We start from the raw sequence: 49,282 nt of genomic DNA, 5'->3' as shown, positions 1-49,282 counted from the left end.
GAGAAAATGTCTGGACTTTCAAACACCGTCTGAAGTATTTTTAGAGCAATTGTTGCACTTCAAATGTGAATCCACCTTCCCGCCTGCGCGGGAATGACATACGTGGTAGGCGGGAATGACAGGCGCGGTATGGAGTGGCAGCCTCAAAGATGTTTCATTGCGAAGCCATGAAACATCTTTGGGGATGTCTTTACCCCAGAATTTTATTGAATCGCGGACGATTTTGACGTAATTTGGGCAGAGTATATCTTAATGCGATAAATAATTTTGCCGGGGAGTTACCAGAATGGCACAACAATATATTTTTACCATGATCGGCCTCAATAAATACTATGGCCAGAAGCAGGTTCTTAATAATATCAATCTGAGCTTTTATCCGGGGGCGAAAATCGGAATTGTCGGCGAAAACGGCGCCGGCAAATCGACCGTCCTGCGCATTATGGGCGGGCTCGATGAGGAGTTCAAGGGGACGGCGGAGATCAGTTCCGGTTACAAGGCGGGGGTGGTTCTCCAGGAGCCGATTCTTGACGAAAAGCTGACCGTGCGCAAGACGCTCGAAACCGCTTTTGGGGCGCAGATGGCGATGATGGCGGAATATGAAAAAATCTCGGAAAGCATGGCCGAACCGATGGACGATGATGAAATGCAGAAGGCCATGGACCGGATGGGGGAACTTCAAGATCAGCTCGATGCTTCCGATGCCTGGAACCTTGACCAGAAAATGAATCTGGCCGGCGATGCCCTCTGCCTTCCCGATGATGACCGGATTGTCGGGACCCTGTCGGGCGGTGAGCGGCGGCGGGTAGCGCTGGGTAAGGCGCTTCTGGAACAGCCCGATCTGCTTCTGCTCGATGAGCCGACCAACCATCTCGATGCCGAGACGGTGGACTGGCTGGAAATGCAGCTCAGCGAATATCCGGGAACGGTGATTATCGTGACGCATGACCGGTACTTCCTTGATAATATCACCAAATGGATACTGGAACTCGACAACGGCCGCGGGATACCGTACGAGGGCAATTATTCATCATGGCTGGAGCAGAAACTGGCCCGGCTGGCGGCGCAGGAGAAAAAAGACAGTCCGCGCGCCCGCGCCCTCGAGCGCGAACTGGCCTGGATAAAAATGAGCAACAAGGACCGGCAGAATATGACCCGCTCGCGGCTTTTGGAATATGAGCAGCTTATCGCCCGCGAGAACGCCGCCGACCGCGAGAGCGGCGATGTTATCCAGATTGTGCCCGGCCCGGAGCTGGGCGACAAGGTGATCGAGTTTAACGGCGTGTCGAAACAGTTCGGGGATAATCTTCTTTTCAAGGATCTCTCGTTTATCGTCCCGAAATCGGCCATTGTCGGGCTGGTGGGGCCGAATGGGACGGGGAAGACGACCTTGCTTAAGATGCTGGTCGGTCAGGAAAAACCGGACAGCGGCGAAGTCAAAATCGGGCCGACGGTCAATACCGCCTATGTGGACCAGGGGCGGGAATCGCTGGCCGGTTCGCGGAGTCTGGTCGAGGATATCGGCGACGGCGCGGATGAAATCATGTTCGGCAAGCGGGCGATACCGATCCGGCAATATCTGGCGCGATTCGGGTTCCGCGGGGCCGATCAGCAAAAATCGGTCGATCAACTATCGGGCGGTGAGCGCAATCGCGCACATCTGGCCAAAATATTGAAAATCGGCGGCAATATAATTCTGCTCGATGAGCCTACTAATGACCTCGATGTCAATACGCTGCGGATGCTCGAAGAAGCGATTATGAATTTCCGCGGGTGTGCCCTGGTCATCAGCCATGACAGGTTTTTCCTCAACCGGATTTGCACCCACCTGCTGGTTTTTGAAGGTGAGGGAAAGGTGCGCTGGTTCGAGGGCAACTACGCGGGAAATTATTCGAAAACCGCCGCAACCGCTATCGGAAGCTTGTCAAAGCCTGATAAATCTTATAGCAAAACAAAACGGCGGTGCAGAAATGCCCCGCCGTTTCCGCAAGGAGTCTTCTCAATGATTATTTATTCATCCAACTGCACCGGCATGGGCGGCATCTTATCCATCTCATCCTGATTGCGCTTGCCCCAGGCCTGGATTTTGGCGACCATCTCCGGATTATCGGATGTAATCAGCATAACATGACCACGCTCGGTCGGCACATGTTCGACCTTGACCCCGGCCATCATCAGTTCGCCCATCGCCTGGCACATGCCGCACATTTTGACCTTCTCGCCTTTCATCAGGCAGGCTTCAACTTCACCCATCGCCTTGGTGCAGTTATGGTAAGATTCCATAAACTCCGGCTCGACGGTGGTGACATTGATAATACCATTGGATATATTATGGTGCTCCCAGACAGTATGGTTCAGCATGGCCGGATCATCCATCAGATGCTTGCAGAATTCGCAGTTGACCATATCGAACCACGGGGCTTCTTCGGCGCCGATGGGCAGCGCCATGACAAGAAGAAACCCGACAAAAATAATTGCTGCTAATGCTTTCTTCATTGCACCTCTCCTCCTTAAATGAGAAATTTCGTGATAAATTTGCTGCGATCAGCGGCTTTACTGTAATAAGACAAAGCGGCCGAACACCAAAATTATACGAAATCCGTCCAAAAAGCGAAATCACTTTATGGGCATTTATTTCAATAATTTCATGTACAAACTGTTATTTGAGATGGCGACTAATTCTAAAAAAAGGCCCGCATCAGAAGCAACCGAAGCGGGCTGGTAAAAACAATAAGGAGGGACAACAAAAAATTACTTTTTATACCTGGTGGCTGGGCTCCCTTTCATGGGCCATAATACCCCAGGCCACGACATCGAGGATCATATCGATATCGGCCATCTGATTTCCGGCGCCATTATCAAGTATCCACTCAATTTCCAGGCCCTTCAAGGCGGCCACCATCGACCTGGAGGCCCTGGCCGGATCCTCAATTCTGAATATTCCCGCAATCTTGCCTTCGAGAAGGATTTCTTCAAGAATTTTAGCTTCTTTATCAAAGAAGCCCAGTCTGGTGTCTTCAAGATACGGCCAGATACGATGAGCATCTTCCCGGGTGACCCGGTAGAAATTGGCCAGTTCCTTCATCATTTTTGTCTTAACGGTAATCAGGGCGCGGATTTTATCAAGGGGGGTATTTTCTTTGGTAACCGCCTCCATCATAGATTTGACCAGAATATTTCCCTCATGCTGGACGACACTGCTGAAGACTTCTTCTTTACTCGGGAAATACTTATAAAGTGTACCTTTGGCGACATGAGCGGCCCGGGCAATATCCTCCATCGTCGTCTTTCCCAAACCATACTGGTTAAAACAGCTGTTCCCCTGCCCTGAGAATACTATCTCTTTTCTTGTTTTCCAATCGGGCCATATTGACCACCTTTCGTTCCTCAACAATCATTCTCTGTATCTCTACGTCCAAATGACTGGTGTGTTTCCGCATATCTTAGGCTATAATTGTTCGGCATAGGCATCATTGTACATTACTCCTTTAAAAGGGGTTCCGCTAACCGGCATTTCTTGCAGATAACTTTATGAATTACAAGAAGTTTTGGCGCAAAAACTGCGTTTAAACCTGAGCTAATTTTATGAGAGAAAAGGCCTTGGGCGATTGAAAGCGGAAGACGCTACAATAAAACAAACAAAAACCTCTCCAAATTCCTCAAACTTGCCTGTTCGGCCGTCATGTATTATAATTGAACAGCTTGTCGGAGATTGTAAGGGAAAATTTTAATAAGGCGGGTTGGGTTCCGAGAGAATGAGCGGTGGCGAGTGAACGAGTAACCCGACATTGGGCACGTACATATGCACCATTATAAATGTTATAATAGGTAATTTGTCGGGTTTCTCATTAGTATTACCACTGATTATGACGCCGACCTACCAGAATACATTCCCAGAATTTAAACCATCAGGGCTTAGAATAATATTCAAATATAATTTAAAATCTATTTAATAAAAGCCAAAATGAACGAAATTAAAGAAAAAGTTAGTGATATTAATGCAATTAGGAAATTTCTTTTATTTTCCGATTCGGCGTATTTCAAATTAAAATTGTCAATAATAATTTTCATGTCTGTGTTTAGCTGCTGTATCCTTGTTCGTAGTACACTCATATAATGCAAGAAAATAAAATGATGCATTTCATTTATTTCAATAACCAAATTTGGATTAGCTTGAAATCTTGTTGCCATATCATGCCATTTAGAATAATCCTCTTGAAGTGCACTCATTTTTTTCGCAAATGGCCTTGCTGCTTTTTTGAACAGCCACGGCCTTAAAGAAGATATATGTGTATGATGTATAAAATTATTTATCTCATTCCATCTGTACATTAGCTCATTTGAATCATTAATAATCGTATAATATTCTTTATTTCTATGCTCATCAAGCGAGATTTTAAATTCTGCCATTGTAAATACCATTCTTTCTTATATTAAAGTCTTTATCCATTATGTAAATTATCATGAAATAATTAATCACCCAAATGTCAATCTATTTATTATTCACGCTCACTGGTTGCTGCAGGGCCTTGGTTGAGGCTGAGTCATAGATGGCCTTTATCTGGATATCATCAATATTCCACCCGCCGAAAGTGTTAGTGGCGTTATTGGCCTCCATCGTGAATCGCAAATAGACAGTTGACTGGAAATCGGCATATTGCGAAATATCGATAGACATTTCATTCCAGCTATTGTCCAGCAGTGAGCCGGTCTGCGAATATACCGGATACCAGTAAGAACCGTCGGTGCTGATCGAGATATAACCGATTCCCCACCCATCGACACACAGCCATCGCCAGAAATCAAGACTGATCCGGAATAATTTAGTGCAATCGAGAGCCGGCATATACAGGTGGGTCGGCGGCAGATTCGGGGGATAGTTGCCGTCGAGATTATAGCCATAGACATTATCGCCGGTGTGGCCGCTGGTTGGATCGACCCCCCAGCCAAAAGTCCCGCCGCCGCCGGTCGGAACGCCAAAGGCCCATTGACCTTCGCAGGTCCAGCCGGGATCGGTGTCGAGAAGCCATTCATAGCGCACCGAAGGCGTCCCGACAGTGAGAGTGACTTCGCGGCTGGTGTTGTCGCTGGGGTCACTCAGGTTGGTGAAATAGACTCTCCCGTGGTGAATGCCTTCGACCAGATCTTCCGCATTACCGTTGATACTTACCAGGACTTCGGCGGGCGTATTGGGGGGCAGACTGCCGCCGACATCGCCGGAAAGAGTGAGCCAATCAATTGAAGGATCAATGGTTATTTCGTAATCAATGGGGTCATCATATCGATGCGAAAACTGATAAGACTTGTCTCCCGGTTCGAAGGGGCCGCCCGAGGGGCCTTCGGATTCAAGATTATCGGCCGGTTTGACATTCATCCCAACATTGAGACCAAGCCCCTTTATGCAGAAATTGGCCGAATTGTCGTAATCATAGAGATCATGCCAGGTGCCTCCCAGCTTGTAGTAGCTCTGTCCGGGTTGTGACGCCGACGGCACCCAGACTTTCTGGCTGCTTCCAAGGAGAGTCGGGACATCGGTGGAACAATCATAAGGCAGAGAGGGATAGGAAATGTACATGTAAATGTAGAAATCATTGCCGACGCTGAGTGTAACCGGTGTGGTCAGATCAACGGTGTGGAAACCGCGATACTCATAATTTCCCGAGACTTCACTCAACAGTCCGGACAACGCTCCGCCGGAAAAAGTGTCATAGATTCGAACCGTATAATTGACCTGATCCTCCGGAGTGCAGATACTGACCGCTTCGAGCCGCTCATTATGCGCTGCGGTAAAGGCATTAAAAGCTTCATAAGAGGTGTATCCGAGGTTGTTTCTCCATCCGTGATAGTCATGGCAGTGCACGATGTCATATTTCATCGGTTCCACATTCTGAAACGAAACCGCTCCGAGCTGATATTCCTGGCAGCAGTACTTATCATAGTAAGAAATCCAGAAATAACCGCTAAATCCCCAGCCGGATCCCCAACTGTTTTTACACAGCCAGGCTCCCGGGTGCGGCGCCTGGGTAGCCAGGTTATCATTCCAGCCGACGATAGCGACGGCATGGTTAAGTTCGACCGGATCATCCGGCGGTTGATAATGAATATAATTAACCATATATTCGCCATAGGAACTATAAGCGGTGGCAATGGCACCATATTCCATTATTTTCCGTTTGATGGTATCAATTCGACTCAGGTCGGATTCGGCAATATAGAATTCAACATCTCTCACATAGTAATAATGATAACTGTCTTTGGCCAGATCGGGCGGGACCGAGAAAGACTGGGCGTCAATATCCCGCACGGCGCCGTCGCCGCGGGAAATATAGGCATTGGCCATAAGATAATAGCCGCCCTGGTGAACCTCGATGCCCTGGCCGGTCGGCGGATCGGCATCGGCATTATAGAAATCATTGAATCCGTTCCACCAGTCGAGGTGATATTCGGCCAAATTGGGCTGGCCCGATTCGCCATTATCGGCCCAGGCACCGGTCATGAGCAGGTTGCTTTCGATCGAAGCCATGGTTCCATGGGCCCAGCAGGTGCCGCCGCTCTGATTTTTTACCGAAGTCACATAGTTAATGCCGTCATAATTGCGCAGATCAAAGCTGGACGGCAGTTCACCGGGCTGGCCGCCGGGGCAGACCGGATCCGGACCTTCTTTGTACAGAAATGAAATTAAATAGGTAATATCGAGGATATTGATATTGCCGGAATTATTGACATCGGCGGCCAGGGTATCGGTCGGGGGAGGGCCGCCTTTATAGATATAATTTATTATATAAATGACATCGAGAATATTTATTGAGCCATTGCCGTTGACATCACCACACATATTTGACTCACTTGTGATGAATCCCGCGCTTTGATCCGGGTTGGATATTCCAAAAAATATAAAGAACGCGGATAGAGTAATGATCAATACGATAAAAATATTTCGTTTCACGGCCTGCCTCCCGGGTCAAAGTGGTGAGAAGTTCATTAAAGCATCGATGAGTCGATTTTATCAAAAGTTAAAAAAATTATCAGAATATTCCGCCGAGCCGGTCTTCCAAATAATAAGTTAAAAGAAGAACTTATCTAAAATATATCGGCAAAACCATTTTTTGTCAAGCGGGAAGGTGTCCGGCGCGCCAAAAACCGGCTGTCGAAACCGGCAAATTTCTTTTGGACTTAGGAAGGATACCTTTATTTTGAATCCTTGACCCTGAACAAATGTATATATTATAATACGCCAAATGGAAGGATTGACCCAATCAGCTATTAATAAGTATTTGAAGGAAAATAAGATGAAAAAGGTTATAATATTGCTCTGGTTATTTGTTGTGCCTTGTCTGTGGGCGCAAGGCGATAAAGCCGCCGGGAAAAACGATCCTGAAGTCGAGAAAATCATCCGCCGGATCGACGAGTTGTATCGCTCGGAGAGCAGCTATTCGGAATTCGAGATGGAAATCGTGACCCCGCACTGGCAGCGCACCATGGTTATGGATGCCTGGACAATCGGTCAGAAAAAGACATTCATTCGCATCAATGAGCCGGAAAAGGACAGGGGCGTGGCGACGCTTCGGATCGAAAACGAAATGTGGAACTATCTCCCCAAGACAAATAAGGTCATGAAAATACCGCCGTCAATGATGATGAGCTCATGGATGGGCTCGGATTTCACCAATGATGACCTGGTCAAAGAGTTTTCGTTATTCGATGATTACAGCTATGAGCTGATTAAGATAGATGAAGGTTTTGATGACCGAATTTATGTCAGGTGCATCCCGCGGGAGGATTTGCCGGTTGTCTGGGGCAGTATTGTGATTGCCGCCACGAAGGATAAATATATACCGATCTGGCAGAAATATTACGATGAGGACGGCAAGTTGATGCGTGTCCTGAACTACAGTGATGTCAGGGATTTCGGCGGGCGGATGATTCCGGCGGCAATGGAGATGATTCCGCAGAATAAAGAAGGCAATAAAACCGTAATTCGTTATAATAAACTTGATTTCGACATCAAGATCGATGAGGAAATATTTTCACTGCGGAATTTAAGAGCGGATAAATAGGGCCGGCTGTGATGCTGACATTAAAAATAGCCTGGCGGAATATATTCCGGCAAAAACGCCGCACCATATTGACGGTGCTGACCATGTTCGGCGGGTTTACGCTGTCGGCGATATCGATCGGCTGGGCGGACGGCACGTACAATCGCATAATCGAAATGTTCACCCGCAACCGGCTGGGACATGTCCAGATCCATGCCGTCGGATATCTCGACAAACCGTCGTTGTATCGTAAAATCGATGATTATGAAAAAGTCGGGCGCATCGTCGGGCAAACCGAGTATGTGGATTCATGGGCGCCGCGGTTATATTCGGCCGGGCTGGCTTCGGTCGGTGACAAGACCGCCGGCGTGCAGATAATCGGAATCGATCCCGAACGCGAGTCACACGCAACCAGGTTCGAGAAAAAGGTCATTGACGGAAGAAGTTTTTCGACGGCGCCGGCCCATGAGGCAATTCTCGGCAAGGCGGTGGCTCGGACGCTTCAGGCAAAACCCGGAGATGAAATCGTGATCGTATCGCAGGGGGCGGACGGCTCGATCGCCAATGATCTCTATAATGTGATCGGCATTGTCGAGACGGGCGACGCTGTCATGGATCAAAGCGCGTTTTATCTGCACCTGGTCGATGCCCAGGAGCTTCTGGTGCTGGAAGGGTCGATTCATGAGATTGTGGTAATTGCAAATAAATTGGATGAGGTTGAAGATGCAACAACTCTGCTGCGGCAGCGGCTGAGTGAATTCAATCTTGATGTCGCGCCATGGCAGGAATTCGCACGATCGTTTTATGTCGCCATGGAGGCGGATAAAAAAGGTTCCTGGGTGATGCTTTTCGTGGTGATACTGATTGTTGCGATCGGGGTTCTGAATACGGTTCTAATGACGGTTCTGGAGCGGACGCGTGAGTACGGTGTCCTTCGTGCGGTCGGCACGAGACCGCCGCAAATTTTCAGGCTCGTAATAATCGAAGTGGCGCTTATGGGCATAATCAGTGTAATCATCGGAACAATATTAAGTATTTTTATAAATTATTGGTTTTCGGTGCCCGGCATACCGATGCCGATGTCGTTCACTTACGGCGGCATGGAGTTCACGCATTACTTCAGTGAAGTTAATGCGCACAGCCTGTATATACCGGCGATAACGGTTATGTTGTCGGCGATGTTCATCAGTATTTTCCCGGCGATCAAGGCGGCGCGGATTGCGCCGGCCAGGGCGCTGAGGTCGCACTAGGGGAGCAAGATCGTGAAGTTATTCATCAAGCTGGCCATTCGCAATCTCTTCCGCAACAAACGCCGGACATTTATTGCCGGGAGCGCCATTGGCATCGGTCTGGCTGCACTGATATTCACGGATGCCCTGATTATCGGCATGGAGCAAAACATGATCGCCTCGGCGACGGAATCCTTTCTCGGAGAAGGACAGATACACCAGGCTGATTTCCGCGATTCATATGCGGTCGAAAAGACCATCAGTGATCTCCCCGAAGTGGCCGCCGGTTTGAGACAGGACAGTGTCGTGGCTGATTTTACCGAGCGAACCATGACCTTTGCCATGATTACCTCGCCGGCAAACCTGAGCGCGGTAACGATGGTCGGTGTCGATCCGGGCACGGAAAAGAATCTTTCACAGGTTGATGAGGCGATAATTGACGGGAGCTATTTCGATGGGGATAACAAGCGTGATATTCTGGTCGGCAGCAAACTGGCTGAGATCCTCGAAGTCGGTCTTGGCGACCGCGTGGTTCTGACGGTGGCCCAGGCGCATTCGGGTGATCTGTCGCAGGAGATGTTCCGGATTTCGGGGATTTATCATTTCAATATAAAGGAAATGGATCGCTCCATGGTCTTTGTGCGCCTGAAGGAGGCGCAGCAGATGCTGGCGCTCGGAGATAATGTGCATGAAATAGCGCTGCGTTTTAAAAACAGCGGTTATGCCCGTGACAAGAGTCACCCCTTCTGGAAAAAATATTCGACCGACGGCAATGAAGCGGTTAGCTGGACGGTGATCCTTCCCGAGCTTCAGGCGGCTTTCGAGATGTCGCAGTTTGCGACGTATATTGTCGGTTTGATCCTCTTCGGTGTCGTGGCACTGGGTATAATAAACACATTGTTCATGTCGCTGCATGAACGGATGTTCGAATTCGGGGTATTGCGGGCGGTCGGGACGCGCCCCTTTGGCATGGCTCGATTAATTCTTTTCGAAGCCGGGGCGCTGGCAGTGCTGAGTATAATTCTGGGAACGATTCTTGGGTACTTAATAACATATATTATATCACATGTCGGGATAGACTATACCGGGATCGAGTTTTCGGGGGTAACATATCGGGATCTTCTGTATCCGGTGATGAGGTGGCGGCAGTTTATCGAATACCCGATCGTGGTTTTTATATTTACGGTGCTGGTCGGTTTTTACCCCGCTTTTTATGCGGCGCGGATTTCTCCGGCCAAAGCGATGCGGCGGAGTTTTTAGGAGGAGATAAATATGCCACAATTAATAGATGATGTGATAGTCACAAGGGGCATCAAGAAGGTTTATCATGACAATGGTGTGCCGGTGCCGGCCCTTCGCGGAATCGACCTGACGATAAAAAAAGGGGAGTTCACTGCCATTGTAGGACCATCGGGTTCAGGCAAGACGACATTCCTGAATATCATTTCCGGTCTTGATGATGTCACCGAGGGCCAAATCTGGCTGGCGGGAAAAGAGCTGTCATCGATGAGCGGCTCGGAGCTGTCCGATTTTCGGCGGGATCATATCGGTTTTATTTTCCAGGCGTACAACCTGATTCCGGTCCTGACGGTGGAAGAAAATGTCGAATACATCATGCTGCTCCAGGGAATTGATAAGATCGAGCGGCATAAAAGAGTGGAGCAGATTCTTGCGGAGATGGGTCTCGAGGGATTCGCGGGACGGCTCCCAACCAAGCTCTCGGGCGGTCAGCAGCAGCGGGTGGCGGTGGCACGGGCGATGGTTTCGCGGCCGTCGCTGATTCTCGCCGATGAGCCGACGGCCAATCTCGACTCCAAAACCGGGGCGGAGCTGCTTGATATGATGCGGGAGCTGAATGAAAAAAGCGGTATTACTTTTGTCTTCTCGACGCATGACCGGCAGATAATGGAGCGCGCCAGAAGGCTGGTGACGCTGAAGGACGGCATGATCGACAGCGATGAAACAAGAAGTTGAATCCAGCCAGAGACACAGGTGAGGTAGAAAATGTTTGATAAGTCAATGACATCGACGATCTTTCTGATCCTTATTGGTTTGCTGCTGACCACGCCGAATGCATATCCTGCTGACTGGCTATCCGTTCATGGTTATTATAAAAGTTATTTCACTGCCTATGACTGGCCCGATATCGATTTTTTTATAAGCAACAAATTTGATTATACGAAAGAGTCGCCGGTGTATGCGGCGGTGGATAACCACCTGCGGCTCAAGACAACCGCCCTGATAACAGACAGGCTGTCGCTTACGGGCGCGTATGATTTTTCTCCCCGGGCTGAACGTGATACGACCCTTAATCCGGTTCCATCGTGGCTGGCGTCCATTTCCACAACAAGGTCCGGTTACCGGGTTGATGATATCAGGTACCGCCTTTATCCCGGGCCGAAAGATACAATGGGTAATTTTGGCATTTATCAAAACCTTGACCGATTGTTTCTGACGGTCAACAGCCGCTTTGCGGATATCTATGTCGGCCGCCAGGCGATTGCCTGGGGTTCGGCCCGCGTGATCAATCCAACTGATGTCCTGGCGCCGTATGCTTTCAACGAGCTTGACGTCGAAGATCGTATCGGTGTCGATGCGGTTCGCCTGAGGATGCCAATCGGGTTGCTGAGCGAAATCGACGCCGGATATGTTTTTGGGGATGATTTCGAATCTAAGAAAAGTGCCATGTTTTTGAGGGGAAAAATCAATTACCGTCGTTCCGATATATCGCTTCTGGCGGTCGGTTTTCGGGAAAATCTGATGATCGGGCTTGATGTGGCGCGGCCGATCGGCGGTGCCGGGTTCTGGTTCGAAGGCGCTTATGTTTTCGATAAGGCCCTTAATTCAGACGAACGCGACGGTGATTATGATTTCTTCCGGGGCACTATCGGATGCGATTACAGTCTTCGCGACGGCACCTATCTGTTTATCGAATATCATTATAACGGCGCCGGTGTCAATGATTTCGAAAACTCGTCTGAGACTATCAGCAATGAAGCCTATGGTGAAGCATCCGGCTATCTGGTCGGAAAACATTATCTGGCCCCGGGGGTAAACCATCAGTTGACGCCACTGATAACGATCGGAAGACAATTGCTGGCCAATCTGAGTGACCCTTCGGTATTTGTGATGCCGACGGTCGAATATAATATTGCCGAGAACATCTATCTGTCCGGGGGAGCTTATCTCGGTTTTGGGGGAGGCGCCGATTGCAGGGGGGACTCAGACTCGCTTCCCATTGTCCTGCATCTTACATGCAAATCGGAATTCGGTAATTATCCCGATTACTATTTCACATCATTCAGGGTCTATTTCTAATATCCCCAGCGCGCCCGGTAGCCGCGCACATCGACATGGACAAACGGCCCGTGGTCGCCGGTTCTTTTGTACCTGGCCAGACCGCCGATAAGTCTTTCGAAGATTTTTTTCCCGGACATGTCGTCGATTATATCATACATCACCGCGGCATCTTTCCAGTTGATTTTACCGTCCTTGTTGAGATCGTCCATCATATCGTCTTTCGGGTTTTCATCGATAAATATATCTGCGGCATCGCCCCACTGGTGGCGGCTGTATTTGACATTGCCGATTGTCTTGTTATACTGAGGAGTACGATAACCGCTGAGGATATTGAAAGTACCGCAGCGATAGCCTTTTTCATTAAGCGCCTGTAGAATCACCTCAAGTTTAATCAGAAGCAATTCTCTAAGAACAACATACTTGGGATAGCCGTTATTCTGCTTGCAGGCAAACTGTTTGAGCCGGAAGTGGGGAGTTAATCTGGTTTCGGCATTCTCTTCGGTGATTTCGACAAATCCCGGCGGCGGCTTATAGGTGGGGAGCCCCTTGTATAGCGCTTTGGGGTAACGCCCGATATGATAGCCGTTAAGATATTCGCCATTCATCTGTCCGTACGGTATCAGGACGAAAATGTTGACGGTCGTGGTATCGCTGTGTTCCCGGCAGACAATATTGAGCTGATAAAGCCCCGATTGTTCGGGAGCCGTCCATTGCCAATGCATATCCCCCGACATGGCAATGGTATCGGCCAAAGCGGTTATATCGAAACTGCAGGGTTTATCGGTGACCGGTATTTCGATGGTTATCTCTTCCGACGGCATCAAAAACAGGCTCATGATGGAATAGTCAAAAGTAAGATCATTGACTTTGACGGTAAAGGACGCCTTGTCGGTAACATAGGCTGAATCAGGCGCAGGCATGGCCGCAACGCTCATCACCGTGATGCAAACCAGCGCAATTACACTAAATGAAATTTTCGTGAAAAAATGCATAAGTTGTTTTTATTGCACTATATGGTTCAATTTTCAAGCGGCTCCGGGTGTTCTTCATTCAGAGCGGCCGATAAGACGCTGTCTCTATTGTAAATGTCTTCCCGGAAATTAACTCCGCCGTCAGGGGAAACCCAGGCGGTCCAGTACAAAACATGCACCGGAATCTGTTCGGGAAGGGGGACAGTCCGTTCCGCGCCGGCATTAACGGCTTTTATCATTTCCTCTCTGCTCCAATTCGGGAGATTTCTTAAGAGATATAAGGCAAGATCAAACGGTTTTTCTATCCTGATGCATCCCGAACTGAATCCACGCGATGATTTTGAAAACAGATTTTTATCCGGGGTGTCATGTAAATAGACATTAAACTTATTGGGGAACATGAACTTAATTCCGCCGAGCGCATTTTTTGGGCCCGGCTCCTGCCGAAGCCAGAAATCAAATTTCTTCGGTGAGAGTGCTGCCCAGTCGATTGATTCAGGCCTGATTTCCACCCTCTCCGAGCCATATCCCCTGAAGATCTTTATGTTTTGTTCTTTGATGTATTCGGGGTTCTTCTTCATCATGGGAATAACGTCCTGCGAGGTTATGTTAGCCGGGATGTTCCAGTACGGGCTCAACACAAGGTAAGTCATTTTATCACTGAAGACCGGGGTCCGCCGATATGTTTTTCCGACGATGATGCGCATTGTGAGGACCGTGACCGTATCCTCATTAACATCCAATTCATAGTTGGCAATATTGATAAGGATATGTCTTTTCCCGAGATCCTGGGGCAGCCAGCGCCATCTCTCCAGATTCAGGAGAATTTGCCGGACTCTTTGATTGGCCGGGACATTTAATGCCGCGAGGGTGCTTTTTCCCACGCTTCCGTCAATATCGAGTCCATGGCGGTTTTGGAACCTTTTGACGGCTGCTTCCAACGAGTCGTCAAAAAGGATTGAATCAGGCGCGCTGTATTCGGCCAGATCGCCGGTGATGGTCAACCGTTGGCGCAGAACGGGGATCCTCTCGCCGGCGTCACCTTTTTTGAGTGTCGGTCCCTCGGGCACGGCGGGCCAGCCGCCCTGGGAATCGAGGGCGCGGTAGCGTCGCAATGCCTTTTTAAGCAAGGTATAACCCGCCTGGGGCGGGGCCAGGTTCCGAAGGGTTGAAGAGATGGAATTTTCAGTCAGCGCATTATCGAGGATGGATATCAAATCAGCTTCGCACAGATTAGTGAACCATTCGGGATCGATCGTCACCGGATTGACTTTCCCCGAGATAAGATGCGATCCATAAATAAGGAAAGCATCCGTCAGCAGTAAATCGAGATCGGCCAGTATTATTACTTTTTTGGCCTCGGATAACCTGAATGACCTTCGGACGGTAGAAACAAGGCTGTCTATTTTTGCAACATGGTAATCATTAGGGCGTAGTCCCTCGGCACCGGCCAGTTTTATTATCCCGATCAAAGAATCCGCCTGTTGTAGAATCATCCCGCTATCGATCCAGCCCGGATAGTACCCCCGTCGCTCATAAAAAACAGGAAGAGCCATTGAAGCATATACAAGTTCATCACCGATAATAATGGTTTCCAGTATTGCGGATGATTCGATACGGTTACGGATCTGCTCGGCAATGGCATTGTCGATCTTTCCACCATTTATATCAAAAGAGAAGGTTGATATCGCACCAAGGAAAAAAAGAACCGAAATCAGCATAATTATTAAAGTGTATTTTTTCATGATTATTTTGTCGAACAGCATAACATCCCAGTCAATTACAGGTCCAAAATATAGCTTTCTTGAAATTCGGGAAGCGCCACTTCCCATTCAAATTGTGTCGTTATTTTTTCCGCGAGCGATTTCCGGGCATCCTTTTCGCCATGGACGACAAATATTTTTTTTGGCCCACGATTAAAACCCATCATCCAGGCCAGGGTTTCATTGTAGTCGGCATGACCGGATAAGCCGGTAATATTTTCGATTTTGGCCTTAATCGGGACCTCTTCGCCATGTATTTTGACGGTCGGGGCGCCGTTGAGTATGGTTCTCCCGCGGGTACCTTCCGCCTGATAACCGACAAACAGTACGGTATCCTTCGGATTGGGCAGGCGCTGCATCATGTGATGCATGATTCGGCCGCCGGTAATCATACCGCTCGAAGAAATAATAATAGCCCTGTCGCGAACATCATTGATGGCCTGCGACTTTTTCCTGGATTCGCACAGGCGCATATCACCGGTGCGGAATATTTTTTTGCCCATAATAGTCTGAACGCGGCTTCTCAGATTCTGACTTGGTATTTGTTTTTCGTATATAGTCGTGGCCTCGAGTGCCATGGGCGAATCGAGATAAACAGGCAGGATCGGGATCTTTCCAAGTTCCTCGAGTTCCCTGATAACATACAACAGGGTCTGGGTGCGCCCGACGGCAAACGAGGGTATAATCAAAACCCCGCCGCGTTCTATGCTCTCATTAATCACCTTTGTTAATTCATCATAAAATGAATTGTCAGCATGCAGGCGGTCGCCGTACGTCGATTCGACAACCAGATAGTCGATGTTGTACACCTGAACCGGATCGCGAAGAATGACGCGGGCCGGTCGTCCCAAATCTCCGCAAAAGAGAATTTTGCGGCTGTCCTGTTCACCATGGGAAATTTTGATATCGATGAAAGCAGAACCCAGGATATGGCCGGAATCCCTGAACTTCAAGCGAATATCGCCGTTGAGAGAGACCTCATCGCCGTAATGAAAAGAGGAAAACTGGCCGATGCATGCTTCGGCGTCCTCAACCGTGAAAAGAGGCAAAGCCGGGTCATGCTTGGAGAAACCCTTCTTGTTGGCCCACGCGGCATCCTCCTCCTGAAGATGGGCGCTGTCTTTCAAAAGAATTTTGCTCAATTCGGCGGTGGGATGGGTGCAGATTATCGGGCCGCTGAATCCATCCTTGCTCAAACGCGGCAGGTAGCCGATATGATCGATATGGGCGTGAGTCAGGAGGACGGCGCTGATTTCGGACGGCGGGACCGGGAACGGTTCCCAGTTTTTCAGCCGGTTTTCCTTGGGGCCCTGAAATAAGCCGCAGTCTATCAAAAGCTTAAGATCCTTTATTTCCAGAAGAAACCGTGACCCGGTCACCGTTTCCGTGGCTCCATAAAAAGTCAGCTTTGCCATAAATAATCCTGCTTAAATAAGGTTTATAGTTTATTATACCCATAAAAAGACGCGAAGGCAATTTAGAAATGTTTCGCAGTCTGTGAGACCGGGCATGGGATTTCACAGGTTTTAGAACATTGCGCGGATCAGAACGTAAGCAATAACAAACAAAAACTAATAACCATGGAGATAATCATGTCTTCCCGCGAAAATATTTTGTATATGCTTAAAGTCAATCAGCAGGTTTTGAAAAGGCTGCTCGATGACATAACGGAAGAGGAATCGCTCGAGCAGGGCGCGGACGGTCATAATCATATCCGCTGGCAGGCCGGCCATATTGTCCACAGCAATGCCTCCATCTTGAGGCGGCTCGGAGGGATCGTCGAGGATTCGGAAAGATATGAAAAACTTTTCGGCGGCGGCTCGAAAATTTCCGACAATCCTTCGGTTTATCCGTCCATGGACGAGCTTCGGGCCCGCCTTTATGAACTCCAGGAGCAATCAATCACGGCGGCGGAGAAAATTTCCGACAAGGCTCTGGAAGCCGATGCCGACTGGGGCGATAAGAAATTACCCGCCTGGAAACCGGTCTCATTTTTATGTATGCATGATTTTTATCATGCGGGTCAAATTGTAAATATCCGGAAAATTCTCAAGCGCGAGCAACCCTTTGGATACGACAGGACTTAAGTTGCAAGCCGGGCCGTCGATACTGCCCGGCTTTTTTTATGCGAATGACCCTTATCCGTAATCGGACAGACTGTCCGTTTTCGGACACTTTTTGAGAAGAGTGGTGGCTGTAACATATTGAAATTCAACAAGTTTATTTTGGCACGGAAATTGAATATAGAATATAAGAATACAAAACAGGAGTTGATCAGCAGATGGACAGAGAGCTTCCCGCCGAAGTAAAACGGAAACGAAGATTAAAATTTGTCATCAGAATAGCCGCGATAGTGATTTTGCTGACCGGGGGTGTCTGGGCACTCCGCGAAGTCATCAGTCCGACTCTGGACGCAAAAAAAATCAAAACATATGTTGCGGAAATCGGGCTGGTCGAGGCCACCTTGTCCGCCTCCGGGGTGGTTGTACCGGAATATGAACAGGTTATCACTTCGCCGGTGAATTCGACCATAGAGAAAGTATACCGGAGATCTGGCGACAGTGTCAAAACCGGCGAAACCATTCTGGAAATCAACAAAGATCTGTCACAAATGGCCCTGAAGCAACTCACCGACGAACTGGGGATGTTGCAGAACAACAAGGAGCAATTGCGGCTTGAGTTGGAAAGAAAGTTAATCGATCTCCAGGCATCATTTGAAATAAGCCGCTTGCAGGCGCAGTTTATCCAGACGCAATACGACAGAGTGAAACATCTTCATGATATCGGCGCCGAAACGGAAGAGAATCTTCAGCGGGCGGATCTCAATGTCAAAATCGCGCTTCAGGAAGTGCAACAGTGGGAAAAGCAAATTGATAATCAAAAGGCTTTTCTCGAAGCCGAGCTGAAGGGGCTTAACCTTCAAATCAGCATCCAGAAGAATAAAATCGACGAGGTACAGCGGGAGCTGAATCTTTCTGATGTCAAGTCATCACGCGACGGTGTTCTTACCTGGGTCAACGAGAATATAGGATCTTCAGTAAACCGCGGCGACATTCTGGCGCGTGTCGCCGACCTGGGCAGCTTCCGGGTGGATGCAAACATTTCGGATATTCATGCCGACAAAATTCTGGTCGGCGGGCCGGCAAAAATCCGTATCGGCGAAAAATATCTGACGGGCCGCATCGGCTCGGTCAGCCCGGCTGTGCAGAACGGGGTTATTACATTTCTTGTGGAGCTCGATAACAGAGCCGACAAAATACTCCGTCCGAACATCAGGGGCGATGTTTATGTCATCACATCATCCAAAAATAATGTCATTCGTGTCAAGAACGGCCCGTTTTATACCGGCCGGATGGATCAGGAAGTGTTTGTCGTGAAAGGTGATATCGCCGTCCGCAGAGATGTCAAAATCGGGGTGTCGAATTTTGATTATGTGGAAATAGAGGGGGATATTTCGCCCGGTGATGAAGTAATAATATCAAGCATGGAAAAATATCGCCATATGGATGAAGTCGAAATCAAGAACAATGAACGTAAATAGAAACAACTTTTAAATATTGCAGAGTGAGTCATGATACAATTAGCGAATGTCGAAAAGGTCTATCGTACGAACACGGTAGAAACACTGGCCCTGAAGGATATCAATATCGTAATTGATGACGGGGCCTTTATGTCGGTTATGGGGCCCTCCGGTTCCGGAAAAAGCACCCTTCTCAACATCATGGGGCTTCTGGATACGCCGAGCAAGGGAGAGGTCGAGATCGAGGGGCAGGCGGTCATGAATCTTGATAACCGGGCCATGGCCCGATTCAGGAATGGCAAAATCGGCTTTATATTCCAGAGCTATCATTTAATAAACGATCTGACGGTTCTGGATAATGTCGAACTGCCGCTGCTGTATCGGCGTATATCATCATCGGAACGCCGTCGCAAGGCGTTGGCGGCGCTCGATAAGGTGGGCCTGAATGCGCGCACCAAGCATTTTCCCACCCAGTTGTCGGGCGGCCAGTGCCAGCGGGTGGCCATTGCCCGGGCCATTGTGGGCGAGCCGGATATTATTCTGGCCGATGAGCCGACCGGAAATCTTGATTCCGCCATGAGCGATGAAATCATGAATATTCTCATTGGCCTGAACAAGAATGAAAAAACGACCATTGTCATGGTGACTCATAATCAGGAACTGGCCAGGAAAACCGAGAAGACCATCCGCCTCTATGACGGCAGCCAGGTCGATTGAAAGGGGCGAGTATGTTCAAAAATTACATCAAGATTGCCCTGAAAGTACTGATGCGAAGAAAGTTCTTCACTTTCGTCAGTCTATTCGGAATCACATTCACTCTTTTGGTCCTGACCATCGTCGTGTCCATGCTGGTGCATACATTGTCGCCGGCCAAGCCCGGCTCCAAACTGGACCGGTCATTATTCATTGAGCGGATATATCTCAGTGGCGAAAACACATCGATCTCAGCACAGCCGAGCTACCATTTTCTCGATAAATATGTCAGGCCGATGAACAGTCCCGAGGTTGTATCGCTCTACAGCAGCGCCGCCGAGACGGATACTTATGTAAATAACAGGAAGCTCACTGTCAAGATAATGTACTGTGATGATGTTTTCTGGGATATCCTTGAATTCGATTTTATCGAGGGCCGGCCGTTCGAGGCTGTTGATAATTCCAATGCCGAAATGGTGACGGTCATAACCGACCGAACCAGCCGCCAGTTATTCGGGGAATCGTCCCCAATCGGTAAATCGTCCCCAATCGGTAAATATATCGAAACCACCTCAGGCAGTTTCCGGGTAATAGGTGTCATAAGGGCCGAAGATATAACACTGATGCAGTCTTATGCCGATGTCTATGTTCCGGTGACAATTTCCCGTGCCGCCATGACAATAGACCGTCCCTTCTCCAATTTTCATGCTATCGTTATGGCCCGCGACAAGTCGGATTTCCCGGCAATAAAAGATGATATGAATAAGGCGCTGGATCGGGCCAGGGAGGATCTCAAAGGTGAATTCAATGTCGTTGAATGCACTGTTGGAACACAAGCCGATCTTATATCGGCGCACATATTCGGCACTGAATCGGAAAGTGAGAAAGCCAGGCGTTTTGCCGCATTGGCGGCACTGATGGTCTTGTTTATGATCTTTCCGGCCATAAATCTGGTCAATCTGAATATCAGCCGGATTATCGAGAGGTCTTCGGAAATCGGCGTTCGCAAGGCCTTCGGGGCGTCATCGATGACCCTCGTGGGGCAGTTCATCGTCGAAAATATTGTCCTGACTTTGATAGGCGGTGCCATTGCGTTCGTCCTGGCTTCTATTATTCTGAATATTGTAACCGACAGCGGTCTGGTTCCCTTCGGCAAATTTACAGTCAACATTACTATCTTCCTGTACAGTCTGTTGATTTGCTTGTTTTTTGGGCTGCTCTCGGGGGTCCTGCCGGCATGGAAGATGTCGAGACTGAATCCGGTTGACGCCCTGAAAGGAGTGGAGGCATGATACGGCATATATTTAGACTGATTTGGAATCGCAAAATGCGTAATTTCCTGCTTATCAGCGAAATATTTTTCTCGTTTTTGGTTTTGTTCGCGGTGGGTACCATGGCCATTTCGAATATCACTAATTATCTGGAGCCGGTTGGATATAAGTACAAAAATGTCATGGTTCTGAATACCGGATGGAACAGCATCATTAATGAAATTTCCAAGCCGGAGCTTGTTGCCAAATTGCAGCAGATTTATACCGAGTTGAAGGCATCTCCGGAAGTCGTCAATGTCAGCTGGGTTTCCGGAAATGTTCCATTTTTCAATTCTCAGTGGGGGACTTCACTGGAAATTGACGGACAGGAATTTTCGACGGATATATGTATGGCCGGGGATGATTATGCCCGCGTCCTCGATATCCCGATTCTTGAGGGTCGCTGGTTCGGTAAAGAGGATGATGCTTCACCCCGAATACCGATCGTTATCGAAAATGACGTAAAAGAGAGGATTTTCGGTGATCAGCAGGTTTTGGGAAAAGTAATACCTAGAAAGGATGATGAGTATGTAATTGTCGGGGTCATCGGCAACTACCATTATCGGGGCGAATTTATGACTCACCGGGGCGGATTCTTCCGGCGGCTGAAGCTTGAGGAAGGCTCATCCCAGACTCCCGACTATTTCATATTCTCGGTCGCTGACGGCACCGGAATTGAATTCGAGGACAGGCTGATACAGCGTTTGGGTACCATGACGCCGGGGTGGGTTATGAAAATATCCAGTCTGGAAGATCTCCATGCAGGAAATGTTAAAGATATGCTGATGGGGATGCTTTTGTACGGGATTGTTGCCGGCTTTTTGATTTTCAATGTCGCTTTGGGAATATTCGGGGTACTCTGGTATTCGATTAACCGCCGCCGCGGAGAAATCGGATTGCGGCGGGCGGTCGGCGCCGATTCGAGTCAGATATTCAAGCAGATTACCGGTGAAGCGCTGGCCCTGGCCACTTTTGGCATTATTGTCGGGATATTTGTGGCCATACAGGCGCCGTTGCTGCAATTTATCGAAGATATCAGGACCTCGACCTATATTTTGGCAGTGGTTTTTGCAGCCGGTATGATATATCTTATAATTACGATATGCGCCCTTTATCCGAGCCGGCTGGCTGCCCGTATTCAGCCGGCGGAGGCGCTTCATGATGAGTAACTTTATTGGTCCGTAAACGTATAGCATTATGGATATGCAAGCTGCGAATGTACTAATAGTCGATGATGACAGCGCCGTCAGATCCTCGTTGAGCCTGATGCTTAAACAAGCCGGCCATAAGGTGATTTCCGCCGATTCTCCCGAGAGCGCCCTGAGCCTCCTTGAGCCGACTCTGCCCGATCTGTTTATCATTGATATGAATTTCTCGATGAAGACATCCGGCGAGGAAGGGCTGGCCCTGCTTCGGGAAATAAAGTCGGTCTGCCCGGACCGTCCGGTTATTCTGATAACCGCCTGGGGGACCATTCCGCTGGCGGTCGAGGGGATGAAAATCGGGGCCGTCGATTTTATTACCAAACCCTGGAACAACGAGCGTTTTCTGCAGTCGGTCAGAACGGCGCTGAGCCTGTCCCGGCGCAGTAATGTCGATAAAAAAAGAGTCTCAAGCCGGGATGAATTAAATAAGCTGTATAATTTCGATAATATAATCGGTATCAACAAGGAGCTGCTGGCGATTTTGGAAACGGTCGGCCGGGTCAGCACGACCGATGCCGCGGTTCTTATCATGGGTGAGAGCGGTACCGGCAAGGAGCTGATCGCCGAGGCGATCCATGTCAACAGTGATCGCTGTAACGGGTCGTTTGTCAAAGTCAACCTCGGTAGTATCCCATCCACGCTTTTCGAAAGCGAGATGTTCGGACACAGAAAAGGCTCCTTTACCAATGCCCTGTACGATCGTATCGGGCGCTTCAAAATGGCGGATGGTGGGACGATATTTCTCGATGAAATCGGCGATCTCGATGCCGCCAGCCAGGTCAAACTTCTGCGTGTGCTTCATGACCGGAGTTTTGAGGTCCTCGGTTCATCCGATAATGTGACGGCTGATTTTCGATTGATTACCGCCACCAACCGCGATCTCGAGGATCTTGTCAAGAACGGCCGTTTCCGCGAGGACCTGTTCTATCGAATAAATCTGATAATGTTAAGATTGCCGCCTCTCCGGCAGCGCAAAGAAGATATCCCTTTACTGGTGCATTACTTCATTGATAATCTGAAGACCATCTATGGGCGGAATAACTTGACCGTGACCGACAGTGCGCTCGACTGGCTGAGTGACCTGCCGTGGCCGGGTAATATCAGGGAGCTGAAAAATGTTGTCGAGCGGACGGTGCTGGTAAGCAGTCACGACCGTCTCGATCACCCTGACTTTCAGGCACAAATGAACCGCACATCGGGTACTATCAGCAGCGGCGCCCTGCCGGCGGTCGGGACCATTACGCTGGAAGAAATGGAGCAATCCATGATAAAAAAGGCGCTTGAGTTTCACGGCAACAACATCAGCAAAATCGCCCGATCACTCGGATTGAGCCGGGCGGCGCTGTATCGACGGCTTGAAAAGTACGGCATATCAATATGAAGCTTCGCCACAAATTCATAACCTTTGCGGTTCTGGTGCATGTTCTTATTCTCGGATTATCGATATTACTGATCGAGCAGAGCCGTTATCTTTTTCTTGTAATAGAAATCTTCATCATTGCCAGCCTGGTTGTCACCATTCATCTTTACCGGGCCTTTCTCAAACCGCTCAATCTGTTGACGGCCGGGATAGAATCGATCAAGGACCGCGAATTCAGTACCACTTTTCTCAAGACCGGTCAGCATGAACTGGACCAGCTTATTGATGTCTATAACCGGATGATCGAGCAGCTGCGGAACGAGCGCGTCAAGCAGCGTGAGCAACACTTTTTCCTGGAGCGCCTGATCGAAGTCACGCCGATCGGCGTCATAATTTTCGATCTGGATGAGAAGATCAACATGATCAATCCGGCCGCCCGGACCATGCTCGGACTGCATGAGGATGAAACTTACGGCTGTTCGCTGGATGATTTCAAAGACGCCCTGGGAAGCCAGCTGGCCGGGATGAATCCGGGCGAGGTGCGCATTATCCGGGTCAGCGGTGTTAAAACATACCGCTGCCGCAAGTCGCAGTTTCTCGACCGCGGCTTTCACCGGCATTTTGTCGTCATCGAGGAATTGACCAGGGAAATTATCGCCTCACAGAAACGGGCCTATGATAAGGTAATCCGGATGATGTCGCATGAGGTGAACAACTCGGTCGGGGCGGTCAATTCGATTTTACAGAGCTCGCTTAATTACAAGGAGCAGTTGACGCCTGATGACCGGGCTGATTATGAGAATATTATCAAGGTGGCGATCGAGCGCAATATCAACCTCAATGAGTTTATGTCCAATTTCGCCAACGTGGTGCGGATACCGCCGCCCCAAAAAGTGCCGTATGATATTCATAAACTGCTGGAGTCGATCGGCATCCTGATGGATGCCGAATGCCGGGGACGGAACATAGAGATACGCTGGAAACTGGCGCCGGTGCCGCTGATGGTCGAGGTCGATGTTCAGCAGATGGAACAGGTGCTGGTGAATGTGTTCCGGAACGCCATCGAGGCCATCGACACCGGCGGGACCATTGAAGTGCAAACCGAAAACTCGAATTCACAATTTCTGAAAATCATCGACAGCGGCGAAGGGATTTCTTCGCAGGCGCGGCCGTACCTTTTCACGCCATTTTACAGCACGCGCAAGAACGGCCAGGGGATAGGTTTGACGCTTATTCGCGAAATACTCATCAATCACAATTTTTCGTTTGATCTGGAGACAGTTCAACCGGGCCGCACCGAATTTCGGATTGATTTCAGCGACGCGGGTGTGATGGCGTAGGGTCTTTTCAATCAGTAGTCAATCTTACAAAATAGTAATGGTGTCGGGTTGATGCACCCGACACCATTTGGATACAGTCTCTCCCGGACTGACTTTGACAGCCGTTCGCTTATAGTGAACAGCTTCTTTTCTTTACAACGCTCCGGCGAGGCGGGCGGTCTCGACAATGATGTCGCGGCCGCGCAGGATACCGACCAGCTTGCCGTCTTTCAACACAGGTATGTTGATCAGCTTGTGCTCCACCAGCAGATGAATCGCTTCCATAATGGGCGCCTCGACATCGACAAAGACCCGCTCTTTGACCAGACCGCTGATAGTCAGTCTTCCGAAGACCTTAGTCTGCGCCAGAAACATCCCGGTGAAGAAACTGGCATAGGGCGAGTCACTCAGAAATGAAGGGATAAGCAGGCTCAACAGATTGGAAAATCTGACCAGCCCCAGAAAGTTCTCATTGCGGTCAAAGACGAGCGCCGAGCGCACCTGGCCGTATTTGGACGTCTCCGGTACCGGTTTGGTATAGGCCTCATGGATGGCCTTAAGAACGGTTGTAAGCGGATCATCGATATACACCTTGGGATACAGGCTCGGCGGAGCCATCAGTTCGGCGATGGTCGGCTCGGTCATGGGCTGTTCCGCGCCTTTTTCCAGAAGCGTATGTATCCGTGCGGCCAACTGGTCGATATCGACCGGTTTTTGCATGAACTCGGTGATGTCGAGCCGTATTCCGGCCAGGGCGGTATAATAGTCGCCGTGCCCGGTCAGGATGATGACCGGCAGGGTCGGGTCATTCTTGCGGATGCGCTGGAGCGTTTCGATACCGCTCAGTCCCGGCATTTTCTGATCGAGCAGGATGACATCGGGACGCTGCTTTTTGATTTTTTCGAGCGCTTCCTCGCCGCCGCAGGCTTCTTCCACATTAAATCCCCGCCGCGAGAGTCCCTGTGTCGTGGCCCGCCGGAAATCGGCTTCATCATCAACCAGCAGCAGATTCAATTTTGTTTTATTGTTATCCATAATTGGTACTCCTTCAAACTTATGCCGACGGCAGGCCGCCGAATCCAAGAATGCCCCAGTAAAACATACTCAATACAATCAAAAGCGCAAAGGCAATAATGGTGCAAACGATGCCGGCCCGCAGGAAATCTTTAGCCGTAAGATACCCGCTGGAATATACGATGGCATTGGGCGGGGTGCCTATAATCAGGAGATATGCCATCGATGAGGCGCAGGCGGTAACCAGACCCATGAACGGCACCAGCGTCGTTCCGGGATTGGCGACCGAAGCCATATTCAATGTAATCGGGCCGACCGCAGCGGCGGCGGGCCCGTCGGCCATCAGATTCGTCATGAACACCGTCACCGCGCCGCCGGCACCGAGCAGAATTGTTCCCGATTTGAGCCCGATAGCGGCCAGTCCTTCCACAATGGAGCGGGCCATCCAGTAAGCGGCGCCGGTTTGATCGAGCAAACGTCCGAAGACAATGGCTCCGGCATACAGCCAGACCACGCCCCAGTCAACCTTTTCCTGATAGTCGCGCCAGTTGACCACCCCGGTCAGAAGATATGCCACGGCACCGGCAATGGCGATCACGCCGATACCGAGGCGGACGCCGATCAATTTTGTGATGAGCGATTGCTCGGTAATCCACCCGAAGAGCATGACAAGAAATATGATCAGCGCAATAACCTGTTTTCTGTTCCAGCCGCCCATATGATCGATATCTTTCTGCAGCGAGATCAAAGCGGGGCGGAGGTCCTGTATTTTCGGCTTGAAAACGCGGTTGAGGGTGATCCACAGGACCGGCATCATGATGATGACGAACGGCATGCCATAGAGAATCCACTGACCATAGCCGATTGAAATGCCGAACATGTCCTCCAAATATGTCATGATGATGACATTCCGGGCGCCTCCCGATGGGGCGCCGAAGCCGCCGATGTTACAGGCCATGGCGATGGTAATCATAAGCAGCTTGGCCAGTTCGTTATCTTCCGGGACCGACTTTGTCAGGCTGTTGGAATACAGGATGACGCCGATCGGCAGGAAGATAGCCGCCAGGGCATGATCCGATATAAACGACGCCCCCGGTGAAATCACAAGAATCATTATAAAGGTGACCCATTTGACGTTGGGTTTGGCGAGGTACCGGAAGATGGTCAGGCAGATACGCTTATCGACACCGGTCTTGACGAAGGCGGCGGCAAACATAAGGCTGCCCATAATAAACCAGCAGGCGTCGGACCAGAACAGTTGGGCGATGTCGCTGCGCGATACGATCCCCGAAAAGACAAGAATCAATCCGATGCAGAAAGCGACACCGGGCAGAGGAATCGCCTCGGTGACAAAACAGACGACGACAAAGGCGACCATGGCAATGCAGACAAGAATATTTTTTGCGGCTTTGCTGACGTCTTTCTGTTCCTTTTCGGTCAGCATGCCGTAGTCGAGTTTGTCGTTACGAAGCTGTCGTCCCTGCATCAGAAGATTGTCGACAACTGTTTTATCGGTACCTTCGATGAGGGCACGATATTGTTTGAAGTGAACGTCTTCGCCTCGGACCCCGGCCTTTTGAAGTTCCTTATCACTTCGCTTGAGGACGGTTTCTTTTCTGGAGACCCCCTGTTTCATACATGCATCAAGCGCTTCCACGGTCACTTTTTGCCATTGCTCGATATCCTGGCGGTCTTTGCCGAATAGTTGCTGGGAATAGAAGTTCTGGACATATTTCTCTCCCATGGTGTATTCGACGGCAACATCCAGCATACTTCGAGGAATGGGCAGCATGATAATGATGACGAACAGTGCCACCGCAATCGAGAATCGCTTGTAGTCCACATAACGATCGTAAGCCGATGATTTAGGCTTTGTTGATTCTTGCATTGTTACACACCCTTTCCCATATATTTGAAAACCGCATTCACCGGGCTGCTGCCCGGTGTCTCCGGTGGATTATTCCGGGAACCTTCTTCGAATTTCATCGATCAGTTTTTGCTGCTGCTCGAAATAGACCCGTTTCTTGTCCTGGTAAAGTTTTCTGATGGTCTCGGTCAGGTCATCGATATCCGGCGGTTTTTTCAGATATTCGCTCGCCCCCAGCCGGACGCCTTCGAGAGCGGCCTCGACCGAAGGATGGCCGCTGAGGAGGATAATTTCCACGCTGGGAAAATCCTTTTTGACGTGCCGCAAAACTTCCATACCATCCATCCCGGGCATCTTGACATCCAGAATCATAATATCGACCAGCTCGCTTCTGAGCATGCCGAGGGCCTGCTCGCCGCCGGAAGCGGTGATCACTTCCATATTGCGGCGCTGCAGCACTTTTTTGAGCGAATCAAGAAAATCAATTTCGTCATCGACAATCATGAGCCGGATCGGTTCGCCGGTGTCGATCAGCGGGAAGCCGCTTTCGGCGGCGGCCGCTTTCTTTCCGGCGGCGACGGCATGATGAATGCGCTTGGCAAGTTCATCCATGTCGATCGGTTTGGCCAGGTAGTCGGTAATACCTTCCTTCGATGTCTGGAAAGCATCGCCCACCGAAGCATGACCGGTCAGAAGAATCACCGGCATGTCGGGATATTTCTCATGAATCTGCCGGAACACTTCGACCCCGTCGATATCGGGCATTTTCACATCCAGGACAATGGCGTCAAATACAATTTCATCGATCTTTTCAAGAGCGGTGACGCCATTGGGCGCAACATCCACTTCGAATCCCCTTCTGCTCAGTGCCTTCGACGAAGAGACCAGAAATTCCTCTTCGTCGTCAACGAGAAGCAGCTTGTATTTTTTGGTGCCTTTATCCATTGTAACACCTCTTATTTATTAGGCTTATCCGTTTTCAGTTTGATTGGGCAAAATTATTTTCATAGTTGTACCACGGCCCTGCTTGCTGGAGGCCTCGATAGTTCCGCCCCAGCTGTGCACGATGCCGTAGCAGACCGATAAACCCAGCCCGGTTCCTTTGCCGACCGGTTTGGTCGTAAAGAACGGCTCGAAGATACGGTCGAGTTCGCCGGGCGTGATGCCGGTACCGGTATCGGTGACTTCGATGATAATCGATTTGGCCTCGCGATGCGCACCGACGATTATTTCACCGCCGGAAGGCATGGCATCGACACTGTTGTTTATCAGGTTGACAAGAACCTGCTCGAGTTCCACCGGATCAAGGAGCGCCCGAGGAAGGTTCTCTTCGATATTTTCATGGAGATTGATATTGCGTACGGCGGCATGACGATGCATCAGGTTGACAATATCCATCAGGCGCGGTTTGATATCGGTCAGCTCCAGCTTTGATTCCTGACTCCTTCCGAACTGGAGAAGTTTCTTGGTGATACCGGCGCATCGCTGAACCTGGGTCTGACATCGCTTGACCGAATCGAGCGCATCATAAATTTCTTCCTTGCTGCTGTTGGGGTCCTTGAGGATATCGGCGATATTGGTCTGCTCGGCACTGATGATGGCCAGCGGATTGTTGATTTCATGGGCCAACCCGGTGGTCAGTTCGCCGATCGAGGCCAGTTTGGCCGAGCGAACAAAGGCGCGCGATATTTCTTCACGCTCGGCGGTGGCTTTGTCGATCTGGGCGGTCAGATGGCGCGTGGCAAAAAATGTGATAAGGGCCAGGAATATGACCGCGATCAGAACCACGTACGCTCCGTTGGCGATGGCCTGGTTGACCGGCGCCTGTATGTATGACTGATCCTGCTCGACGACCAGCATCCAGCGATTGTCATTGATCCAGGTGGTCACCAGAAGTTTGTTGACACCGCCGATAACGGCATGGTGATCCTCGACACCGGTATGTATGACAGGGGTAATATCGGGCGCGTTATCGAGCAGCAGTCCCGATTTGGGCGGCGACTGATAGAGCCCGTCGCGGTTGACGATGTAAGAATCGCTGCCGGGTCCGAGAATGCCGCTTTTGACCAGGGCGCTGAATTTCTCGCTGTTGATCGTCGCCCGCAAAATCCAGCGTTTGTTATTTTCGATAGTCTGAACGGCGATTATGCAATGAGGGACCTGTCGAAAACCGGGAAAGACATCGCTGATATATTTCCCGCTGAAATTGACTTCCTTGAACCAGTCGGCATCGCGGTAATTGCGGTCCTGAAGTTTGTACGGGCCGACATAGGCCAGATGATTGCCGTCGGCATCGATCACGCCTAGGTCGATAAAACCTTCATCGCTGGAAGCATTGAGATTGTTGAGAAGAATCTGCAGGCTCTCATTGCTGGACAGTTCGCGGGAGGTGTGCGATTCGGCGGCCAGCTGCAGCAGGTGGAGTTGTTCGGATAAATAGGCTTCGATGGCGTCGGCGTGCCCCTGGACGACGGTACGCATTTGCTCCAGCGATCTTTGTTCGAGCAACTCGCCGAAAACGATCCATGATCCGAATCCGGCAAAAGCCAGCGGGACCATAGCGGCGAACAAAAGAACCGCCACAATGCGCCAGCGAAGGGCCTTGCCCGCTCCCATAAACTTGCTTATTGCATCATTTGCCATAACATCTTCCAGCCGTTTTATATTTGTTCTTTCAAAATGACGGTTAAGCAACAGGTGTGCCCTAATTGTCGAAAATCTTATAAGATTATATATTACAATGTATTAGTAAGATAAAATTGATCTTGACAAAAAGTTGATATATATTAAATTGAAAGTATAATTTCATTTTGAAAGACTATTGTCATGAAAAATGCCGAGAGCCGATTTCAAGATCCGGATTTTATCGCGGAAGTGCGCAGCCGGTCATTTCGGGAAACACTCAAGATCGCGGCGCAGGTGGCCCGATTCGATTCTTTGGTCCTAATCAGCGGCGAAACCGGGGTCGGCAAGGAAGTAGTGGCGCGGTATATTCACTGGCTGTCATCGCGGCGGGACAACGCCATGCTGACCATCAACTGCGGGGCGCTGCCGGAGACCCTTCTCGAGAGCGAGCTTTTCGGGCACAAGGCGGGCTCGTTCACCGGCGCCATCAACGACCGGGTCGGCCTGTTCGAGCAGGCGGCGCGCGGGACCATTTTTCTGGATGAGATCGGCGACGTTTCGAAAGTGATACAGATCAAGCTGCTGCGGGTGCTTCAGGAGCGCGAGATTCTGCGGGTCGGCGAAAATATTCCGCGTAAGGTCGATATTCATATTATTGCCGCCACCAACCGCGATCTGGATCGTGATGTGCGCGAGGGGAATTTCCGTAAGGATTTACTGTACCGCCTGCGGGTGATCGAAATTCGGGTGCCGTCGCTTCGCGAGCGGCCGGAAGATATCGTGCCGCTGACCGAATACCTGCTGAAACTCCTGGCGAAAAAGCTGGAGCTTCCGAATTTGCATCTCGATGATGACTGCCTGGAGCGGTTTCAGACCTATTCATGGCCGGGCAATGTCCGCGAGCTGCAAAATGCGCTCGAGCATGCCGCGATATTGAGCGGTGACGGCGCGGTGCGCGCGAAACATCTCCCGCCGCAGATTATCGACCCGGCCAAAGTGTGGCATGAGCTGGATAGAACAATACCGCAAACGCTCGAAGAAGTGGAACTGGATCATATCAGGAAAATGCTTCGATTAACCGGCGGCAACCGGGCTGAAGCCTCGCGGATTCTGGGTATCGGCCAAGCCACGCTCTGGCGCAAGATGAAGATAATCAAAGGGGAGTGAGGGAAGTAATCACTTCGATTTCAACTGCTTCTCAACTATTTCCAGATTCTCCCGGACGATTTTAGTGCTGGGGTGTTCATCACCCAGAAATTTCCGAAAGATGTCTAAAGCGCGCCGGAAATGAGGCTGTGCCCCTTTCAGGTCGCCGAGGTCTCGCAGGACATCACCCAGGTTGTTAACATCAGTGGCTACATTGGGATGATCATGACCATAAGCCCTTTCATCGATTTTCAAGGCCCGCTCATAATGAGCCTGTGCCGCTTTAAGATCGCCCATGGCTTTCAAGACAAAACCCAGGTTGTTGACATCTATGGCCACCTCGGGATGATCAGAGCCGAACGCTTTTTCATCGATTTCCAAGGCGCGTTCATAATGCGACTTTGCGCCTTTGAAATCGCCCATGTCTTGCAGGACATCGCCAAGGTTGTTGACAAGTGTGGCCACCTTGGGATGGTTGTGACCATAAACTTTTTCAAAGATTTTCAAGGCCCGTTCAAGCAAGTTTCGAGCTTCTGCGAAATCGGCACGTCCCTTTAGATATAGACCAGCCTCATTTAACAGCCATGTTGTTTCATTTGGCAATATTTCAAGCCGTTCAGCATGTTCTGTCACCGTCAATACATGCGGCATCAATAGCTTACTTTGCGACCATGTGCTTAGATCATGCTCTTTAAAAGGAAATTCTAAATTTATTAATTTTGCGGCTGATTCTGCCCATTTATTTCCGGATTCACTTTCGGCCAGGTCGCGGGCGACCGCTTGAACCAGACGGTGTACTGATATTGAGTCACCATCCAACTGAATCATTGAATAATGCCTGAGTGCAACTATTGCCCGATCCAACCTAAGGGGGTCGGCTACTGTATTGGCCAAAGATTCCGGATAATATTTCTTGCCACTAATGAGAAGTTCCTTGGGGATATTGTCAGGCGCCAGATAGGCGCATAGCATGAGCAGATCATGAGCGCCGGGGGCTTCAGTGCGAGCCTGCTCCATGGCCAGATTCCAGGTGGTGGCAACTGTCTCCGGATAATCAATGGGCGGTTTGGCTCCCCCCCAGAGTTCTTTCCTTCGTGTTTTGAATAACTCCAGATAGTCAGCATAGTTTATATCGGTTTCTTCGATATAAGCAGCCGCCTGTTCCAGAGCCAAGGGGAGATCGCCTAATTCATTGGCCAGTTTGTCGGCTCCGGGCTTGTCATCCAGACCGGACCGTTTAATCAGGAAATCGACAGCTTCCGAGCGCTCCAGGACTTGCACTTCCAGTGGTTCCGCGACACCGCGCCAGGCATGATGTCGGGAAGTGATTATCACATGACCGGTGCTGCCGGGTGGCAAATATACCCGGATAGTCTCCGGATCGGGAGCATTGTCGTACACCAACAACCAGTCTTTATTTTTGCCAAGCCAATTCCGGACAGCCTGAACTGTGGCTTTTTGATCCTGAGCCTCGGCTTCCGGCAGACATAGGGCCGCGGCCATTGAAGCCAGATCGCCGGACAGCGTGGCACTGTCTTCGGAGCGCAGCCACCAGACCGCTTTATATTCGGCGGCATAACGATAAGCATACTCAAGGGCAAGCTGAGTTTTGCCGACGCCGCCGAGGCCTTTGATGGCTTGTGTCAGGGCGGTTGTCTGCCCCGAGGTCAAGGCTTTGTGAAGATTATCCAGCAGAGATTCCCGTCCGGTAAAATTCCGGTTTCGCTGGTGGGGGATATTCCAGACCGGCGGCAATTGACCGGGGAAATTGGGTTGTTCCTTAACAGTCCGCTCCGAAGCGCCCGGAAACCCCGGTTTTATATCCGGTTTGGCGCGTTCCTTCTTGATACCGGTCAGGAGAGCTTCTTTGGCGGCTTCCTGAGATTTTCCGACAAAATCGATATAAACAATGGCCTTGAGCAGGCCGGTTAAATCGCATTCCCGGACTCTAATGGGAATTAGTTTCCTTTTCGATCCAGTGGGATCATCGACAAAAGCTGCCGCCCATTCCGGTTGTGTAAATATCGATTTCAAATAGGTTGGAGACAGCAGGGCAATTGTCCTCTCTGCCTCGGTTGCCGCCTTATGCATTTCGAGAACGAAATTACTTCCGGGGCGAAAATCCCACGCCTGCAAGACAGTCGTATATTTGGCCTCTTCGAGCTCCCACGCGATCCACTCGGCCCATTGGCGGTCCGCGCTATTATAGCTAATAAAGAAATCTTTCATCGATTTGCCTTACTTCTGACTTTTCGCTTTTCGAGCTTTGATTCCGACAAGCTGACTTATAATAATACAAGATTAGTAAATCTACAAATGAAAAATTGGTTTGATTTTCGGGCGGTGTCGGGTCACAGCCTGTTACCGATCATTAAAAACGGCCATAAATATAGAACAGATGGAACCGTGGTCCCATCTGCTCTATTAGATGAAAAAAGGAGAACCTAGAAAAAAATTCACCCTCAATGGCGGCAGGAAATATCTTCTATATTTCAACTACCTCCATCATAAGTGAAATTATTAATCTGTTTTCAGAAAGTCTTTTGCCCCTGACCAGGACACCATCATTAAAATAAAAGTCGGTTAGCTCAAGAGGGCTGCCGTCAAGGCCGATCAACTGGGTCTCACTATTGATTATACCGATTTCCGGGACATCTTTAAATGTGACTGTTCCAGTGGCGACATCTATCGAGGCCGAAACGGCCTTAAATTGTATATAACCGTCATTAGTATTCAAAATATCGGCGACCGGCTCGGCCGGATTATTCTCCGAGCAACTCTGGCCCAGAACCAGAAGGATCGCCGTAACCAGAAGAACCACCTGATAGAATCTTGATTTCATGTCCCTCTTTCTTTGTTTACCACAGAAATTATGGCATAGAACATGTTTCTCATTTACCGTCTGATATACAGAGTATATTCGTTCTGATTTCGTGCGTGTTCGGAAGGCAATTTTTCAGATTTTTCAGGATTATTTCGGGAAATTAATCACCGTGGAAAAAGCAGTTATTTGCGTGATAAAAAAGGGACGGCCGGAGGGCCGTCCCGCAAGGCGAATTTGGGACCATTTGTTAACCGACCGGAGGCGGCCCGTTTTTGTAAAGATACTTGATCAAATAGGCCAGATCCAGAATCGTGACACTCCCGCTTCCATCGGCGTCGGCGGAAATAAGGGGAATCGGCGCAGGTCCTCCTCGGTACAGGTATGAAATCACAAACATGATATCCAGCAGGTTGACAATTTCATCATGGTTGGCATCGCCTGACATATATGGCTCACCGACCATTTGCAGGGCAGCGGTCATATTAATCAGGCCGTTTCCGAGCATGCCCTCAATACCGGGATTAAGCGAATCGACATTAGTGGCGGTCTGATTTATGATATTATAGACATCATCCCATTCGATATCGGGGTTCAATGAATAGATTAATGCCGCCAATCCGGTAACAAAAGGCGCGGCGAAACTGGTTCCGCTCCACCAGCCATAGAGAGTGTCCAGATAGGGTGCGTAAATCGCCGTTCCGGGGGCGCACACATTGACTTTAACACCGAAATTCGAAAAGTCGGCCCGGTAGTTAAGCGAGTCGAGGGCGGCCACCGCGATACAATAATATCTCGAAGCCGGAAATGGAAAGATCAGGTTGCTGTCGGTGGAATCATTGCCGGCCGCCGCAATCACCATGACATCATTGTCTCTGGCGTACCTCAGGGCGTCATCGAGAGCGACATTTTCGCCAATCATGCCGAAACTGATGTTTATAACCTTGCAACTGTCGGCGATCGCTTTCAGGACGGCGGCGGCAATATTGTAACCATCGCCCTCACCGGTGGTGTCCAGAACGCGGTAGGCATAAATATGGGATGCCGGCGCCACCAGCTTGACGACACCGGCCACAAATGTCCCGTGTCCGGAACATGAACCGCCCGGCTCATCATTGGCGATAGAGTCATTATCGATAAAGTCCCAGCCGGAAAAAACGCCGCCCGATTTTTCGACAAATTCGGGATGATCGAAATCTATGCCGCCATCCAAAATGGCCACATTGACATCAATCCCCTCGGTGATAATCTGGGCCGTGGCCAGATCGAGAGTGGTTGCGGCCAACTGGGTTTCCAGATCGCCGATACCCTGGTTGTCCAGGAAGGGCTGGCTTCGCTGGAACGGTTCGGGAGCGGCCAGATAATAATTGGCCCCGCAATACTGGACCTCGAACCGGGTATTGATCATGGTTGCGAGGCTTTCGGGATCCTGACCCTCGGGAACGATCAACAGGTAACACTTGATTTGCGGCTGGTAGCTCCTGACAGTCGTGCCATATAGAGTATTGATAATTTCAATATCATATCCGGGCTCCATCCGGCAAACCAGTTCCTCAGGGTTGGAGCCATTATTCAAGCCGGAGCCGAATGAGTGCGGCAACAGCAGGAGCAGCCACCCCAGGAAAATTATCAACGATGTCTTATGAATTATTTTAATTTGCATTTGATCCTCCCATGTCACCCGCGCCGGATATGAAAAAGGCCGCCCAATGATAGGCGGAAGGGTATTGCTCCCTGACCATGTTCGAAGCATAGCGGGCCGCATCCTGAATGTTTATTCCATTGAAAAATTTATCGTAAAATGCTTTCATCCAATAAGCCGTGGTCCGGTCGGAGACCGGCCAGTAGCTGGCAATTACATTACGAGCGCCCATTTCCAGCAGGGATCGCACCAAACCGGTCGATTCCTCGCCGGGCATGGCCACCTGTTCCCCGGACCGGCAGGCGGCCAGGGTCACCAGACCCACATGGAACTGCTTCAAGCGAAAATCGGCGGCAAAGAGCGGGCCATCCTCAAGAACCAGATACGAATAAAACGGGTTATCGGTGCGCAGTTCGGCATGTCCGGTGAAATGCCACAATTGTGCCTCGCCGTGGGACGGCCATCCTGCCCGATGGATCGGGTTATGAATGACGGCCCGGTCACCGGCATGTCTGGAGAAAATTTTCAACTCATGGCTGCTGTAAGGCAGATTCTTGTCCGATCCCCTGAATAGTTCGATTTTATCCGATCCGATTCGGATGCTTCCGGCATGCAGGAAATGCCGCAGACTTGGTGCAAGGATAAAATGATGGCGCTCGGCAAGCCGTCTGCCGTCAACGATAAGAGCCTGCCACGGAAGATTCGCCAATTCTCCTTCGGGAAGTATCAGCACCCTGGGGCAGTCGTGTTCGATTTTCAATGGGGTCCAGAGCCATTCACCCAATTCGGTCCAGAAAGCGGTTTCAATATTTTCATCGGTCTTTTCGCCCAGATAGGAGGCAAGCAATTCGCCTTCCAGAATAAAGCGCCAGCGCTGCATGGCACCGGCCAGTCGAACATAACCATTGTGATAGCGGTGCAATTTCGTTTCGCCGGATCGGTGCACAAAGGCGATAATTTCATCATTTTGAATATGGAACTGAACTACCGGCATTCGACGGGAAACGGTTTCAATATTGCTCAATAACTTTTCCACCGGTGTTACCGATTGATCGCCGGCTGTCTCGGCGGCAATCAATTCATTGCGAACTCTTTTTTGAAGTTGCGTCATTGCCTTATTTATCGTCGCTGGTGAGAGAGATCTTTCGCCGGTTGAGGGAGAAATATGATGAGCCAGGGCGACAACCTGATGGGCCAGTGCATCCAGTGATTCTTCGACATGGCGCCGTGCCGGTTCATCGGCGTTCATCGGTCTCAACGGCGACCAGACACCGGCCGTCTTATATCTTTCCGACCAGATTGCGGCCATGGAAACATCGTGTTCCAGTTCGGAATTTATCAGCCGCAGGTGCGGTGAGCTGTAGATGCGCCCATAGGCGCTTCTCAGTTCCAACGGCGGAAGCTGCGCCCGCACGGAGTCGATCCGCTCGGCCGCTTGGCGCCATCGCCGGCGAGCGGCATCAGGACGACCCTCGGCATTTTCGAAGTCGCCATAGGCCGTTTGCCAGAGTGCATACAGGTGCGGAACATTGCGGGCCGCGCCGTTTTGTGCCAGCCGCTCCAGGGCCTTTTTTGCCTTTTTCGAATCGACCGCTTCATGCAGATCGCAAACCGCTTCCCAGAGCGGCAGTTGCGCCTGGGCAAAATGCTTACGTGCCGATTTGATCTCGGTCAATCGGGATTTCTGATTCCGCCCGGCCAGATCGGCGGCCAGCAGATGAACCACACCGGTAAATCCTTTATTTTTCTCCGCTGTGAAACCGGTCCTGGCACGAGCCATGGCGGTCCTGGCCTCGCGTTTTAAACCCAGTGCGGAAGCAGCCTGACCTCTGAATAAGGAAGCTTTGACTCGTTCGTACCGAAGTTTGAGTTTGGCGAATTTTTTCTCAACGTCTCTGGCAGCCTGAAGAGCATCCGTATATAGGCCCAGACTAAGATAGATTTCGGCCCGGTCAAGCGAGCAGAGAGACTCCCCTCGGGGATCTCCACCCTCATGATATGTCTTTTCACAGGCGGCGAGTTCCAAAAGGGCCATGTGATAATTCCCGCTCAGCATTTGCAGCCATGCAATTCCATAGCGGGCGTCGCATGAATCGAGCGCGTACCCTTCGTTGTCATAAATTTTCATGGCCTGCTGATAAAGCGCCTCGGCCGGATGAAAATCAAAAAGCTGTACGAGTGTATTCGCCCGATTGTAGTAACACCGGGCCACGGCGATACGATTGTCGGTTTTTTCAAAAAACTCGGCGGCGGTCCGATATAGCTTTTCCGCTTCGCGGTGCCGGTCCTGACGATGAAGCAGGTTGGCATAATTCACCTGTGTCTGGGCCAAATCGGTTTCCGAGCCGAGAATATTAAATGATTTTATGGCGCGATTCGCCGCCTGTCGGGCTTTGGCAAAATCGCCGAGATACATATAGACATCGACCAGCGCCCGATCAATCCGGCCGCGAACCAACGGTTCGGGTGTGGCCAGTTTTCTTGCTTTTAAATATGCCCCAAGAGCTTCGGAATGAGCGCCGCTCATATGCGACATGCGGGCCAGGGTCCGATATGCGGTCAATTGCATAGTAAGGCCACAGGCTTCGGCTTTTTTAATAAAAGAGCCTGCCATTGCCCTGGCTGATTTCAGGGAATGTCGCGCCTCTTTCTGGATCAGGGCATCGCATTCCTTGGCGAGTATATCTTCAGTGAAATCCTTGATATGGCCGGTACTCAGAAAGCGGCGTGCGGCTATTTCAAGCGGCGGTTTTTCCATACTAACTCCGGCAGTCGGATATCGAACGCATCGGATTTGAGAGAAATTTTCCTGGGGGGTTTGGTTCCTGACCATTGATAAAGGCCGCTCTTGTCAGGCGATATCATTTTCTTGTCGGCCTCGACGACAACTGCGACATCTGATTTGCTCTTGACCTGTGCCACCAGCACCCAGCTCTTTTGAAGGCGCTCCGCGCGAAGATCAAAAACAATATCATCGGCGGTGAAGCGGAGTCGGCGATGCTCGGAGGCGACTTCGCTGCGCACTCCAACCGGTTGAGGTATTGCCCATGAGTCAAAAGCGATAAGCGCCGACAGGCGTTTGAGTTTGCTCCGGACCCCGGCGCCTTTCATAATCGCAACGGCCTTATCCACCCAGGCTTTGGGCGCATCGGGCAATGCGGGACGATTGGCGACAGCATAAATCCTGAACAACTCGGCCATTTCCCGGCACTCGACACATTCGGTCAAATGCCCGGGCAGTTTCTCCGGCTGCTTCTGCGCAAGCTCAATCAATTCTTTTCGACTCAGATGTCTGCTCGTAATATTCCTCCTTATCTTCATACATTACAGAGTCGATTTAGCGTTATTTCGTTCTCCCGCCCCCTGATTTTTCAAAAGAATCTGCTTAAGTCTTTCCAGACAGCGGCGGCGAAGAGGACCCAGGGAATTTGAAGATATTCCAAAAGATATTGCAATTTCTTCATATGACTTATTTTCGGGGGCAAAGAAAAAGGCCTCCATAACCTGCTGACAGCGCCGGTCAAGCTCATCCAGAGCGATTTCGAGCCGGGCCTGGTTTTCCAGTTGCTCCAGTTCCTCGTCGGGAAGAAGAGCCGGGCTGACCAACTCCGCCTCTTTATTGACCGGGTTATTCCCGTACCGGCAGGATGAAGTATCCGTAATTCCCGAGTCTCGGTCCGCCCGGCGGCGAAGCAACAAAGCTTCCCGCTTGGCCGTAGTCACCAGCCAGGCCGAAAGCCGCGACGGGTCCTTTAATTTTTTGCGGTTTTTGTAAAGTGCCAGCCAGGTTTGCTGGAAACAGTCGGCGGCATCCATCATGGTCAACCCGGCCCGGGTAGAAACAGCATAGACTAAAGCCTGGTAGCGCTTTATCAGCTCTTCCCAGGATTTGCCGCTATTGGCAATAATTTCCTGCCATAATTCCGCGTCAGTCTTGAACATTGCCGCTTATTCCATCCAAAATCCGACCATTTATCCAACCTGTCTCATTAGCGAGAAGCTTTTCTACCGGAGCGAGCGAGAGAGCATCTCAACCTACTTTACTGCCCGATTCATGGCGCTGAAAGCCAGACTGTATTTCTTATATGGTCGTTACTATCCATGAAATCACACCATTATAATAAACAGCATATGTTCAAAATTGTCAAGCCTTTACGTGGATGATGCCCCGGCGATCCGGAGCGCAAAGATGTGTTTTAACGGGCCGGAAAAAGGGGAGTGATTTATTACGCCGTGGAACTGATGCAGATGTATCGATAGATTTGACCTTCAGGTTCTGCAAATCCTAAACGGTATTATTGTCTGCCCGGATTCCTGTAATTATATGCTGCTAAGGGTGAGGCAGATATAAATGGCATGGCCGAGAGCTTTCGGATTCGTTGAACTTATCCGAATTGTCGCATTTTGATTCAGGTCCTGTTCCATGATCAGCTCAGGGTTTTCCACCGGCTTCCAGCTGAATTCCTGTCCGTCAACATCCACCACCAATTTCTGACAGGGCTGATCCTCCTCTGTGAAGGCGACAAATTCCAGCTTGTGGGAACCTTCCGCATTGCGAAACATCCAGACTATCTCCTTTTGATTGCAGTCGATTCTGGAACAGATAATCTGGGATCCCGTGGTGTCATGCACCACGACAATAACGGTATCGACGATGATAGTGGTGTCTGATGTATTCAAAGTATCCAGGTTATAGATGGTATCGACTCCGGTAAATCGACTGGGTGGTGCGACATTTTCAATGTCCAAAGGATTGGAGCAATTAACACAAAAATTGACGACCATGCATAATATTGATAAAGCGGCAAGGACGATAATTCGTTTCATCGGGCGCCTCCAAAGGCTATATGGGTCGAAACGGCGAAAAGAAACTGGCCGTTCTTTGCTCGCGACTTATTATCATCGGCACGACGGTGCATCGAGGGATTATATGCTCCCGTAACCGAAAGGAACTTAAATGGGTAGGCCCGCAAACCGAGCAGCGGTCCTTCGGATAATTTTACATACTCATAATAATCCTGAGAAATTTCCTCGATATGCACCCAGCCGCCGAGGATGCCCACCGGCAGATTCTCATACGGGAAGATAATCAGGTTTCCGCCGACAAGACGGCGCCGGGTATCAAGCTCCTGGCCGTAATAATCGAAGGTGCCGTTCCAGAAAGTGTGCCCGACGATGCCTTCGGCATGTATGAACTGTTTATATGTCAGGATACCGGAGGCGGTGGGGATTCCCCCGAAGGGTGAAGAAGATACTCCGAGGCATAACTGAAGGCCGAGATTTTCCGTGAAACTGCCGGGGACCTCTTTCACTTCGGTGAAATGTTTTTCAATGGGCGGGCGATTTTCGACATTGGCAAGCCGGGAGCTTATATCCTGCAGGTCCATATCGACACGAATCCCGGCATAGCGGAAACGGGCTGCTTTCTCCTGTGAATCATTGGACTGAATAATAATTTGCGTTGAATCGACCTTGAACTCATTGATCAACAGATTACGAAGAATATGCGCCCGGCCCAGCGCCAGGGACGGATTCTTGGCGTCATGATTTTCGCGGTATTGATTGCCGTCGGAACCGCCCGTAACAATGGCCCGGGCGAGAGGGTACTTTTGCAGGGTGTCCGAGATTGCTTTCAGGTCGGTCATGTATGGCTGGAATAATTCCTTGTTTACGCTGCCTCCGACTCCCAGCGGAAAATCGGCGATGATTACTTCCTGGGGGAGAGCGATTCCCGCAAGCAGAGCCAGGCTGACGATGGTATAAATTATAAGTTTCATAAGTCGGCCTCTAATCTTTTGCCGGCAGATCACCTGTTCTATGGGTGAAGTGTCGAATGTGGCTATTTTTATTGCCGGGGCTCAGTCATACCGGCAGGGAGAAATTCGCGATCTGGCTGGTATCGCACCGGTTTTCAGCGCCGGCTGCAAATTATTGCATTTTTCATGTCGAGGTCCCAGCTTCGAGCCCCGAAATCCGGGCTCCATTTTCGCCATAAGTATGGTATTTGGAGCGGATTAGGATGTTTATCGAATATGATTAGAGCAAAAAGTGTTCCTGATTGGAATAATCAAAAAGAAGGTCGGCCTATACGGATAAGGATAATAGTCAGAACATCCGACAGGATGAAGTCCTGCGTGCGGAAAGAAACCAAAACGGACCCGTGGCAAGTATTTTTACCAGCCTTTTTTCCTGGCGATGCTGGAAATTTTCTGGTCAAGTTCCTCAGTGAAAAGAGCCAGTTTTTTTGCCTGGGCAGCTTCAATTTTGGAAACCAGGGTTTCGATCTCGGCCGGTTTTTCAAGAAAATCGGCGGCACCCATTTTGACCGCCTCGATCCCTTTCTGTATCGTACCCTGACCGGTCAGCATGATAATCTGAAGCGTCGCATCTTTGGCCAGCAGTTTTTCCATAGTTTGAAGGCCGTCCATTTCGGGCATGGCCAGGTCGAGGATAATAGCGTCAAAGTTTTTCCGGGAAGCCAGCTCGATGGCTTTGAAACCGTTTTCGGCGGTTTCCACATCGAAACCGCGGGCGATCATCCGCTGAGATAAGATGTCGCGAAAATCCTCTTCATCGTCAACTATTAAAACTTTGACATTGGCCATATCTATTTCCTTTCAGAGTGCTGTTATATACAATCCCATGAAAACAGTTAAACCGCCAGCGGGAAGCTGAAATAAAATTTTATTCCGGAACTTTCGGAGACAGTTTTCAGCGTTCCTCCCGCAAAGGCGGTAATATTTTCAAGATAAGCGCTGTTCATATCACTCTTTATATCAGTCAGTTTTCCTTCCATAATAATAACGGCATCGGCGCTCTCCGATTTTAAGGATATTTTCACCAGATCGTCTTTCTGCGCCGATAAGAGTAATTCCTTGAGCGCCTCATAGAGGATTTTCCTTACCAGGTAGGCATCAGCTTTAATCTCGATTGGCGCCTGCGGGATATCCAGTTCCATGACAACCGCTTTGAGATCCGCAAATCGTTTTGTCAGGGCGCCCCAGTTTTCAAGCATCGTGTTGGCATTGAAGGCCGCATCCGGCTCATCGGTACTGTGGGCAAAGGAGTTCAAGTGTTTGACGACGCCGATTCCCCGCTGTGAGTTTTTTCTGATTTTGGCCGTAATCTGTTTCAGTTTTTCCTCGGTCAGGGCCATGCCGCCGGAGGGAGCGGCCATGAAATCCTCGACCAGGCCCGCCGATTGATCGATTATGGAAAGGATATTATTCAGCTCATGCGTGACCGAAGCCGTAATGATCCCGAAGAATCGCAGCGCCTCCTCCTCATTGAACGGCGAGGAGGCCTCCTTTTTATCATCCGTCATTGGGCTGCCAGCGCCTCCTTCATGACTGCTACCAATCTGTCGATATTGATCGGTTTGGGAAGGTACTCATAAGCCCCTTTCGGTAAATCATCGGTAGTTTCCGGTGATCCATGACCGGTTATCAGAATGATGGGGACCTTGGGGAATTCGCTTTTCAGAACGCGCAGGGTCTCGATACCGCTGATTCCCGGCAATTTCAAATCGAGGACGACTATATTAAAACGCCGTTTGCGCATTTTCTGAATTGCATCGGCGCCGGTCAGACTGTATTCGGCATCGATGTCACGATAGGTGAGACGCTCCTGCAAGGTCGTAACCAGTTCTTCTTCATCATCGACAAGTAATACTCTAAATAGACCCATAGTTTACCCCTGATAGGGAATGACTCGGCCCGCAGTCGGCAGTATGACCTTAAAATCAGTGCCTTTACCGGGTTCGCTTTCCACTATTATTTCTCCGCCCAGTTTCTGGACAATATCCTGCGTTATGGACAATCCCAGGCCGGTCCCGAATTCCCCTTTGGTCGAGTAGAATGGTTCGAATATATGTTCCAGCTCATCTTTGGGAATACCGACACCGTTATCAGTGACGGTAACGGCAATTCTCTTGCCGTCCGCCTCGGCAATGGCGATATCGATGGATCCGCCGTTGTCAACCGCCGCAAAGGCGTTATTTATAATGTTAAGAAAGACCTGCTGAAGCTGGCCCCGATCGCTCTGAATAGTCGGGATATTTTCCTGGAAATTGTAACCGATTATGATATTGCGGTGCTTGATTTCGGTGCTCTGAAAGCCGACCACTTCCCGGAGAAGATCGCCAAGGTCGATGGTCTCGACCTTGTTCTCCATCCGTTTGGCAAAACCCAGAAGCCGCCGCGTGACTTTACTGCACCGTTCGACCGAATTGGTGATGGAATTGGTGATGGCCATGAATTTATCGCGGCTGGGAAAATCTTTTGTGTGGGTGATGAGATCCTCGAGCAGACCGGCCTTTTCATTAATAATTGCCAGCGGATTGTTTATCTCATGAGCAACCCCGGCGGCCATGCGCCCGACGGTTGCCATTTTATTGGTGTACTCGATATTGTGGAATATTTTAGCCCGCCGGCGGTCAAGCTCACGGAGCCGTTTGACGGTATGACCGGCGCCATAAAATATCACAATCAAGATCAGGACGATACTCAGAAGGAGAAACCAGATTATACCGGCACGATGATAGGCCCAGTGTATATAAATATTCTCGTGCTGCTTCAGCACCATCAATATAAACGGTGTTCCTTTTATGTATGAAAAACCCCTCGTGTTCATACGTCCGTTTTCATTGAACTCGTCGACCGTCTCGACCAGTTGAATTCTTTTGGGAACAGGGATGCTCATTTTCTCCATGACTTCACCATAGAAAACGGAGGGTGTCTGGAGGATACCGTCACTGTTGACGATGAAAACATCGGTGTTCTGGTCAAGCTGGGTGGTCGTTATCTGCTCGCTCAGAAGCGACATGTCGATGGTAGCCCGGAAAACGAAGAAACTGCTCTCATCGATTTCATGTTTGAAGGCAATCACGAAATGGGGAAGTTTGCGATGTCCCAGAAAGACATCGCTGACATAGACTCCCCTCACCAGCACCTCACTGAACCAGGCCTGATCCCGGTAGTTGCGGCCGACCAATTCATAGGGCCCGATATAATTGGTCTGGATGCCGTCGGCATTAATAACGCCAAGATCGACAAAGCCGCCGAATGAATTGTTCAGATTTTTTTGAATCGACTTCAACCCTTCGGGACTGGTCAGTTTCTGATAAGGCTGTTCGTTAAGAATAAGCGACAGCGCCGACCGGCGCTCCTCGATAATAAATTCAAGATTCCTCTTGGTATTGGATAATATGCGGGTAACGGCATAACGGCTTTCGGCGATATAGGCCTCTTTATCCTGATAAAAGTTAATGATGACCATAATAATAAGCGGCGCCAGTGCAACCAGCGATGTGGCGATCACCGAACGCCGTCGGAGTTTTCGGTAGCGCGGCAGCCCCTCACCGGTTGGGACCATGCTGCTTTCCGATTCACCGATACCTTTTTCCCAGGAAGAATCTGTCATATGTTCCGCAAATAAATTATTAAAACATTACAGTCATTCCGAATCCGGTTTCGACCGGTTTTCCGGGTCCTCGGTTGTGTCGGCCTTCAGACGACTGATTTTCTGATAGGCGTCCCGCATCACCTTGGCGAGAATATCGATATCGACCGGTTTTTGCAAATAGGCAAATGCCCCCAGTTCTTCCGAGATGGCTTTTTCCTTTTCGGAACCATGCCCGGTAAGAATAATCACCTCGACATTGGGATAATCTTTTTTGACGCGGCGAAGGACCTCGATACCGTTTATTCCCGGCATCATCAAATCAAGGACCATAACATCAGTCTGGTTCCTGCTGACAAAATCAATTGCCTGCTCGCCGTCATAGACAATCGAGGATTCCAGGTTGCGTGTCTGGAGTCTCTCCGAAAGTGTCTGGACGAATTCCTTCTCATCATCGACCAGCAAAATTCTGGGCGGCAGATCCATATTGGCCCAGGGGTTGGTCGATGATGCCTGGAATTTGGGGCCCGGGCGGACATTCACGTCGGTGACACCTTCGATACCCCGGGTAATCTGGATCAATTTCTCCTGATGCTGCTTCATCCGGATCACTTCGTGGTCGATCAGCAACGTTACATTTCCGTTTTCCGAGAAAACCTCAAGATCATAGCCCGCTTTCGTCAGAGTCAGATTGATTTTTGCACTCAGCAGGAAATCCTCGGCGGAGCTTTGTGACCTCGGTGTCGTTTTCAGCTGGTCGCTGCCGGCATATTTTTTAATAATCTCCACGGCCTGATCAATCGACATATCGTGAATTGGAATGACAATATCATATATTTTTGAGTCATAAGGGGTGGAATCAACCAGCTGGCCGGTCCATTGTCGCATCTTTGAATCATAACCGTGTATCATGCCTTCCGCTTTTCCTTTTGGAATGGACAGGGATTGAATTGCCTGCTCGACACGGTAAGCAAAATCGGCAATAACGCATACCCGAAGTATATGGGTGATATTTCGCGGCAGAAGATGCGCGGCGGAGCCGAGGATTACACAACTATCTTCCAGAATGAGTTTCGCCAGAGCCATTTTAAGAAAGGCAATATTTTTTTCTCTTTCCCGGGTTATTTTGTTCAAGGTGGGAGTTTCACCCTGAAGGGTTTGCTGAAGTTTCTTCTCCGGAATATCGAATTCGGAGCTTGCCTCGGTGATCAGGATTTCATCGATCCTTTTATAACCAAGGGTTTGTGCTGTTTTTTCGGCGATTTCATCGCCGCGGCAAAACGAACCGCTGAAAATAGAAATTATTGCCACAGGTTTATCCCTTTCCAGCCATTAAGCCGCCCATAATTGAAAATAATATTACTTGAATGTTTTGGCAAGCCAGAATCCATTTTTTTGTGGACAAATCGGAACATCCGCAAAATTGGCGATTTTCATTTTTCTTATAATAATGGGGTAAAAAATAGAGAAAAAAACCGAAAATAATGATGGGAGGCAGTGAAGGTGAAATTTGACTTGCGATGTTGGGGATAATCCCATAATTTGCAATTTTGATATCAATGGAACTGATAAAAGATTTGATTTGTGTGTGAAGGCAATTTTAATACTTTTAGAATGCTCCTGCCGACATGGATTCGGCATGAAATATCGGCCACTGATGTGGTTGTCCGGCGAAAGCAGTAAGGCTTATGTCCAATAATAGCCGCAATTCCCGAAAGCCGATTATAGCAAGATTCCTGCCGTTTCTGGAATGGTTTAAGGGCTATACCATACATCACTTCCGACTGGATTTTGTCTCCGGCATCACGGTGGCACTGGTTCTGGTTCCGCAGTCGATGGCTTATGCGCAACTGGCCGGCCTGCCCGCATATTACGGCTTATATGCCGCCTTTTTACCACCTTTGGTAGCATCCCTGTTCGGGTCCAGCCGGCAGCTTGCCACAGGACCGGTTGCCGTTGTTTCATTGATGACGGCCACGGCGCTGGAACCGCTGGCCACGGCCGGAAGCGAGATGTTTGTGGCCTATGCCATTCTCCTGGCTCTGCTGGTCGGACTTTTCCAGCTTCTGCTGGGCGTTTTAAGGCTTGGGCTGGTCGTCAATTTCCTGTCGCACCCGGTGGTGAACGGTTTTACCAATGCGGCGGCGCTGATTATTGCCTCATCACAGTTGGCCAAAATTTTCGGTGTCAATGTCGTCCAAGCCGAACATCAATATGAAACCGTCTATAATATATTCAGGGCGGCGTGGTATTTTACGCACTGGCCGACCCTCGGTCTGGCCATTCTGGCCTTTATTATCATGTATGCCATACGCCGGATAAATCCGCGGCTGCCATATGTTCTGGTTGCGGTGGGAGTGACAACGATTATTTCCTGGGCGACCGGTTTTGAACATAATTGCGCCATGAAATTGAATCAGATAAAGAGCCATGAGGCCGTCAGGACCATAAATCAATTTAATGAGACCGTTGACAGGATTCAGGAACTGGTCGATCAAAGAATTCAACTCGGTGCGGATATGAAAAAGGCTGTCGGTGTCTATGGCGAAAATTCTCTGGCGGCCGCTTCGGTTCATAATGAATTATCGCTTTTGAATATCGAAATCGAGGAATTGAAAGAGCGGAACCAGCTGCTGAAGCAGCAATTATGGATGATACACCTGAAGTCAACCGGGACCCACGATGGTGCCATGGAGTTTTATGATCTTCAGACCAATATTGCCGGGATGCAATATGATCAATATAACTGGCGGCTTCTGGTGGGGAACAGGCGCATCGACAGCGCCGCCGTCAGGATGGCCTGCGGCGGAAGTGTCGTCGGAAATATCCCGCGTGGTTTACCGTCACTGATTTTTCCCAAATTTGATACCTCGGTAGCTTTTAATTTATTGCCGATCGCCATTATCATATCTCTTCTGGGCTTTATGGAAGCCATCTCGATTGCCAAGGCGATGGCCGCCCGGACGGGGCAGAGGCTTGATCCCAACCAGGAATTGATCGGTCAGGGCATGTCCAATATTGTCGGCTCGTTTTTCCAGAGTTATGCCGTATCGGGCTCGTTTTCGCGGTCGGCGGTGAATATCCAGTCGGGCGCGGTGAGCGGGTTGTCGAATGTCGTCAGCAGTCTGGTCGTGGTGATCGTGCTGATTTTTCTGACGCCGCTGCTGTACTATCTGCCGCAGGCGGTTCTGGCCGCCATCATCATGATGGCGGTGATCGGCCTGCTGAATGTGAAGGGATTCATTCATTCCTGGAAAGCGCAGAAATATGACGGCATTATCGGCCTGATCACGTTTGTCCTGACGCTGGGATTCGCGCCGCATCTCGAGTGGGGCATAATGGTCGGCGTCATTCTGTCGCTCGGATTGTATATGCTGCGTAACATGAAACCGGATATTGCGCTGCTCGCGAAACACCCCGACGGAACCTGGCGCAACAGCGAGCGTTTCGGCCTGGCGCGATGCAAACACCTGGCGGTGGTTCGGTACAACGGCTCCCTGTTTTTTGCCAACACGAATTACCTTGAAGATAAAATTCTCGAGCTGGTATCTTCGATGCCCCACCTGAAACAGGTCATCATCGTCGGCAACGGCATCAACGAGCTCGATGCCTCGGGTGAGGATATCCTCTCGCTTCTGGCCGACCGGCTCCGCGAAAACGGCCTGGGCGTTTCGGTAACGGGGCTGAATGATTCGGTTCTCGACGTCATGCGGCGGACACATCTTTATGAGAAAATCGGGGAGAACCAGCTTTTCCGCAACGTAGCCAGGGCCATCGATGCCCTGCACCGCGAGGCGCATATCGGATCGGATGAGGCTCCCTGCCCGCTTCTGGAAGTGGTCTACCTGGACGGCGACAGCGGCGGCAAACCCCGCTGGTAAAATGATTTCAGTCAATTTCTCTTTTGTGAAATTCATAAATCTTAATAACCGGTCGAGGGCACCCCGCTTGTCATTCCCGTGGAAACGGGAAGGTGGATTCACATTTGAAGTGCAACAATTGCTCTAAAAATACTTCAGACGGTGTTTGAAAGTCCAGACATTTTCTCGGAGTATTATTATAGAT

At 49.9% G+C, this 49,282-nt stretch carries 42 protein-coding genes; 16 read left to right on the top strand and 26 right to left on the bottom strand.

Annotated elements, in window-relative coordinates:
• The first annotated feature begins 286 nt into the window (after nt 1-286).
• On the top strand, nt 287-2,059 hold the full coding sequence (locus CVT49_10600; protein PKK83074.1) for an energy-dependent translational throttle protein EttA: 1,773 nt from the start codon (nt 287-289) through the stop codon (nt 2,057-2,059).
• On the opposite strand, the gene CVT49_10595 is transcribed toward CVT49_10600, so the two are convergent.
• The 4 genes from CVT49_10595 to CVT49_10580 form a co-directional block, all read right to left on the bottom strand.
• Nucleotides 2,008-2,493, bottom strand: a complete 486-nt coding sequence (locus CVT49_10595; GenBank protein PKK83073.1) for a hypothetical protein — start codon at nt 2,491-2,493, stop codon at nt 2,008-2,010. The two genes, CVT49_10600 and CVT49_10595, sit on opposite strands and share 52 nt — an antisense overlap.
• 262 nt (nt 2,494-2,755) lie before the next feature.
• Nucleotides 2,756-3,292, bottom strand: a complete 537-nt coding sequence (locus CVT49_10590) for a hypothetical protein (GenBank protein PKK83072.1) — start codon at nt 3,290-3,292, stop codon at nt 2,756-2,758.
• Between the two features lie 650 nt (nt 3,293-3,942).
• Nucleotides 3,943-4,419: a hypothetical protein gene (locus tag CVT49_10585; protein PKK83071.1), complete on the bottom strand. Its 477-nt coding sequence runs from the start codon at nt 4,417-4,419 to the stop codon at nt 3,943-3,945.
• A 70-nt stretch (nt 4,420-4,489) separates the two neighbouring features.
• Nucleotides 4,490-6,943, bottom strand: a complete 2,454-nt coding sequence (locus tag CVT49_10580) for a hypothetical protein (GenBank protein PKK83070.1) — start codon at nt 6,941-6,943, stop codon at nt 4,490-4,492.
• A gap of 292 nt (nt 6,944-7,235) precedes the next feature.
• On the opposite strand from CVT49_10580, the gene CVT49_10575 reads away from it, so the two are divergent.
• From CVT49_10575 to CVT49_10555, 5 genes are read left to right on the top strand one after another with little or no spacing between them, the layout of a single operon-like run.
• Nucleotides 7,236-8,054, top strand: coding sequence for an outer membrane lipoprotein-sorting protein (locus CVT49_10575; GenBank protein ID PKK83069.1), 819 nt, complete (start codon nt 7,236-7,238; stop codon nt 8,052-8,054).
• A gap of 11 nt (nt 8,055-8,065) precedes the next feature.
• Nucleotides 8,066-9,283, top strand: coding sequence for an ABC transporter permease (locus tag CVT49_10570; GenBank protein ID PKK83068.1), 1,218 nt, complete (start codon nt 8,066-8,068; stop codon nt 9,281-9,283).
• A 12-nt stretch (nt 9,284-9,295) separates the two neighbouring features.
• Nucleotides 9,296-10,522 (top strand): hypothetical protein, encoded by a 1,227-nt coding sequence (locus tag CVT49_10565; GenBank protein ID PKK83067.1) that lies wholly within the window; start codon nt 9,296-9,298, stop codon nt 10,520-10,522.
• A gap of 12 nt (nt 10,523-10,534) precedes the next feature.
• On the top strand, nt 10,535-11,236 hold the full coding sequence (locus tag CVT49_10560; GenBank protein PKK83066.1) for a macrolide ABC transporter ATP-binding protein: 702 nt from the start codon (nt 10,535-10,537) through the stop codon (nt 11,234-11,236).
• A 30-nt stretch (nt 11,237-11,266) separates the two neighbouring features.
• Complete coding sequence (locus CVT49_10555; protein ID PKK83065.1) at nt 11,267-12,580, top strand: hypothetical protein; 1,314 nt, start codon at nt 11,267-11,269, stop codon at nt 12,578-12,580.
• Here the strand turns inward: CVT49_10555 and CVT49_10550 are convergent.
• From CVT49_10550 to CVT49_10540, 3 genes are read right to left on the bottom strand one after another with little or no spacing between them, the layout of a single operon-like run.
• Nucleotides 12,577-13,554: a peptidase M15A gene (locus CVT49_10550; GenBank protein ID PKK83064.1), complete on the bottom strand. Its 978-nt coding sequence runs from the start codon at nt 13,552-13,554 to the stop codon at nt 12,577-12,579. The genes CVT49_10555 and CVT49_10550 overlap by 4 nt on opposite strands.
• A gap of 26 nt (nt 13,555-13,580) precedes the next feature.
• A complete protein-coding gene (locus CVT49_10545; GenBank protein PKK83063.1) occupies nt 13,581-15,365 on the bottom strand; it encodes a peptidoglycan-binding protein in 1,785 nt (594 codons plus the stop codon).
• Nucleotides 15,314-16,711 carry a hypothetical protein gene (locus tag CVT49_10540; protein PKK83062.1) on the bottom strand — a complete coding sequence of 466 codons (1,398 nt, stop codon included), beginning with the start codon at nt 16,709-16,711 and terminating at the stop codon, nt 15,314-15,316. Before CVT49_10540 ends, CVT49_10545 begins: the two co-directional genes overlap by 52 nt.
• Nucleotides 16,712-16,876: 165 nt before the next feature.
• On the opposite strand from CVT49_10540, the gene CVT49_10535 reads away from it, so the two are divergent.
• The 7 genes from CVT49_10535 (at nt 16,877) to CVT49_10505 (ending at nt 24,724) form a co-directional block, all read left to right on the top strand.
• The gene (locus tag CVT49_10535) at nt 16,877-17,383 is read left to right on the top strand and encodes a hypothetical protein (GenBank protein ID PKK83061.1); all 507 of its coding nucleotides are present in this window, start codon (nt 16,877-16,879) and stop codon (nt 17,381-17,383) included.
• 194 nt (nt 17,384-17,577) lie between these two features.
• Nucleotides 17,578-18,837, top strand: a complete 1,260-nt coding sequence (locus tag CVT49_10530; protein PKK83060.1) for a hypothetical protein — start codon at nt 17,578-17,580, stop codon at nt 18,835-18,837.
• A gap of 30 nt (nt 18,838-18,867) precedes the next feature.
• Nucleotides 18,868-19,533: a macrolide ABC transporter ATP-binding protein gene (locus CVT49_10525; protein ID PKK83059.1), complete on the top strand. Its 666-nt coding sequence runs from the start codon at nt 18,868-18,870 to the stop codon at nt 19,531-19,533.
• A gap of 11 nt (nt 19,534-19,544) precedes the next feature.
• The gene (locus CVT49_10520) at nt 19,545-20,801 is read left to right on the top strand and encodes a hypothetical protein (protein ID PKK83058.1); all 1,257 of its coding nucleotides are present in this window, start codon (nt 19,545-19,547) and stop codon (nt 20,799-20,801) included.
• Nucleotides 20,798-21,988 (top strand): hypothetical protein, encoded by a 1,191-nt coding sequence (locus tag CVT49_10515; protein PKK83057.1) that lies wholly within the window; start codon nt 20,798-20,800, stop codon nt 21,986-21,988. Before CVT49_10520 ends, CVT49_10515 begins: the two co-directional genes overlap by 4 nt.
• A gap of 34 nt (nt 21,989-22,022) precedes the next feature.
• On the top strand, nt 22,023-23,405 hold the full coding sequence (locus CVT49_10510) for a sigma-54-dependent Fis family transcriptional regulator (protein ID PKK83076.1): 1,383 nt from the start codon (nt 22,023-22,025) through the stop codon (nt 23,403-23,405).
• The gene (locus CVT49_10505) at nt 23,402-24,724 is read left to right on the top strand and encodes a histidine kinase (GenBank protein PKK83056.1); all 1,323 of its coding nucleotides are present in this window, start codon (nt 23,402-23,404) and stop codon (nt 24,722-24,724) included. Before CVT49_10510 ends, CVT49_10505 begins: the two co-directional genes overlap by 4 nt.
• Nucleotides 24,725-24,856: 132 nt before the next feature.
• Here CVT49_10505 and CVT49_10500 read toward each other — a convergent pair whose 3' ends face one another.
• The 4 genes from CVT49_10500 to CVT49_10485 all read right to left on the bottom strand — a co-directional run bounded on the left by CVT49_10500 (nt 24,857) and on the right by CVT49_10485 (nt 30,278).
• Entirely contained in the window at nt 24,857-25,738 is an 882-nt protein-coding gene (locus tag CVT49_10500) for a hypothetical protein (protein ID PKK83055.1), read from the bottom strand.
• A 19-nt stretch (nt 25,739-25,757) separates the two neighbouring features.
• On the bottom strand, nt 25,758-27,605 hold the full coding sequence (locus tag CVT49_10495; GenBank protein ID PKK83054.1) for a sodium:sulfate symporter: 1,848 nt from the start codon (nt 27,603-27,605) through the stop codon (nt 25,758-25,760).
• 69 nt (nt 27,606-27,674) lie between these two features.
• The gene (locus CVT49_10490) at nt 27,675-28,529 is read right to left on the bottom strand and encodes a hypothetical protein (GenBank protein ID PKK83053.1); all 855 of its coding nucleotides are present in this window, start codon (nt 28,527-28,529) and stop codon (nt 27,675-27,677) included.
• Between the two features lie 24 nt (nt 28,530-28,553).
• Nucleotides 28,554-30,278 (bottom strand): hypothetical protein, encoded by a 1,725-nt coding sequence (locus CVT49_10485; GenBank protein ID PKK83052.1) that lies wholly within the window; start codon nt 30,276-30,278, stop codon nt 28,554-28,556.
• 132 nt (nt 30,279-30,410) lie between these two features.
• Here CVT49_10485 and CVT49_10480 point away from each other — a divergent pair, with 132 nt between their 5' ends.
• Entirely contained in the window at nt 30,411-31,376 is a 966-nt protein-coding gene (locus tag CVT49_10480) for a hypothetical protein (GenBank protein ID PKK83051.1), read from the top strand.
• Nucleotides 31,377-31,385: 9 nt separating this feature from the next.
• Here the strand turns inward: CVT49_10480 and CVT49_10475 are convergent, their stop codons facing one another.
• From CVT49_10475 to CVT49_10440, 8 genes are all read right to left on the bottom strand, one after another.
• Nucleotides 31,386-33,584, bottom strand: coding sequence for a hypothetical protein (locus tag CVT49_10475; protein ID PKK83050.1), 2,199 nt, complete (start codon nt 33,582-33,584; stop codon nt 31,386-31,388).
• A gap of 256 nt (nt 33,585-33,840) precedes the next feature.
• Nucleotides 33,841-34,197, bottom strand: a complete 357-nt coding sequence (locus CVT49_10470; GenBank protein ID PKK83049.1) for a hypothetical protein — start codon at nt 34,195-34,197, stop codon at nt 33,841-33,843.
• Nucleotides 34,198-34,426: 229 nt separating this feature from the next.
• On the bottom strand, nt 34,427-35,941 hold the full coding sequence (locus CVT49_10465) for a hypothetical protein (GenBank protein ID PKK83048.1): 1,515 nt from the start codon (nt 35,939-35,941) through the stop codon (nt 34,427-34,429).
• Nucleotides 35,829-38,651, bottom strand: a complete 2,823-nt coding sequence (locus tag CVT49_10460; protein ID PKK83047.1) for a hypothetical protein — start codon at nt 38,649-38,651, stop codon at nt 35,829-35,831. Before CVT49_10460 ends, CVT49_10465 begins: the two co-directional genes overlap by 113 nt.
• On the bottom strand, nt 38,552-39,091 hold the full coding sequence (locus CVT49_10455; GenBank protein ID PKK83046.1) for a hypothetical protein: 540 nt from the start codon (nt 39,089-39,091) through the stop codon (nt 38,552-38,554). The genes CVT49_10460 and CVT49_10455 overlap by 100 nt, the downstream gene beginning before the upstream one ends.
• Before the next feature lie 51 nt (nt 39,092-39,142).
• Nucleotides 39,143-39,760 (bottom strand): hypothetical protein, encoded by a 618-nt coding sequence (locus tag CVT49_10450; protein PKK83045.1) that lies wholly within the window; start codon nt 39,758-39,760, stop codon nt 39,143-39,145.
• A 378-nt stretch (nt 39,761-40,138) separates the two neighbouring features.
• The gene (locus CVT49_10445) at nt 40,139-40,645 is read right to left on the bottom strand and encodes a hypothetical protein (protein ID PKK83044.1); all 507 of its coding nucleotides are present in this window, start codon (nt 40,643-40,645) and stop codon (nt 40,139-40,141) included.
• Complete coding sequence (locus CVT49_10440; protein PKK83043.1) at nt 40,642-41,595, bottom strand: hypothetical protein; 954 nt, start codon at nt 41,593-41,595, stop codon at nt 40,642-40,644. The genes CVT49_10445 and CVT49_10440 overlap by 4 nt, the downstream gene beginning before the upstream one ends.
• 40 nt (nt 41,596-41,635) lie before the next feature.
• Here CVT49_10440 and CVT49_10435 point away from each other — a divergent pair, with 40 nt between their 5' ends.
• Nucleotides 41,636-41,836: a hypothetical protein gene (locus tag CVT49_10435; protein ID PKK83042.1), complete on the top strand. Its 201-nt coding sequence runs from the start codon at nt 41,636-41,638 to the stop codon at nt 41,834-41,836.
• A gap of 155 nt (nt 41,837-41,991) precedes the next feature.
• On the opposite strand, the gene CVT49_10430 is transcribed toward CVT49_10435, so the two are convergent.
• Genes CVT49_10430 through CVT49_10405 form a run of 6 tightly spaced genes read right to left on the bottom strand, consistent with a single transcriptional unit; the run spans nt 41,992 to nt 46,858 of the window.
• Nucleotides 41,992-42,423 carry a two-component system response regulator gene (locus CVT49_10430; GenBank protein PKK83041.1) on the bottom strand — a complete coding sequence of 144 codons (432 nt, stop codon included), beginning with the start codon at nt 42,421-42,423 and terminating at the stop codon, nt 41,992-41,994.
• A 47-nt stretch (nt 42,424-42,470) separates the two neighbouring features.
• Nucleotides 42,471-43,142: a hypothetical protein gene (locus CVT49_10425; GenBank protein PKK83040.1), complete on the bottom strand. Its 672-nt coding sequence runs from the start codon at nt 43,140-43,142 to the stop codon at nt 42,471-42,473.
• On the bottom strand, nt 43,139-43,504 hold the full coding sequence (locus CVT49_10420; GenBank protein ID PKK83039.1) for a response regulator: 366 nt from the start codon (nt 43,502-43,504) through the stop codon (nt 43,139-43,141). The genes CVT49_10425 and CVT49_10420 overlap by 4 nt, the downstream gene beginning before the upstream one ends.
• 3 nt (nt 43,505-43,507) lie before the next feature.
• Nucleotides 43,508-45,238: a two-component sensor histidine kinase gene (locus CVT49_10415; GenBank protein ID PKK83038.1), complete on the bottom strand. Its 1,731-nt coding sequence runs from the start codon at nt 45,236-45,238 to the stop codon at nt 43,508-43,510.
• A gap of 33 nt (nt 45,239-45,271) precedes the next feature.
• Entirely contained in the window at nt 45,272-46,528 is a 1,257-nt protein-coding gene (locus CVT49_10410) for a response regulator (GenBank protein ID PKK83037.1), read from the bottom strand.
• Nucleotides 46,529-46,576: 48 nt separating this feature from the next.
• Entirely contained in the window at nt 46,577-46,858 is a 282-nt protein-coding gene (locus CVT49_10405) for a hypothetical protein (protein ID PKK83036.1), read from the bottom strand.
• 80 nt (nt 46,859-46,938) lie between these two features.
• Here CVT49_10405 and CVT49_10400 point away from each other — a divergent pair, with 80 nt between their 5' ends.
• A complete protein-coding gene (locus CVT49_10400) occupies nt 46,939-49,098 on the top strand; it encodes a sodium-independent anion transporter (protein ID PKK83075.1) in 2,160 nt (719 codons plus the stop codon).
• 70 nt (nt 49,099-49,168) lie between these two features.
• Here the strand turns inward: CVT49_10400 and CVT49_10395 are convergent.
• Nucleotides 49,169-49,282, bottom strand: a 114-nt coding sequence (locus CVT49_10395) for an IS30 family transposase (protein PKK83035.1), incomplete at its 5' end; no start/stop codon positions are given.

The sequence above is a fragment of the candidate division Zixibacteria bacterium HGW-Zixibacteria-1 genome, from assembly GCA_002838945.1.
GTDB lineage: Bacteria > Zixibacteria > MSB-5A5 > GN15 > PGXB01 > PGXB01.
The sequence above is the reverse complement of the archived record's forward strand: the minus strand, read 5'-3'. Positions and strand labels throughout refer to the sequence as shown.

Coding starts and splice junctions, on each gene's coding strand:
- CVT49_10600 (PKK83074.1), top strand. CDS start 287: ATGGCACAACAATATATTTTTACCATGATCGGCCTCAATAAATACTAT.
- CVT49_10595 (PKK83073.1), bottom strand. CDS start 2,493: ATGAAGAAAGCATTAGCAGCAATTATTTTTGTCGGGTTTCTTCTTGTC.
- CVT49_10585 (PKK83071.1), bottom strand. CDS start 4,419: ATGGTATTTACAATGGCAGAATTTAAAATCTCGCTTGATGAGCATAGA.
- CVT49_10575 (PKK83069.1), top strand. CDS start 7,236: ATGGAAGGATTGACCCAATCAGCTATTAATAAGTATTTGAAGGAAAAT.
- CVT49_10570 (PKK83068.1), top strand. CDS start 8,066: ATGCTGACATTAAAAATAGCCTGGCGGAATATATTCCGGCAAAAACGC.
- CVT49_10560 (PKK83066.1), top strand. CDS start 10,535: ATGCCACAATTAATAGATGATGTGATAGTCACAAGGGGCATCAAGAAG.
- CVT49_10555 (PKK83065.1), top strand. CDS start 11,267: ATGTTTGATAAGTCAATGACATCGACGATCTTTCTGATCCTTATTGGT.
- CVT49_10550 (PKK83064.1), bottom strand. CDS start 13,554: ATGCATTTTTTCACGAAAATTTCATTTAGTGTAATTGCGCTGGTTTGC.
- CVT49_10545 (PKK83063.1), bottom strand. CDS start 15,365: ATGGGAAGTGGCGCTTCCCGAATTTCAAGAAAGCTATATTTTGGACCT.
- CVT49_10540 (PKK83062.1), bottom strand. CDS start 16,711: ATGGCAAAGCTGACTTTTTATGGAGCCACGGAAACGGTGACCGGGTCA.
- CVT49_10535 (PKK83061.1), top strand. CDS start 16,877: ATGGAGATAATCATGTCTTCCCGCGAAAATATTTTGTATATGCTTAAA.
- CVT49_10530 (PKK83060.1), top strand. CDS start 17,578: ATGGACAGAGAGCTTCCCGCCGAAGTAAAACGGAAACGAAGATTAAAA.
- CVT49_10525 (PKK83059.1), top strand. CDS start 18,868: ATGATACAATTAGCGAATGTCGAAAAGGTCTATCGTACGAACACGGTA.
- CVT49_10520 (PKK83058.1), top strand. CDS start 19,545: ATGTTCAAAAATTACATCAAGATTGCCCTGAAAGTACTGATGCGAAGA.
- CVT49_10515 (PKK83057.1), top strand. CDS start 20,798: ATGATACGGCATATATTTAGACTGATTTGGAATCGCAAAATGCGTAAT.
- CVT49_10510 (PKK83076.1), top strand. CDS start 22,023: ATGCAAGCTGCGAATGTACTAATAGTCGATGATGACAGCGCCGTCAGA.
- CVT49_10505 (PKK83056.1), top strand. CDS start 23,402: ATGAAGCTTCGCCACAAATTCATAACCTTTGCGGTTCTGGTGCATGTT.
- CVT49_10500 (PKK83055.1), bottom strand. CDS start 25,738: ATGGATAACAATAAAACAAAATTGAATCTGCTGCTGGTTGATGATGAA.
- CVT49_10495 (PKK83054.1), bottom strand. CDS start 27,605: ATGCAAGAATCAACAAAGCCTAAATCATCGGCTTACGATCGTTATGTG.
- CVT49_10490 (PKK83053.1), bottom strand. CDS start 28,529: ATGGATAAAGGCACCAAAAAATACAAGCTGCTTCTCGTTGACGACGAA.
- CVT49_10480 (PKK83051.1), top strand. CDS start 30,411: ATGAAAAATGCCGAGAGCCGATTTCAAGATCCGGATTTTATCGCGGAA.
- CVT49_10475 (PKK83050.1), bottom strand. CDS start 33,584: ATGAAAGATTTCTTTATTAGCTATAATAGCGCGGACCGCCAATGGGCC.
- CVT49_10470 (PKK83049.1), bottom strand. CDS start 34,197: ATGAAATCAAGATTCTATCAGGTGGTTCTTCTGGTTACGGCGATCCTT.
- CVT49_10465 (PKK83048.1), bottom strand. CDS start 35,941: ATGCGGCCCGCTATGCTTCGAACATGGTCAGGGAGCAATACCCTTCCG.
- CVT49_10460 (PKK83047.1), bottom strand. CDS start 38,651: ATGGTCAGGAACCAAACCCCCCAGGAAAATTTCTCTCAAATCCGATGC.
- CVT49_10450 (PKK83045.1), bottom strand. CDS start 39,760: ATGTTCAAGACTGACGCGGAATTATGGCAGGAAATTATTGCCAATAGC.
- CVT49_10445 (PKK83044.1), bottom strand. CDS start 40,645: ATGAAACGAATTATCGTCCTTGCCGCTTTATCAATATTATGCATGGTC.
- CVT49_10440 (PKK83043.1), bottom strand. CDS start 41,595: ATGAAACTTATAATTTATACCATCGTCAGCCTGGCTCTGCTTGCGGGA.
- CVT49_10435 (PKK83042.1), top strand. CDS start 41,636: ATGGGTGAAGTGTCGAATGTGGCTATTTTTATTGCCGGGGCTCAGTCA.
- CVT49_10430 (PKK83041.1), bottom strand. CDS start 42,423: ATGGCCAATGTCAAAGTTTTAATAGTTGACGATGAAGAGGATTTTCGC.
- CVT49_10425 (PKK83040.1), bottom strand. CDS start 43,142: ATGACGGATGATAAAAAGGAGGCCTCCTCGCCGTTCAATGAGGAGGAG.
- CVT49_10420 (PKK83039.1), bottom strand. CDS start 43,504: ATGGGTCTATTTAGAGTATTACTTGTCGATGATGAAGAAGAACTGGTT.
- CVT49_10415 (PKK83038.1), bottom strand. CDS start 45,238: ATGACAGATTCTTCCTGGGAAAAAGGTATCGGTGAATCGGAAAGCAGC.
- CVT49_10405 (PKK83036.1), bottom strand. CDS start 46,858: ATGCCGAATCCATGTCGGCAGGAGCATTCTAAAAGTATTAAAATTGCC.